Raw genomic sequence first — 57,671 nt, forward strand, 5'->3', positions numbered from 1 at the left:
TAGTGGATGCTGCATGAGTCGCGCCATATCGCATATTGATACATTCCAAGGCTTAATTCTTGCCTTACAAAACTACTGGGCTGAACAAGGTTGTGTGGTGTTACAGCCTTACGATATGGAAATGGGCGCAGGGACATTTCACACTGCAACATTCTTACGTGCGCTTGGGCCAGAAACATGGAACGCAGCATACGTTCAACCCTCACGTCGTCCTAAAGACGGTCGTTATGGCGAAAACCCAAACCGTTTACAACACTACTATCAATTCCAAGTGGTGCTTAAACCGAACCCTGACAATATCCAACAACTGTATCTAGACTCTTTAGAAGCGATTGGTATTGACACGCTTACACATGACATTCGTTTTGTAGAAGACAACTGGGAATCGCCAACATTGGGCGCTTGGGGCTTAGGTTGGGAAGTGTGGTTAAACGGTATGGAAGTGACTCAGTTTACTTACTTCCAACAAGTCGGTGGGGTTGAATGCTACCCAGTCACAGGTGAAATCACTTACGGTCTTGAACGTCTGGCAATGTACTTGCAAGGTGTCGATTCAGTCTATGATTTGGTTTGGACCAAAGGTCAATTTGGTACAGTCACCTACGGTGATGTGTTCCATCAAAATGAAGTAGAGCAATCAACTTATAACTTTGAATATGCCAACGTTGAAAAAATGTTTGAACTCTTCGATTTTTATGAAGCTGAAGCAACCCGTTTAATGGAAGCGGAACTCCCACTTCCAGCATATGAGCAAGTCATCAAAGCATCACACAGCTTTAACTTACTCGATGCACGTGGTGCTATTTCTGTCACTGAGCGTCAACGTTATATTTTACGTGTGCGTACTTTGGCACGCTCTATTGCACAAAGCTATGTGGCTGCTCGTGCCAAACTCGGTTTCCCAATGGCTGAACCGCATTTACGTGACGAAGTGCTTGCACAGTTAAAGGCACAAGTTGAAGCAGAAGCAAAAGCTGAGGAGAATAAATAATGTCTAAACATACAGTTTTATTCGAACTTGGCTGTGAAGAATTACCACCTAAAAGCTTAAAGACCTTACGTGATGCGTTACAAGCTGAAACGGTTAAAGGTTTAAAAGACGCAGGTTTGGCATTTGATTCAATTGAAGCTTATGCAGCACCACGTCGTTTGGCATTAAAAATTGTCAATATTGATGGCGCACAAGCAGACACTCAAAAGCGTTTTGATGGCCCTGCCCTACAAGCTGCTTATGATGCAGAAGGCAAACCAACCAAAGCCTTAGAAGGCTTTATGCGTGGTCAAGGCATTACTGCGGATCAAGTATCAACTTTCCAAGCAGGTAAAGTTGAAAAAGTTTGTTATTTAAAAGATGTGAAAGGTCAAAGTCTTGACGCTTTACTTCCACAAATTTTACAAACAGCACTAGATAACTTACCAATAGCAAAACGTATGCGTTCTGCGGCAAGCCGTACTGAATTTGTTCGTCCAGTGAAATGGGTCGTCTTGTTAAAAGACAATGATGTGATTGATGCAACGATTCAGGATCATAAAGCGGGTAATCTGACCTATGGTCATCGTTTCCATGCGCCTGAAGCGATTTCACTCACAAATTCAGATGATTATCTACCGAAATTAAAAGCAGCGCATGTTGTGGCTTCTTTTGAAGAACGTCAAGCGATCATTGACCAACAAGTTAAAGCTTTGGCTGATGAAGTCAATGCGATTGCCATCGTTCCTGCTGACCTACGTGATGAAGTGACTGCATTGGTTGAATGGCCTGTTGCGCTACGTGCAAGCTTTGAAGAGCGTTTCCTTGCGGTACCTCAAGAAGCCTTGATCACCACGATGCAAGACAACCAGAAGTATTTCTGCTTGGTCAATGCAGCACATAAATTACAACCTTATTTCATTACTGTTTCCAATATTGAGTCTAAAGATCCAACTCAAATTATTGAAGGCAATGAAAAAGTTGTACGCCCTCGTTTGTCTGATGCAGAGTTTTTCTTCTTACAAGACCAAAAGCAACCGCTTGCTTCTCGTAAAGAAAAATTAGCCAATATGGTCTTCCAAGCACAATTGGGTACACTTTGGAACAAGTCTGAACGTATTGCAAAATTGGCTGTGGCGTTATCTGCAATCACAGGTGCAAATTCTGTAGATGCTGAAAAAGCTGCTCTGCTTGCAAAATGTGACTTAACGTCAGAATTAGTCGGAGAATTTCCTGAGCTTCAAGGGATCGCGGGAACTTATTACGCACGTATTGAAGGCGAAAATGATGAAGTTGCTGAAGCTTTAGGTGAACAATATTTACCTAAGTTCGCTGGCGATGTTCTACCAAAAACGAAAACAGGTACAACCATTGCCCTTGCTGATCGTTTAGATACCCTCACAGGTATTTTCGGGATTGGTCAAGCACCGACAGGTTCGAAAGATCCATTTGCTTTACGTCGTTCGGCGATTGGTATCTTACGTTTGGTGACTGAAAATAATCTTGATGTTTCGATTGAAGAACTGATCAAGCTTGCTTTGGCTGCTTATGGCGATGTATTGAAAGATCATGCGAAGACTTTAGCCGATGCTGTCGCATTCCTTGAAGGTCGTTACCGTGCTAAGTACGAAGACCAAGGTGTTGCCGTTGATGTGATTCAGGCTGTTCAAGCACTTTCTCCAAAATCTCCACTTGATTTTGATAAGCGTGTGACGGCGGTAAATCATTTCCGTGACTTGCCAGAAGCTGCTGCTTTGGCTGCTGCCAATAAGCGTGTTGCCAATATCTTGGCAAAAGAAGCTGCACCTACAGGTGAGATTGTTGAAGCTAAATTGCTTGAAGATGCTGAAAAGGCGCTATATACCGAAATTCAAAATATCAAACCTGCAGTTCAACCACTTTTGGACGCGAAAGACTACACCACTGCGCTTTCTAAGTTGGCTGCGCTTCGTGCACCGATTGATGCATTCTTTGAGAATGTGATGGTCATGGCAGATGATGCAGAACTCAAAGCAAACCGTTTACGTTTACTTGCACAGTTACGTGACTTGTTTACAAGCGTTGCAGATATTTCAGTATTACAGCATTAAGTATGACGATCTATAGTAATTCTCCAATTACTATCGCTATTCTCAAGCTCTTTCAAGAGCTTGAGAATTACATATCCAAAAATCATAAGAATCTACCTAATGGCGCTGTAAAAGCATTTATTTTTGGTGGTTGTGCATTTCATATTCATACCAATGCTCGTGGTAGCAATGATATAGATGCTGAAATTCAGGCAATCCAGCAATTAAAGAAACACGATATAGTTTTGTTTTTAGAAAATAATGACGTTGAATATTTAGATGATAATAATCTTGAAACTAATTTAGAGTTTGATCGTAGTTTTAACACCAGCCTTGCATCTGTCGACCCTGACTATCCTGAAAGAGCGATTCCTTTAGTTGCCAATAGCATTGTTGAAGTTTATTTAGTATCCGGTTTAGATTTAGCCATTTCAAAACTTGCTCGTTTATCTGATAGAGATATCGAAGACATCAAAGAATTATACCTTAATGGTAAGTTTTCTCTTGAAGCGTTTAAAAAATCAGCGAATAATGCTGAAATGTACTATGCGACTCCTGAACAATTACACTCGAATATTCAATATATCGTGTCAATCCTTTCGGAGTTAAGAGGTTAACTCATATGATGAATCAGGTAGAGTTTGAACATGCTTTGAATACGTTGTTAAAACAACCATTATCATCGGCAACATTTAGTGAAGTGAAACCAGTTGCTGAAGCTTTACTCTATTCAGAGCTTTTACCTTCTATAACAAATAATCTAAGTACACTTGAAACACGCCGTTTAGTTTTCTTACTTGAAAAATTTAGACGCTATTCGTGTTCTAGCGTGTCTCGTAGACAACAGTTAAAGTCTTTTTCAAATGATTTGTCTTTACAGACCACTCATCTTGACTCAAGCCACTTGGTTGATCCTTTAGCGCAAAGATTTGGTTTAGATGAAGATTTAAATCATTTAAAATCACAATTACTCACACTTCAAACACGCCATTATCATCAAGAGCATGGGTAAAAATCATTCGCTGTTTCGTCTTTGACATTAGGTGACGAATACGTTCTTTGAGAATGTGATGGTCATGGCAGATGATCCAGAATTAAAAGCAAACCGTTTACGTTTACTTGCACAGTTATGTGACTTGTTTACAAGTGTTGCTGATATTTCGGTGTTACAGCACTAAGTAGGAACATAAATTATAACCCGCTTTCGAGCGGGTTTATTTTTAGTTTTTGCTTTCCAAAACGCATAAATAAATGAAAACATAACAATAAAAATTAACAATCTAAAACTAAATATTCCCAATACATTGTATAGACTCAATTGATCAAGTTAAGTTTAAGATCAAAAGCATATGAATTCTAAAATATTATTATCTGTACCTTTAATAGCGATCGCCCTCTCTGCCTGCTCAACCACACCCACCAATCCAAATGCTCCAACTGTTTTAGAACAACATAAAAATATCTCTGCTGAACCAAGCACAAAACATAACCTTGCCAAACTCATCAAACAAACAGACAACTGTGTCATCGAATTTACTGGCAACTTTGAAACAGGAAAAGCCACAGAACATTGGATTTTTAAAGGTGATCAGCTCATCTCAGCATTTTCAAATGTAGATGCTGAAGTCGAAAATAAACAAACTGTTTTTGACCCAAAAGATGCTGAAAAGCTTAAAAACTTCAACTCACTTAAAAACAACTTTAAAGCATCAAATCTGGAAAAATGTAATTAATCTCGGCACTTCACTCTAATACTTCGTCGAAGCTAAAAGAGCTAAATGCAAAATTATTTCGCTCTTTTAGTCACATAAATCACGGGATAAATCCAAACAAGGGCGCCAATGAGTCCAATCGCAGCAAATATGAAACTATTTGAGAGGTAATCAGCAAACCAATAATAAATTGGATTTAAGCCCAATTTAAAAGAATTCATCATTGCGTAGAGCATCGCAATCATCAGCACATGAGGCAAAATCAGATGTCCAATAGATAGCTGATATTTCTTAAAATATTTTGCAAAATAAAAGCTTGGAATCAAATAAATTAAAAATACCACGCCCATAATGACCCAAGCCATTATTTGATGACTGGAAGACAGTTCATCACCACAGCCACAGGCAAAACTAGGTTTTAAACTCAATATAAAGGTGAGAAATATTAAGATTATTATATTTTTCATTATGATGATTAAACCAACAATTTAACCCAAAGCTTATGTCGTTTTTATTTTAATAACAAGCTATAAATTTTTACAGAAAATGCTTTTATCATCGTTCTCATATTCTTATAAGCATCAGAATTTAAAAAGTAAAAACGCTCAATTCCCCCAAACACATCTGGCCGTAACATTCATTCACAATTCTTACACTATTGTTAAAACTCTGTAGATAAGCTGTTGCTGTTTTATCTCAAAGACTATTTTTATACATATTTCACATTATTATAGGCAACACTAAAACTTGAACTCATTCAGGTACAGGATAAAACTAATTATGAAAATGCTTAAAACAACAGTGATCGCCACAGCACTTCTTGCCAGCTCTCCTCTTTTTGCCAATACAGATGTAAGTGCAAATGCTTCTGCTGAAGTCGGAACCAATGGAGGTATTCTTAGCAACATTGGTCAAGGTATCCATAACACAGCAGATAAAGTAGGTAATGGTCTCGAAAAAGGTGTTGATAAAACCCGTGAAGTGTCTAAAGACGCTTGGGATGGCACTAAGAATACTGCTGCTAAAGTAGGTACAGGTCTCGAAAAAGGTGTCGATAAAACCCGTGATGTCTCTAAAGATGCGTGGGATGGCACTAAAAATGTAGCTGATAAAGTCGGGACTGGTGTGGAAAAAGGTGTCGATAAAACCCGTGATGTATCTAAAGATGCATGGGACGGCACTAAACATGTTGCTGATAAAGTCGGGACTGGTGTGGAAACAGGCATAGACAAAGGTAAAGTCGCAACGAAAGGTGCGTGGGAAAATACCAAGAAGTTAAGTTCTGAAGCGGGTCATAACACCAAAGAAGCTGCTGTTAAAGTGAAAGACAAAACTAAATCAGCAACAAGTAAAACTTGGCAAAAAACCAAAGATTTAGTTAAACCAAAACCAGCAAATACAGGTGCAAAAGTAAATTCACAAACTCATGTGAAAACACCAGTAGGTAGCGCTAAAGTCGCAGTATCTACAGATGCCAAAGTTGCTACAAAATAATTTAAATTTATCACCAATCAAGAAAAGCTCACTTAGGTGAGCTTTCCTTATACATCAGCCAGTAATATGGCATGCAATGTATACATATGTTTTCTTGCTGTAGGATTTTTCTTTCCATTTTACTTTTTATCTAAATAAAACAGTATGATAATCCCAATCAACACTGAGCGAATCGTTACAATCATCATAAAGGGATCAAAACATCATGAAGATGATCAAAAGTCTATGTGTGATCACTGCAATACTTGCAACACCATCACTCTATGCGCAAACCAATACTCAAAATCAAACCCAGCCATATGGTGATAATCCAAATATTTTTAAAGTATTGGCACATAAGACCAGTGAAGCTGTACAGAATACCGCTGAAAAAGTAGGTGATGCGACCGAAAAAGGGATTCAAAAAATTAAACCGTCTTTGGATGAAACCATTGAAAATACAAAAAAATATACCACTGAAAAAGCCACTGAGGCTCGTGATAGTACTCGCCAAGGCATAGACACTGCGGTAAAAAAAGTTGAGCAAACCAAAGATCGAGTGATGGGTAAAACCAATTTAAATGTTCCGATTGAACAAGGCAGCTTAAGCCAATCTTCGACCACACCCAATACGACGAATACTGTAACTGCTGTAACTACAGCAAACGTTCAAAATACGCCGATCACTACACAACCTGTTCAACCCGCAGTTCAAAATCAATTACCCAACAATGGGCAAGAAGAACCTGAAATTAAAAAACAGTCATTACCAATTGAGAACCAAGAGCGTGATGTCAACACCAATACCACAGGTTCAAAAGATACCAACTCAAGCAATACGCAAAGTTCAACAGATGATGAGGTTGGTGTACCGAGATAAGCAGCTAAACACACTTAATTCTTAGCACGCCACACATTGCGCTACCTATGCTCAAGGTGATAGCAGTAAAACGAATATAGCTATTTAACGGTGTTTCTTTAACGATGCCTTTTTAATTGCGCCTTTTTTCATTGTGCTTTTTCACTAGGCTCTTTAGCCATTCACCTGACGAATCACTTTCCCCTGCTTAAATGCCTCAACATTTTCAAGCATTTGATTCACAATACGTTGACGTGCATCAACACTGCCCCACGCACTATGCGGTGTGATAATCAAGTTTGGAATATCATCTGCAAGTAAAACATTACCTTGTGTCGGCGGTTCAACAGAAAGTACATCTGTTGCCGCACCTGCAATTTTGCCTTGTCTTAATGCGTCTGCTAAAGCCTGTTCATTAACGATACCACCACGCGCACAATTGATTAAGAAAGCAGAATTTTTCATTTTATCAAATGCTTGGCTATCAATTAAATCACGTGTTTCATCTGTTAGAGGACAATGCAGAGAAAGAAAATCGACTTGCGCAAGCAATTCGGTAAAAGGTGTCCGATCCTTATGCATTGGTCGATTGGGTAATGATGCGACCAAAATTTTCATCCCAAAAGCTTCTGCCAATTTGGCAACCGCTTGACCAAGCTCACCATAGCCAATAATACCAAGAGTTTTTCCAGATAATTCAACAATTGGAAAATCCAGTAAGCAGAAAATTGGCGATTTGTTCCATTCGCCTTGTTTAACTGCATGCTCATATTTGAGTAAAGATGTTGCTAATGTCAACATTAACGTCAGTGTATGCTGTGCAACTGCAGATGTGCCATAGCCCTGACAATTACACACGACAATACCTTTTGATCGTGCAAAATCTAAATCAATATTGTTGGTCCCCGTGGCCGAAATCAAAATTAATTTTAAATTTTTACATTGCTCCATCGCCTCAGCATTCACAATCACTTTGTTGCTGATCACCACGTCTACATGTTGAATGCGTGCTAGAACTTGCTCTGCTGTTGTCGATGGATAAAGTATTAAGTCATCAAAAGCTGCTTTTAGCTGACTAAAATCCAAATCCTGTTTATCTAAAGATTCATAATCTAAAAATACAGCTTTCATTGCTTTTCCTTAATGATAGAGAGCCAGTTTTACGCTTACGAAGCAGATGCTTCTGAAAAACCAAAAGAATTATTCTTTAAAGCCAATAAGTATGCATTAGTCATACGGTACGCCTCTTGAATGATGGCTTCAGAAATATAGCTTTCGTTGTAATAACCATGCTTCATACAAGTAAAAACCAATTCCATCAAAATCGTCAATGTATCAGGCTCCTGTGGTACATATTCATCCACTTTAATCATTTCCAATGCTTTTCGGACACCATGACTGACCTTTTTTAATTCTATTTGGTATTCCAGATAAGCTTGCCGGGTAAAAGGTCCACTTAAAATCAACAAGCTCGCCGTTTCAGATTCATTAAAATATTTGGCTGTGGTACGAATCATACTCTCTGAGAGTAACTGTCCGTATACTTCTATGGGTGCATTTGGGTTTTCCGTCAACACTCGAACAGCAGCTTGTCCGAGTTGTTTGACTAAATCGTTTAAATGCGTCAGTGCAATATGACGAAAAATATCGTATTTCGTCGGAAAGAACTGATAAATACTGGTCCGTGGAACGCCAGATGCATTGGCAATTTCAGGAATCGAAATCTTTTCAATTCCAATGGATAACAGTAACTCTTGCGTGGTTGCCAGCATCTTATCCATTCTTTTTTGGGAACGTTCTTGTTTTGGTTGGCTCACCTTTTTCGTCATTTTTTTTAAAACTGACGTTGACGTTATTTTAATCATCAGATAATCTCTCATAAAACCCAACAAATGTTGGTTTTAAAAACTTCCTTGTAGTACTACAAAAATATAGAGGAAACCGGAGATGAATTTACCCCTTTCCGATGTACAAATGTCCATACAAAGCAAAACTAAACTTTTTGCTGATCCAGAAGATGAACAACGTAGCCACCGAATTCGTAAAACAATTTTGGAAGCTGGAAATCAATTACGCGAACGTCATCCTTGGCTGGTTCAGCACCAAGACCAAATTGGCCTAGCCATCCTTGTAACAGCTGTAACAGGGATTATTTTCAATATAACACAATACACTCGTGGGAAAATGCCTTGGTATGTGGCAATTCCGCTTTCTGCATTTTGGATGTCGCTCTTACATGAACTAGAGCATGATCTTATTCACCAAATGTATTACCGTAAAAACAAAAAAATCAATGATGCCATGTTGGCAGCCGTTTACGCCTTTCGCCCAAGTACCGTGAACCCATGGATACGTCGCGAGGTACATCTACATCATCACAAATCATCGGGTACCAAAACAGATTTAGAAGAACGCGGTATTAACAATGGTGATCAATGGGGCTTAAAACGTTTGCTGATGACTGGTGACAATATGTTGGCGATCTATTTACGCCCCATCACCATGATGAAAACCACCAAGCGTTTTATTCATGCTCAAAAGCATTTATCCCAAGCAGATAAACTCAAATTAAAAGCAAAACTTTCTGCGAGTTATGCACCCTTTGGACATATTCATTATGCCTTATGGCATGGTTTCTTATTGATCAATATTGCCAAATTGGCAATGAAAGCCACAGGTATAGCACAACCTAAAAATAGCTTATGGAGACTTGCAGACAAAACCACAAAGTTTTATGCCGTAAGCATTGCAGCACCAAATTTCTTACGCACCTTAAGTCTGCATTTTACCAGTTCCAATATGCATTATTATGGCGATGTTGAAGATGGCAATATCGTTCAGCAGTGTCAGGTCTGGACAGATTGGCGAATGAAACCTTTACAAGCCTTTTGTTTTAACTTTGCTGGTACACATGCCATTCACCATTTTGTTGTACGTGATCCATTTTATATTCGTCAAGCCATTGCCCAAGACTGCTATCCAGTGATGCAAGAAAATGGGGTTCGTTTTAATGACTTTGGGACGTTTAAACGAGCGAATCGTAGATTCTAAAATTTATAATTTTTTATTTATAACTTTTGAGTTAATGGAGGCCTCTGGTATGGGGTCTTGTTTTATATTTTAAAACACCTGATTACGCCTTATAGTGAGTTAAACAATCAGCTAAAAAGACCGCACAATGAATAGGACAGCTTATCCGTCACTTATGCTCGCTCTGCTTTGTTTTGGCTTATATTCACCAGCCTATGCAAAAGCATATGTTTTACAATCGATTAATAACTTGGATGAAGCAGAGTTTAGAAGTTCTGAGGGAAATGAATTCAAACTGATTAAATTAAATCGAGGTTGTCGTATTCAAGCTCGATATTATTTGGAGATGGAAAATCGTGTGTTTAATTATACCTTCCTTCATCAACCACCCATGAAGCAAAAACTACTCCATGCCACGCAAAAAACCTTCCGTTATCACTATAGAGACGGTGAAGAAGGTTCTCTGGCAGCAGTGACTGATGTTTATCAACATTCTAGCGAAGTCTATAAAGTCAGTGATTTAGACGTTCAAAATGAATTTAAAAAATATACAGCTTTATTTCCAATCGCCTATTTAAAGCAATGTAACTAAAGCTGTATCTATCTATTTAAATGGCTCAAATGTCAAATCGTTAGACACCAAATGGTGTTTCAGCTCAACCGCTGACTTTAAGCAACCTTAAAGTGGCAAAAGTCATTTAAGCTTTCATCATCAAAACTCACCAAACCTTGAATATCACAACTCATATAAAAGTTTTTATAGGTCAATACATAAAAGTCAGTGGTTTTTTTAATTACAATTGGATTCATATCCAAAGATAACGCTTCATCTTGCTTAAATAATTTGGTTACACGGCGATCATTCATACAGATCAAATAGGTCTGCTTTTTGATCTCGACTTGTGCCAAACCATTGTTTTCAACATGCAATGGAATAATGTATTTCCCATTCACATCAATTACTTGTTGATCATAGCTTTCTAGCTTTTGTGTAATCACGTTAAATACTAAAATATTGCCAAAACTGTCTTGTAGCTGCGTTTTATCTTCAAAAGCAAAATTGACTTGAATACCCAGTTTCTGCAAATCTTGCTCATCCACTCGCTTATTGGTCAATAAAATACGCGTAATGGTCTGCTTTAAACTGGCATCAAAGAAAGTACTATCCAGTTGGATATCTGTACCTTTTAGAATTTTACCCAAAGCTTCGTTATGTGTCCCCAATAAGTGAGCAATCACGCTTCGATAATAAAATTTGCTGTTTTTCTTTACTTCACGAATCTGCTTATAAAAATAAGTTTGATCGTATTCACGTTCAATAAAATCATGTAGTAACGCAGAGTTGGCTAAAACAGCAATCGCATCATGACCAGTATACGGTAAATGTAGCGTATGCAATTGAGGGATCAATGGCTTAATTTTTAAATAATGTTCTTTATCATTTTCAAAATAAGGATCATAAACAATGATATATTCACAGTCTGCAACGATGTCTTGTGCCTGAATACGCATATCCGCATTTAATTCCGCATCGTAGAAATCTGTATAACGCTTGTCCTCAACTTCTAAAGGATCGATTGAATATTGTGGAACCATGGCGACTACACGATTCATTTTTAAGGCTTTGGCATATTTGATTGCCGCATAGCCACCCATCGAACCGCCATAACCCACGATATTTGTAAATTGTTTTAAAATGGGATCTAAGTGCTCTAACAATGCAGCCATGCTTGAGGCAGGAAACCAAGACTTCTGTTTTGGCATAATCCCGACCACGGCATAGTTATATTTCATCAAAGACTTTTCAGCATTGATGGAAAGTCCTTTAGCTCTAGAAATCAAGTCACCAAATGACAGGACTAAAGTGTCAGAATCACCTTGTAAATAGATTGCTCTAATATGATCATCTTCAAAAATTATTTGCTTATCCATTCGCACACCGAGCACTAGCTCTATCATTGGCTGAAATTAAATAAATAGGCACTTGCCTATTGATTGCTTCAAGTGTCATATTTTATAGAGTCTAGTCAGATAAAAAAGCGCAAAATATGACACATTCCCTACATCCTGCTGCTCAAAAAGGCTTCAGTATTGCTGCTGAACTTTATCAACAAGTCAGACCCAATTATCCACAAGACGTGGTCAAATGGTTAAAAGAAGATTTAGCCCTTGGCCCAGATTCAAGCGTTGTTGACTTAGGTGCAGGTACTGGAAAATTTCTCCCTTACCTCAAACAAGCAACGCCCAATATTATTGCTGTCGAGCCCGTCACAGAAATGTTGGAACAATTGAAAATAGTACATCCTGATGTACAAACGCTTCAAGCAAAGAGTGATCAAATTCCGTTAGAATCTGAAAGTATTGATGCTGTTTTGTGCGCGCAGTCATTTCACTGGTTTGCCAATATTGAAACCTTGAATGAAATTCACCACATTTTAAAACCTGAGGGTCACCTTGGTTTGGTCTGGAACCAGCGCGATGAGACGATAGACTGGGTTAAAGCATTGGCAGATCTGCTCGCGACGATCGAAGGAGAAACACCACGTTACCATAGTGGGCAATGGAAATTGGCGTTTGAAAATCAATTTTTATTCCAACTTGAAACAGCCAAAGTCTTTTCACAAGTACAAACTGGAACCGTGGAAAACGTGGTCAGTAAGCGCTTATTATCCACCAGTTTTATTGCAGCAATGTCTGAAGAAGAGCAATTCAAACTAAAACACAAATTCGAACATATTGTCTTGGAATATACGGGTAAACATGCGCAAGATGAAATAGACTTCCCTTATGTCACCTATGTTTATAACTTTAGGAAACTGCGCTAATCGAAACGCTTTAATGAGGAATGTTTATCATGAATTTAATACTTCGCCCTTTACTCCTTTCAGGTTTACTTACATCCGTCGTTTTCATGGCAGCATGTTCTCCTAAAGATAGTCCACAGCAAAACAATTCATCTGAACCTAAAGATGCCTCTCAAGAGATCATGGATCAATTGAAAACCAAACCGATTAAAAGCTTTCCAAGTACACCAGACGATGCTCACGATATTGCATTACTTGAAGAATATGATCAGAAATTTACCGAAAATAATAATGCTTTAGAAGCTGACCTTAAAAAACGTGCAGCTGAAGATACGCTGACCTACGAAATTGATCAGCAACTCAAACGTGATAGCATTGAATCTGCGTTGAATATGCTTAAACAACTGGATCTAAAAACTGAACAAGGTCGCTATATTCAAGGTTTAATTTATCAATTTTGGGAAAATCAAGCCAAAATCTATGACGAGAATAAACTGTCTAAAGACGGTCAATCTAAAAATTCAGCTGATGATGTAAAAGGTATGGGGGGTATGTTCACAGCCAAAGATCAACTCGATCACTGGAAACAATTGACCGATAAAAAATAAAAAACTAATGCTTTAATCTTCTCTTGTGCTAGATCAAATGGCACAAGAGAAGAAACGCTGTCATGTTTGAACCAGTACAATTAAAGTGAAATCCTAAGAAACCCGAATACGACAACGCCATTGTTGATCAGGTTGTTTTGAAGATTCCCATGAACGAACATGCACCAATTCAATATAATCTTGTCCTGGTTTTTCAGCTTTAAAACGGAACGTCTTTGTGCCACCGACACCCACGGCTCCCTCTTCATTATCATTTTGCAAATAGGTTTCTTCTGTTTTAAATATTTTAAGTGGTTGTAATAACTGCCATTGATACCCTGTGCTTGGATTTTCGGGTGCATTGAATACAAGCACTTCACCTACTTTCATATCCATCAAAGTTGGGCACTTTTGTTTCAGTGTATACTCATGTGTTTTACCTTCCACTGTAGGACTTGAACTTTGACAAGCGACTAAGCCCAAACTGCAAACCAACAAAGTAAAACCCACTAAACCTTTCATTTATCACACTCTTTATGATTCAAACTGGCTAAAATTATAGCAAACCTTATCATCTTCTCTGATGTGGCTCAATTTGAATTTAGATATTTTGCTTTTCCAACCACTGAATAGAATTCACTCGAATCAGTTTACACGCCCCATCACCAACACCATTCCAATCCAAAGCAGATTTCCACACCAAATCTTTATCATTCACTTGAACCAAATCACCAGTTAAACGAACTAAATCGCCACGCTTTACCTGTTTGATTTGTTGAGCAATTTCAGGATTAGCGGGAATAATATGCATATTACTGACCAATTGAGTTGCCAATTGAGCAGGAATTGGTGGTCGAGCCATTTTCCAATTTAAGAAACGATCATATTGATTGATCGAAATCTGGCGGGCAATTTCAGGCTCAGTAAATAAACCGCGAGTTACCGCATAATCAATTGGAGAAAATTTTGCTTGCTCATCATCCTTATATTCTTTTGAACCGAGGATCCGAAACTCCCCATGAAAGGGTTCCAAAACAGAAATTTTCTGATGTTGGTCGATTGGTGCTAAACCATTGGCAATATTAAATGCTGGATTGGCTTTTGAAACTTTAGAAGAATCAGTGGATTGAAAAGCATAGACCTGAAAAGCACTCAGTGCCATCAACGCTGCACAGACTAACTTTTTACTCATATCATGCTCCTCAAACCACACTTAAAAATTGTACAAAATCTATAATGCTAGTATTAATATAAAAACTTAAAATAAAAATCGAGTTTCGGTAACAAAATACAGAGATTTCGTCCTATTTTTGTCTTATATTCAAAGCAGGCTTTGGTTAGAATTTAGCTTATATCCATATAATTGCATACAATGATGATTTATAAATTTTACCAACAACGTATTTTCCCGCATTTGCTCAATCAAGTGATGCAAACACCAAGCATGATGGATGGACGTGCAGAATTACTTGGAAAAGTTCGAGGTGAAGTCTTAGAAATTGGTTTTGGCACAGGTTTAAACCTGCCATTTTACCAAGAGGTTGATCAAGTTTATGCGATTGAGCCAAACCGAGATGTCTATCAACTTGCTCAAAAACGGGTATTTGATGCACCTTTTCATGTACAACACATTCAAGCCAGCGCAGAAAAGCTGCCTTTTGCAGATCATTCAGTCGAAAATATCGTCAGTACATGGACCATGTGTAGCATTGCCAATTTAGACAAAGCCATTCAAGAAATTTATCGTGTTTTAAAACCTCAAGGGACACTGCATCTAATTGAACACGTTCAATATCATGACAATAACACCTTAAAAAAACTGCAAGATCTTTTAACACCTATACAAAAAGTTATTGCTGATGGATGTCACTTAAACCGTAATATCGAACTTGAACTTTTAAACGCCAATTTTAAGTTTTCTGAAAAATATTATTTTGATGCTGAGGATCTGCCAAAAATTGGATGGCGTATGTTTATGGCTAGAGCACACAAGCTCTAAGCTTGCGCCATTGAATAGAATAGATAAATTTAATAGAAAATTTGATATAGTCAAACCACCTAATTATTCATACAAGTGATTTCCATCAAGTCATTGATCATCAATGAAGCTTATGTTTTTGTATGAACTTTTAGAAGTTTTTGGCTATGAATAAGTTTTTGTGTTTTTGAATCCTAGATGGTTATTCTACCGCGGGGCGACATGGATGTCGCCGTTGGGCGGGGGTACAGGACGTACCCCTCGCCTAACATGAGCAAAAGCAAAGCACAGCTTTGTTTGCAGCGCAAGGTTTGGCATCAGCTACAAAAAGTGAGGCATCGCCTACGCAAAGCTATTTAAACTTTGAATGTAAAATGTGGCATTGCAAGCCTTTTATATTCAAATAATTTATTTTTCCATACAATTGATTTAATTAAAAATCTACACACTCGATGCAATAACACTTCAACTTTCTAATCGTCAAAATCAATCCGAATCGTTTCAAAGCGGACTCGCCCGTCTTGAATTGCTTGAGCAATCGCTTGTTGCCCCTTGGTCAAACGTGCCCCACCACTCTTAATATCAATCAACACCACTTCAATATCTTCAGCCAAACCTTCACCATCTCGAAAATCGGTATAACCATCAAACACGACATAATCAATAGGATCCCCTAAAAACTTGGCATCACTGGGTAAATAACGAAACTCAGGCATGATTGGTGCCAGTTGTTCCGCCATCTTGCCTTTCAACACAGCACGACTGGTATTTACACTACGCTTTTGCGCGCTTGCTAAAGTCTGCTGATGCTCTAATTCCAATTCAGCAATATATTGCTCATACTCTGCTTTGATTTTGCCATTACGCGTACTTGATAACACGATTGTGGTTAAAACGATGCCAATACATGCACCAATTAACATCGCCATCCAGATGGACATGCTTTTTCCTTTAACTCGATATCTTGCACAATGTAAACAACTACTAAAGTTTTGTCATGTATAACCTATATGCTAAAAATTAATGCTAAAGTAAGGTGAAGGTTAGCTTACAGACTTAATTGATCAATCATGAAAACAATACTTGTTGCAAATTTGAAAGGCGGTTGTGGGAAAACGATTACGGCAATAACATTAGCAACGGCGCTTGCACAAAAAGGCTATAAAGTGGCCTTGGCTGATGCAGATGGACAAAAATCAGCACTGCAATGGTTAAAGCAACGTCCTGACACTGCAGCAACAATTCAAAGTCTGGATTGGCGTCATGAAAAATCAATTGGAGATGCACCTAAAAACTTAGATTATTTAGTGATTGATGCACCAGGTGCTTTAACTGGTGAACATGCTGAGCAATTGATTAGTGAATGCCATGCTGTAGTCACTCCGTTACAACCCTCTTTTTTTGATATCGACAGTACTCGACGTTTCCTTAAACACATCCAAGACATTAAAAAAATCCGTAAAGGCAAAGTTTCTGTATATCTGGTTGCCAATCGAATGAAAGCCAACAGCTCAAGCTCGAAAGATATTCAGCAATTCTTTGATAAAATCGAACAAAAACCTGTTGCATGGATATCTGAACGTACTGCCTATAGCCAATTAGCGATGCAAGGTCTAAACGTTTTTGATAAAACGCAAAAGAACTTTTTAACCATTCAAGAACAATGGCAACCCTTACTTGATGCTTTAATAGACGATCCAAGCGATTGGTTCTAAAACCAATTCAATAAAGATCAAATAAATTGTGCTTAAAATTTGCCACACTTTATTTTTCAGTTAATATTGAGTCAATCACTCACAATTTTTAGAGTAATTAGTGCAAGAATTCACTTCGAACTTACAACGTATCTTATTGTTTGGATTATTGTTCATCCTTATTTTTTTGGGTTACGATATTCTCAAATATTTCATTGTACCTGTGTTATGGGCATGTATTATCGCCTATATGACTTGGCCAATGTACAAACGCATCTTAAGAATGTTTGGTTCGAATCGACCAACTCTCAGTGCATCACTCATGATTACACTGGTGGTTTTGGTGGTTGGAATTCCACTGACTTTTGCTATTTTTATTTTACAACATGAAGGACGAAATCTTTATTTCGACCTACAACGCCAATTATCTTCAGGTCATTTGACTGTTCCAGACTTTATCCGTGAACTCCCCATCATTGGCAAAGAAGTCAGCCGTACCGTACGTGAAATTAATGCCGATCCTACCAGCCTTTCGCAAACCATTGGTCTTTGGATTCAAGGCCATATGAACTATGGTAAATTCGTCCTGAACGAAATTACCAAGAATCTGGTTAAGCTGGGTTTTGCAATCATGTCGTTATTCTTCTTCTATCGAGATGGTCAAACCATTTTGGAGCAAGTCAGTAAAGCCTTACAGATGTTAATTGGTCCACGTATTCACCATTATCTTGACACCATTTCTGAAACGACTCGTGCAGTGGTTTATGGTGTTGGTTTAACTGCAGTTGCTCAAGCATTTCTTGCTGGTGTGAGTTATTTTGTTGCGGGTGTTCCAAATCCAATGGTACTCACCATTGTGACTTTTTTGATGGCACTGATTCCATTTGGCCCTCCAGTTGCTTATGGTGCAGTTTCATTATGGCTGTTTTCGCAAGGTCAAACTATGGAAGCAATTGGTGTAATGGCTTGGGGTGTTTGTATTGTTAGTACTGCTGATAATGTGATTCGACCTTTGGTTATTTCAGGTGCAACCAAGATTCCGTTCTTGTTGATCATGTTTGGTGTACTTGGTGGATTAGCAAGTTTTGGACTGGTTGGACTGTTTATTGGCCCTGTCATTCTTGCAATTCTCTTGGCAATTTGGCGTGAGTGGTTACATGAAACCACTGAGCCAGAAATCCTAATGCCAGATGCCACGATGGCCTATGACATTGATGATGATCAGCCTACAAAACCTTAGCCAAATACAGGCAAGTGACAATTAAAATTTCAATATGAGTCAATCGTATATTCGCCAATAAGCTTTAATTGGCGAATATACCTTGTATAGCGATCTATATATCGTAGATATTCTGCATAATTATTTTGCTGATTATTTTGTTTATTTATTTTTAGCCAGCATAATCAATGCCAATCAAATTTACTGTTAAATAAATTCATACAATCAGACATTTAATTCACATTGTTTATCAGGCCGTGCTTTGTTTGAATAGTGACTAATCATAATCAAATACTTTGGATGCGTTCGATGACATCTACTTTTTTTAAAACTTCTATACTTTGTACATGTATCGCACTTTTTACAGCGGCATGTAGTACAACAACGGTCAAACCTAAGCTTAAAACACCGCTACAAACAGTGGATATGCATGCGGTCTCTGCACAAGGCATTGGTGCAAAAATTGGTACAGTAAGCTTGCAAGACTCTCCAAATGGTTTAACCATCAACACTCAACTTAGCCAATTACCTTCTGGTTATCATGGTTTCCATATTCATGAAAAAGGCTCATGCGCACCTGCTGAAAAAGACGGAAAAATGGGCGCTGCTTTAGCTGCTGGTGGTCATTTCAATCCGCAAAAAACGGGACATGGTACCCCCAATGATGGGCATATGGGCGATTTACCTGTACTCAATGTAGATTCAAATGGAAATGCCAAAACAACCTTAATTGCACCACGTTTAAAACTGGCCGATATTCAAGGCTTAGCCATTATGATTCATGCAGGTGGTGATAACTATTCAGACCATCCAAAACCACTGGGTGGCGGTGGAGATCGTATTGCCTGTGGTGTGATTCAATAATTTAAATTATTCGGGTCTGTTGACAATTCGTCTATGTTTGCGACTACGTATGTTTTTTAGATGATACAAGGCACGAAATATGAAATTTAGTCATTCTAAATGATGAGAAACATCGTTTCGCAAGGTAACGACGTAGCAGCAAAAAACACTCTAGTCCCGAAGGGTTGTAGCTAAAATTATCTCAGCCTGTGTTATGAAACTCGAAAATAGTCTCGCTATTCTCTTTGTTTCATGCCTTGCCTGCTCAATTTTAGCTTACAACGCAAGCCATTTATGAAATGTCAACAGACCCTAATTGTGGATAAGTATGCTCTTATCCACATTGTCTTTATTTTAGATGTGAAAGCGCATAACGGCGACAATGTTCCAAATAACCTGCCTCATGTAGACTCATGAGTTCAATAATACTGCGCCATAACCAAAATGGCGTATCAATGGTTTACTTGTCCGCATCCGCTCGCCCAAGAATGAATATAAATGTCTTTTCCCTTCAACAATTCTTGCTGCATTATCTTTTGGCATTGGTGTATTTGAATAGTGTGACACCAATCATGTTCATATTGTCACAGCTTAATGATAATAGAGTAAACTTTACATTTACGCTTTTGGAAAATTATTTAGATAAGACATAACAACTTAAAATAATTTTTTTCACATAGCCTTTTGGATATTATCATTAAGATATCTTATAAGTAGATTATGTTTAAAATATATTTTTTAACGACCAATATCTACAAAAATATTAGCTGAGCTACTTATATATAGAGCTATAACTATTTTTAAATCCATCAATAAAATATTACTTTTCAACAAAAATAAGATTTGCAATTTTACAATCTAATATAAATCAAGTAGATTACATCCGTAATTTTGAGAATCAAATAAGTAATCAATATACAAAAGGCTTTTGTTTTAATGAAAAAAATAGTAATACCAATACTTATGTTGTGTGTAAATCCTACTTTTGCTAGTGAAAATAATTGGTCGAGTCAATTTACGCCTGATGATTTGGCTATGTCTTTATCTTCTGGCCTTTTACTTAAATCTAAAGCGAAAGAACTCGTTTATATGGATGATCAAAGCAAGGCATCTGAGCTTGCTTGGGACACCAACAGCGCCAATATCATAAATGCTGAGATAAATTGGCAATTTCATCCTAAAGTTTCTTTTAATGCTAGAGGCTGGAGTACATTATCTAAAAACTCTGCTGTTATGAATGATTATGACTGGACCTCTGAAACAGATAGAGATTTATTGACAGATTGGTCTCATCATGATCGTACACCTCTCAACTATGCAAATGAATTTGATTTAAATTTCAATGTAAATTTACTCAACACTTCACATTATAAGCTAGGTGCACTATTAGGTTATCAACAAAATAAATACTCATGGTCGGCTATTGGTGGCTCATATCATTATTCAGACGTAGATAGTGATGGAGATTATGTAGAAGGGTCAGCACTAAGTAATACTGGTGAGTTTGATCCTAATGAAAAAGTCATTGGTTATCAGCAAAAATTTAAAATGCCTTATATCGGCATCAATGGTAAATTTGAATATAATAATTTTGAACTTACTACCACGCTGAAATACAGCAATTGGGTCAATGCTTCAGACCATGATGAACATTACTTACGCGATATTTCATTTGATAATAAAGCCAATAATGGGACATATTATGGCGCCATTGTAAATGCAGGTTATAACATTAGACCAGATACAAAATTATTTACTGAGTATTCTTGGAATGAATATAAGCGTGTTACAACTGATTCAGTAATCGTGGATAACGAAACAAATGAAATTACAAGGTATAAAAATGGCGGTGGTATTTCGAATAAAGCCCATAGTGCAAGCATTGGTGTAGCTTATACTTTTTAATGATGGTGCAGTTCATTTAAGTCATTGACATATTCGATTTCAAAAGTCGATAAAGTGATGAAATCATGACTGCCTTATCACTTGATTTAAGCAAAAAACCTGAGTCTAAAATAGTTAAAATATAAGTACCAACAAATATTTTCACGACATGGGCTCAGGATTTTTCACATCAGAAACTGCATTCCACCAGATACTAAAATCAATGTCACGGCGTTATTTTGAAAGTCTTGCAAAGTAACATCATCTAGGATAAAAACTCAGATCTATAAAATGTGGATAACAATAGACTTATCCACATCCTTTTTTATTTCAGATGCGAAAGCGCATAACGGCGGCAATGCTCCAAATAACCAGCCTCATGTACACTCATCAATTCAACAATACTACGCCATAGCCAAAATGGCGCATCAATAGTTTTTGATTGATTGCGTTTTAGCTCTTTCACCCAAGCATTACGTACTGAATCATCCATCTGTCGAGCATGTGCACGACCAATGACAAAAGCCAAATAGAAAGCTAAATCTTTAGCCTCAACTTCATTGACCCCTTCTATTTCGAGTTTTAAATCTTGTGGCAATAACTCTCGAATAAAAACCGAAGTATCTAAAAACTTACTTGCTCGCATCCGCTCCCCTAAAAAGGGTGATAAGTGTCTTGCACCTTCAACAATTCTTGCTGCATTGTCTTTTGGCATCGGTGTATTTGAATAGCGTGGTGCAAGTGCTGTTGTGGCTTCTTTCAGATCCATTAAACATAGGCCTTTCCCATCTCTGACAATATGATTCGATGAATCCATCAGTACGATATAGCGCAATAAACCTAAAGAACTGCACCCTTTAACCCAATATGCTGAATCGATGACTTTCAACTGAGCTGATTGATCACGCTGACCAATCATTGTGACCAAGTCTTGAATATCGGGCTGATTAAAAACACGATGAATTTCGAGATGTTCTTTTTTCAATAAGGGCCAAAATTTCTTCCCCAAGGTTATTTCTGGCGTTAAACCTTCTAAACGCTCTCTTGCTAAATTTTTCCAGGTTCGCTTAAGTGCTTTTTGCATCGCACTATGCACAAATACTGGTCGCTGTAATTTATCAATCCCTCGACCATTGTGTACTAAGGCATTCACATAACCTGCATACAATGCTTCAATCATCTGCGCGGTGACCACACCAGGTAAATCTGAACTACGCACAGCTGTGGCTAAGGATAATCCTAAACGAATAACATCATTGGCAGGATTACCAATCACTGTTTGATCTAGGTCACGAATTTCAATATCAATTTTACCCTCAGCATTGGCAACAGGGCCCAAATTCCCAGTATGACAATCTCCACAAATCCAAATCGCAGGCCCCTGTGGGATCGAGCTTATTTCAGCTTGCTTCAACCAATCATAATATTTGGCCGTATTGCCACGTACATAGGCATGGATCGAACCTGCCATTTTTAAATTACGACGTTCTGTTAGTTCAGCATTGCGATAACGAGGTTGTTTTATTTCAGTGTTTTGCTGGTTTGGCATTTTTGCTATTTTTAAGTATTTGATCACTTATTCTGAGTATTTTTAAATATTTAAGTAAGGGCTAAACTGTATATAAAATGTTGAATATTACCGTTTATTTTTTACATTTTTACATGCAATAAATCGTATCGCCTTTTCAGAAATGAGTAAAATATTAAAACGCCCAAGCCACTGAATTGACACTGTGAATAGTTATCAGCAAATCTTTCAAAATATAAAATCAAATTCAACTTTGATTTATTGCCTACAGATTTTGATTGTTTTAACTGGAACAACGCTTGGACTGTATTTTCTAGGTTATGAACAGCTCATTGTTCCAATTACGCTTGGTGCAATTGCAACAGCACTCACAGATTTTGATGACCGACTGAGTATCCGTTTAAGAAATCTTGGCTTGGTCTGTGTGCTGTTTTTTACTGTCAGTAGTATTTTAGATTTTTTACATCCCTATAAACTTTTATTTTTAATTTACTTATCTCTGTCCAGCGCAGCTTTTATCTTAATGGGTGCATTGGGACAACGCTACGCCACCATTTCATTTGGTACCGTGCTCTTGTCAATCTATACCATGTTTGGCTTGGGTGAATATACTGAGTGGTATCAACAGCCCAGTTATTTTGTCATGGGCACATTATGGTATGGTTTGACCTCTATCATTTTCTATCTACTTAAACCGACACAGGCTGTACAAGACAACTTATCCAATAGCTTTAATCTTCTTTCCGGGCTGTTGATGTCAAAAGCGAAACTGTTTGATCCTGATAATGTCGACAATGTTGAACAACTTTTATATGATCTTTCTTTGCAAAACAGTCAGTTGGTACAAAACTTAAACCAAACCAAAGCCTCATTACTGACCCGATTAAAAGCCTCTCGTGCCAATAAAAACACCATTTACTGGCTCAATTTATATTTTCTGGCTCAAGATATCCATGAACAAGTTACTTCCAATTATTTGCACTATGAAAAGATTCACCAGAACTTTAGCCGCACAGATTTAATTTATCGTATTCAGAAAAATGTACGTTTGCAGGCGCGTAATTGCCAGCAACTTGCCGAGGCAATTTTAAAGCGCCAAATCTTTCAAACGCATACAGACAACAATATTGCTTTAGCCCATTTAGAAAACTCAATGCAGGAATGGATTCAACACAATCCGCATAATTTAGAAGTAAAAAACTTACTGTTGGTATTAAACAATCTGAAAAATGTGCAAGATCAATTTGTTAACCTGAGTATTGAACAACGTAATTATCAACAAAGTTATAGCCAACATCGAGATAATCTCAATTTATTGGATGATGATATCCATGATCTACCAGACCTTTGGCTCAAGATTAAACAACATTTAACCCCAAATTCTGCATTATTTCGCCATGCCGTGCGTATCGCGTTTGTGTTTGCTGTGGGCTATGCCATTTCGCTACTACCCTTTGCCAAAAACGGCTATTGGATTTTACTCACCAGTTTATTTGTGTGCCAAATTAGTTATTTTGCCACCAAAAGTCGTTTAAAACTGCGCACACTAGGGACTGTATCAGGGGTACTTTTGGGTATTCCGATTTTATACTTTGTCCCCAGTATTGAAGGCCAATTACTCCTTACCATTATTTTTGGGGTGTACTTTTTCTACCTACGCTCAAAAAAATATGCCATGGCGACTTTAATGGCAACGCTAATGGTCTTGTTGATCTTTAATTTAAAAGGCGCAGGCTATGCCATTATTTTACCGCGCATTATCGACACCCTCTTGGGATGTTTAATCGCATGGTTTGCGGTCAGTTTTATTTGGCCAGACTGGAACTTCCGTGATATTTCCAACAATATCCGGAAAAGCAGTAAAGCAACCTTAGACTATTTCGATGCGGTTGTTGAACAATATCAACAAGGCCGTACCAACAGTATTGATTATCGTAAAGCACGCCGAGCAGCACATAATGCACAGATTGAATTATCCACGATGATTTCCAGTTTAAGTGCTGAGCCCAATCCCAATCCGGATTTGATTCACAATGCCTTTAGATACTTGGTCTATAGCCATAGCCAGCTCAGTTATGTTTCAGCTTTAGGTAGCCATCGTGAACATGTACATGATCAGCAGATTTTAGATTTGATGTTATGGTGCAATCATACCTTAACTGATGTTTTGCTCAATCAAACCGCTGTAAATGAAGCCTTAATTGAAACAAAACTCACTGAAATTCAGCACATCAGTGATCAAGAAAATTTGTCAGATAATTTACTTTTGGTGCTTAAACAAATCAGTTTATTATTGGAAACCTTACCTGAGTTGTTAAAACTAAAAACAACCTTACTTCGATTAGAAATTAAATAGCAAGAATGACCAGACATTTAGAGGCTTCACATGAAACTTAAACATTGCCTAGCGTTTTTATTCTCTGCATTGACCATCAGTACTGCGCCCAGCACTTTTGCAGATTCTCAATTTAATCAAGACTTACAGCAATTTTTAGAGTGTAAAAAGACACTTAAAAATTATTATGACTTAGGTTTTGAATTTGAGGATGATCTGAAAAAGAATGGCTGGATCAAACAAGGTGAAGAATATAGCTATGTCAGTAAAGTTCCCATTACGGTATTCGGTCAATCTACAGATCAAATTAGTTTGGTTTCTGGTGGAATGTTGGCTGTTTTAAAAAATGCGAATACCAAAGACCTCGCTAAAAAGTTTCAAATCACGCAAAACCCGTTCTTTAAAGATATGCCGTATTTTTCAGGAGAGAAAGTTGTAAAAACAGATCTTGAGACCAAAGAAACCGAAAAATCTTTGCGTAAACTGACTTTGGCTGAATCGAATCCCGTTATAGATGAAGGTGAACATAAAACCTATATCGGGTGTGTTTATATTACTGAATTTGAACAGCAACAGCAGGACGCTGCAATCAAAGCATTACAATAGTTGATCTTAAATATTGGGCTATATCTATCTGGTCTGGAGACTAAAAACTTATTCTCCAGAACGATCTTCCATCTATTTAAATCAATCGATTTTATTTACTATTTTTTTCAAATCATTTAGATAATTCGGTTAGACTCAAGCTTCATTCTCATTTGACTAAGTGACCATGAATATCAAATCTTTACGTATTGTTGGTTTTCTTGAAGGTATTTCCTTTCTCCTTCTTCTCTTTATTGCGATGCCTTTGAAATATATTTGGGATATGCCTATTTATGTGAAATATATTGGCATGGGACATGGTGTGTTATTTCTTGCTTTTCTTGCAGTGTTATTGATTGTCTGTGGAAAACAGAAGTGGTCCATTCACATGTTTATTTTAGGTTTAATTGCTTCAATTTTACCTTTTGGGCCTTTTGTTTTTGATCATAAATTAAAAGCATTACAACAGCCTTAACCTGTTTATTTAAGAAGCAAAGCTCCCTCCCCTTTTACAAGGAGAGGGAAACTCAAGTGAGCTTAAAACTCACCATTTACTTTACGTTGCTGCATAATTGTTTTTAATAATCCACGTGGAATAGTGAACCACAAAGCAATTAACGCAAAACATGACAACGCATAAGCCCAGAGATGAAAATGCTCATACAGAATTCGAATCAGTTCAATCACAAAGAAGAAAGTGAACATCATCAACACTGAAACAGCAGCAGCGACAGTGCCTTTAGAGACTTCAGATGACATTAACGCAAAACGATAAAGCACTGAAAAACTAATTCCTTCACCAAAGCTGACTAAGGTCATGCCTAAAATAACGCAATGAAGAAAATATTCGCGCCAAATGATCCCAACCACCACAATTGCTGTACCTAAAAGCATCAAAGGTAAACCAATCAAAACTGTTTTACCCAGTGGCAAACGATCAATCACTTTAATCAGCACAATATTACCTAGAATCAACCCACCCAATACAGGGAATTGCGCCAGACCATATTGCATACTACTGAGTCCCAGTTCCTCAACCAACATCACTGGAGACAATGCGATCCATAGCATCAAAGGCATCGCCACCATTGGCAAGCCGAGGGTCATGCCCATGAACGTCTTATTTTTCAAGACTTGCATATAATCATCCCAAATATAACTCAACGGTTTTTTGGGAATACTGCTTGTACGTGCTGGCATCTTGGCTTTTAGACCAAACCAACTCAGAAAAGCTAAAAAGGCAATCGCAATAAATCCCCAGTGCCATGACACATGATCAATCAGGAATGCGCCGACAACAGGGCCAATCAAAGGGGCAAGCAAAGAAATATTTGCCATCAGTGCCATGACTTTAATGGCATCACGCTCTTCAAAGGTTTCTTGAATCGCAGCATAACCCACTGCTGCGATCACAGATAAACCAAAACCTTGCAAGAATCTTAAAACAAGAAAACTTTCAATATTGTGGGTGAGTAAAATTAATAAACAGGTGATGACAAAGAATGCAACACCTGACAATAACACTTTCTTACGTCCTAATCGGTCAGACAAAGGTCCGAGTATCCCTGCGACGCATGCCCCGCCGAGGAGATAAAATGACATAGATGATGGTGCCCATGCACTGCTCACACCAAATTCTTTGGTGATTGCGAGCATCGCAGGCTGAACCAAATCATTACCGATATAAACTGAAAATTCAAATAACACCAACGCCAATGGAAACATAAGCGTAGCGCGACTCAAACTTGCAGTTTGTTCTTTTTGCACTAAATTTTGCATTATTTTCTACATATCTTTATTGGCTTGCATTGCTCACACTACTTTTTAAAGATAAGCGTTCGCCCAATGACAAGCACTGAAATATAAATATTAAATTGTGGAATTTACGTTGAATAAAGGCAGTTCAACACCGTATTCACAAGGTGTCTAATTCAATAGGTAAAGTAATTGCTGAAACTGTATTTGTGAGATTTATAACTTGACCCGATTTATGAGAAAGCTCATAGAGGTACACACAGGGTTAAGTTTTACTAGTCTAACACAGACAAATTTCCAGTGAAAGTTGAACATTTATTATTCTTAAGCTACTCTAAATGCTGTATAAGCGGATATAAATAATTTAAATGAAAAATAAAAACCCAATATCGCTGATCATTATTGGCGTGATTTTATTGTTGGTGGGTGGAGGACTTTATTTTATCAGTTCTGCACCTAAAATTAGCGCTGAAGATCAGGCGCGATGTGAACAATTGGTTCAAAATAAATATGCTGAAAACTCAAGCACTATCATAGGAAGCTGTAAAACAGATACAGGCTTTGTGGCATTGATGGATAGTCAAGCCAATGCGACCGCCTCGGCTGAAGATACGGCGAAAGCAATTAGCTCCGCCAACCATAAAGAATTGGGCTTGGGTATATTTGGCAAGTTCCTAATGGGATTATGTGTGGGTATCGGGATTGCATTGCTGATCAAAGGCTTGATTGCACTCAAGAACAAACCTCAATCGATAAATTAGGTATTAGAGCAAATTGTAATTCTCACAGTTTGCTTTATTCATCATCGCGCACTGTTGATTTGATAAATGTACCACGCTTAATATCGTCATATGCTTCAAGAATTTCTGCGTAGTTGTTCATGACGAATGGCCCATGCCCATTGATCGGTTCTTGAAGCGGTTTGCCTGTAAGCAGCAACAATTTACACTGTTGTAATGCCGTTATTTCAAAGTCTTGTTCCAAGCTCGACATCACAGCAAGCCCTTGCTCTTCAAATATCTCATCTTCAGCTTGAAACTGTGCCTTACCCGTTCGTAAATAGACCAGTGTGGTTTCTCCTGCGCCTGCGGGCAATCTGACCTTATGCCCTGCTTGGATTTCAATATCCAAAACTTGAAGTGGTGAATGCGTTTTTGCTGGCCCGTGTTGCCCTTGGTAGTCTCCAGCAATCACTCGTACCGTTCCAGCACTATTCGTAAGTTCAATCACTGGAATATTGGCTTTTCGCAAGCTTTGGTAACGTGGTGGATTCATTTTATCTTTGGCAGGTAAATTTACCCACAGTTGCACCATTTCAAAATAACCACCCGTTTTTGAAAATGCCTCACTAAAGACCTCTTTGTGTTCCACACCTGAAGCTGCGGTCATCCATTGCACATCACCCGCTAAAACAATACCACCACCACCCGATGAATCACGGTGTTCTAATTCACCAGCAAAAATCAGGGTAACCGTTTCAAAACCACGATGAGGATGCTCACTCACCCCTTTGCGTAAATTGGTCGGTTTTAAAACACCAGGTCCTAAATGATCCAATAACAGAAAGGGAGAGACGGTATTGCCTAATTCATAGTGTGAAAAGACAGAAAGTACAGGATAAAAATCCCCTATCGCAAAGCGGGTGTCATTACGATGAATAAAGGCAAGGGTTTTCATAGTGTCACTATTCTCTGATTGAGTAAAAGCATTAGCCATAAAAATGTTGTTTTAAATTAAAGCTATATTCGGTGAGATATTGCTTCAATTTTTCAATATCATTGGTCGGTTCAATCGCTCTTAGATTTAAGGCCTCAATTTTATTTTCTAACAGTTTTAAGATTTGCGCTTGTTCCGCAACAGGCAATTGCGCTTTTTCTTTCTGCTGTTTTTTGATTTCCAAATAATCTTCTGCCCAATGCCGTAAGGGATCATGAGCGTCGATTTGATCAAACAATTGCGTAATCAGGAGTTCAGGCATAATTTGCTGTGTTGCTAGTTCTGCTGACATTAGACCACGAATAGAATAAAACACTTTTTTATAGGTAAAGTTATCTGCAGTTTGCATGACATGCATACCGCCTTTCGCCAGCGACAAGTAATGATAATACAGCGCTTTATAGTCTATTCGTTCAAGTAAGCCATCTCTAAATTTCTCCCATTCAGGAAATTGATTAAAATAGACAATATGCGCACGCACCCACTCTAAAACAGTCGGATTGCTTTTTGCCAAAAGCCCAAACATTTTATTTAAGTCGAATGAAACGAAGTCAAAGTCGCCATCCATGATCTCGATTAAATCACGGTGTTGGCGATAATCATAATATTGTGCTTTGGAGGGTAGATGGAAACCACGTACATCGTAATCGCTGTCTGGACTTGCCATGCCCCATAAACGACTACCGCTTTCGATATAAAACAGTGGATGTTCATCTCGGTTTTGGAATAAGTTTTGAATTTCTTGTTGGATGTTCATTGTGTTCACATTTTGGGTAAATCTATAAGTTTTATATCATCAATTTCAGTGCTTTTTAAATTTTCTTTGGATCCAAGGTTTTCTTCCCTTTGTTTTTAATTCAAAACCTTTATCAATATTCGCTTTAATTCATCATGATACTTACCAGCATAATTTGCTTTGTGTTGGATATATTCGACTCCTTGAATCAGTCAAAAAACGTGAAGGATCAAAAGCATTACTCATAATTAAAATATTCATTTATTGTGATTTCCCAAATAAAAAAACGTACCAAATCTGATACGTTTTTATCCAGTATTTCTATCTATTTTTCAATAAGAAATATAAAAACAGCCAAAGATAATTATCCTTTAGATACAAATTTTGAATTTCTTAATAAATTTTCATGACGCTCTAATGCTAATTCTATGAGTTGAGTAATTAATTCAGAATAAGTGATTCCACTTGCCTCCCAAAGCTTTGGATACATACTGTTATTGGTAAAGCCTGGTAAAGTATTTACTTCATTTAGTAAAACATCACCATTTTCAGTCAAGAAAAAATCGACACGTGCAAGTCCCAAACAACCCAAAACTTTAAAAGCTTTAATCGAAATCTCACGAATCTTATTAGTTTCCTCTTCTGAAATTGAAGCAGGAATCACCACTTCAGAAGATTGATTATCTATATATTTTGCTTCATAAGAATAAAAACTAGACTTTACAACCACTTCACCACAAACACTGGCTTTTGGATAGTAATTACCCAAAACACCGCACTCAATTTCACGACCTTGAATAAACTTTTCAATCAATACTTTGCTGTCATATTGAAACGCGTTTTCTAAAGCAACAATAAACTCTTGTTCGTTTTCAACTTTACTGACACCCACAGAAGAACCTTGATTCGCAGGTTTCACAAAGACTGGAAGGCCTAAAGTATTTTGAACCTCATGGAAGCTTACTTCGTCTGGGTGGTAAGCATGAACTGTTAAAAATGGTGCAACTGCAATACCAGAACCTTGTAACAAACGCTTAGTGACATCTTTATCCATACAAATTGCCGAACTTAAAACATCTGAGCCAACAAAAGGTAGATCTAAAATTTTAAGCATGCCTTGTAATGCACCATCTTCACCTAAAGTCCCATGAATAATAGGGAAAATAACATCAATGGGCGGTAATCCTTGTGCATTTTCAATTTCAAAAATTTGAGATTGTTTTGACTGCAAATAATCTTCATGTTCACGAGGGACGAGAGAAATTAATTTAGGATCATGACCATATTCTAAATAATGAGTAACATCTAAAATACGCCAAGCACCATCTTGGTCTATCCCAATCAAACTAAGATCAAACTTTTGCAGATCTATTGCATCCACGATATTTTGTGCTGATTGTAGTGACACACGATGCTCTGATGATTTTCCACCAAAAATTATTCCAACTCTAGTTTTTGCCATTTTTGTTTGTACCCTGATTTTAATCTTCCAAATCTTTAAATCCCGATAAATAATTGATCAGGGGCATTTTGCCTTTTGGAAGGTCTTAGTGTTTTTACCACGATAGCACTGATATTCCTTCTGCATATCTATACGTTTCCACTGACCATCAATATTTTTAAAGCTATACACACTACGAATTGAGCGCACAGAATCATCCATCAAACCTGTTTCAGTCAACTTCACTTCTGCGACAGTGGGTGATTCCACACTATTAAAATACTGACGCAACTCAACAGTCGCGAGTTCCTTACGCAAATCAGGACGTTCATTTAAAACCTGACTTAATGGTGTCTCTGAACCACCTACTTTATTCATTAAATTTTGTGTTGTTGCACAGCCAGACAAAGCCACTAAACAAAATACTGAAATTAAACTCAAACGATTCATTCTGATCACCCTAAAACTAAAAGCATAGCCTAATGATGCTATGCTTTTTAAACGTACACTATTTAAAAACTGTGTCTTTATGACTCATCTACAATATGGCTAACATCGAGCGCTATGATTTGTTGATCATTTTCATCAAACATCAAGGCTTGATCACCTAGATCCAGCATATAAAAATGCCCTGCATCGGTTAGGAAATGCCAAGCAACGATCTCTTGCCCATTATACTCATGTGATGGATCACCAATGGTAATACGATCTAGCTCCTGACCTGCTTGCAGGCATAAAGCTTGAATAATTTTAAAATAACGTGGGCTGTTTTCCGCTGCTTGCTGTTTACGTTGTTCTAAATTTGGAATTTTGGCTGCAACCTGCTCTACAATCGTCAAAATCTGATCTTCATCGACAACCTGTAACTTTGGATGTTGCTTTAACCATCGACTATTTATTTCAATCAAATCTTCACTATCATTCAATGCATAAAACTGGTCATCAAAAGCATTGAGAATATCTCGTTGCTCATTTTCACCAAAGTATTCACCCTCTAAGAACTGTTCTAATTGCTCATCCGAAAACTGATCGATTAAATCCGCACTTTGCTCAAAGAGAGCCGAATGCGCAGTCGCATTCATAGCTTTTAATCCTTCACGAACATGTTTCACCATGAACGCATCCCAACCCGTGTTATAAACGAATTGTGAAAAACCACCATTATTCACTTGAGCAAGATAGTAATCGACAAAATAACTGTATAAAGCCTCTGCGGATACTTCATCATATTCGACATAATATTCAAATAAGCCATTTAAGCTATCAATATTGGACATAATCACATCATAGTGATCATCACTGTCTAAACTTTGTTTAGAAATTAAAATGTTATCAATGAGCATAGTTTTCAGTTTCTTATCAATATTTAAGCGCAACCAACATAACAAATTTTCAGCAATAAATGGCGACCAGCATGTAACTTTATTTTATCTTTTGTTCGGCAATAAAAAAAGCGCTTCTCTCGAAGCGCTTGTACAAATGAGCTATTTAAATCATTACAGATCAAATAACTTACCTGGGTTCATGATGCCATTTGGATCGAACACTTTCTTCAAGGCTTTCATATATTCAATTTCTTCAGCAGTCCGTGTGTAATCCAGATAAGGCTTTTTGGTCATGCCTACGCCATGCTCTGCAGAAATTGAACCGTCATATTTCTTCACAGTTTCAAACACATACTTATTTACCACCTGACATTTAGCAAAGAATTCATCTTTAGATAAATTCACAGGTTTTAAAATATTTAAGTGTAAGTTTCCATCACCAATATGGCCGAACCAGCAGATGTCGAAATCAGGATAATTTTCAGCAACAATCGTATCAATTTCCTTAATAAAAGCAGGAACATGTGTAATCAATACTGAAATATCATTTTTATACGGAGTAAATTGCGCAATCGTTTCAGAAATGTCTTCACGTAAACGCCATAAGCTTTGAACTTGTTCAAGATTTTGGCTCATCACTCCATCAAGCACCCAGCCTTGTTCCATGCAATGCTCGAAAATTTCCATTGCAGCATCCATAATTGGTTCGTACGGCGCTTCAAACTCAAGTAAAACGTAGAATGGGCATTCTGTTTCAAATGGACGTTGTACATGACCACGATCCAAAACTTTTTGCATCGCCAGTTCACCAAAGAACTCAAAGGCAGTTAAATCAATTTTGCTTTGGAATGCATGTAATACAGGCATGATTGCATCAAAATCAGGAACACCCAATACCATCACTTGTAGATCATGCGGTTGGCGTTCAAGTTTAATTTCAGCTTCAGTCACTAAGCCTAAAGTCCCTTCACCACCAATGAATAAATGTTGCATTGCATAACCTGTAGCATTTTTAATCATGCCTTTGTTTAAACGCAATACATCACCTTTACCCGTCACCACGGTCAGACCAAGTACCCAATTACGAGTCATCCCGTATTTGATCACTTTAATTCCACCTGCATTGGTTCCAATGTTGCCCCCCAATTGTGATGAACCCGCAGAAGCAAAATCAACCGGATAATACATCCCTTGTTCTTCTGCATAGTTCTGCAACTGTTCAGTCACCACACCCGCCTGAATACGCACCATACGGTCAGCTGGATAAAATTCTAAAATTTGGTTCATTTTGTCGAAGCTCACGACAATTTCACCATTGGCAGCAACAGCACCTGCCGATAAACCTGTACGGCCACCCGATGGGGTAATCGCAACATTAAACTGATTGGCCAATTGAACAATTGCTTGCACTTGTTCTGTGCTCGATGGGAAAACGATGACCGATGGCTGAGGATCAAAATGCTTAGTATGGTCTTTGCCCCAATTTTCTAAGCTGTCAGCATCAGTTTTAATCCGGTTTTCACCGACGATTTGCGTCAATTGGGTCAATAATTCAGGTGCTATCGTTACTGGAGCATTCATCGTTTTGCGGACCTAGCAAGAAGTAAATAAGAGGTTGTGCTATACAACATTCGAGATTTTAAATCAGTCTGTGAAAAATTTTCAGCATTTTTTATAGCTGAAATCGGCAACTTTACTGATTTTAGCAGTATTTTACCTAGATGACTGCTGAGGATAAAGCACAGATTTGATTCACATTATCCACACTTTGTGTATAAAGTGTGCTTCAAGCATTATAAAAATCAATGCATTAGCATTTCATTTAAATTTTGAATAATGCTTATCAGAAATCGTAGATAAAATATCCACTGTACTGTCACAATCGAAATATCTATAGAACAAGGTCTATGGTATCATATTGCGACTAAATTTGGCCTTTGTAGCGGAGCCGTAATGAGCCAACATCTTTCACTACCTAAAGATAAAATTCGTTTCTTGTTGTTAGAGGGCGTTCATCAAAACGCAATCGACACGTTAAATGCTGCCGGATATACCAATATCGACTACCGTAAAACTGCGCTTGAGGGTGAAGCGTTGAAAGAAGCGGTTAAAGATGCACACTTCATTGGTATTCGTTCCCGTACACAATTAACTGAAGAAGTCTTTGCAGCTGCGAATAAATTGATCGCAGTGGGTTGTTTCTGTATCGGAACCAACCAAGTGAATTTAAATGCAGCCATGATTCGTGGTATTCCTGTATTTAACGCACCATACTCAAATACTCGTTCAGTTGCTGAATTGGTTCTTGCAGAATCAATTCTTTTACTTCGTGGCGTGCCTGCTAAATCTGCTTCAACTCACCGTGGTGGTTGGAACAAGTCTGCGGTAGGTTCATTTGAAACGCGTGGTAAAACTTTAGGTATCGTGGGTTATGGCTCTATTGGCTCTCAACTTTCAGTTTTAGCTGAAAGCATGGGTATGCACGTCATTTATTATGATGCTGTGACTAAGCTTCCTATGGGTAATGCACGTCAAGTAGGTTCTTTAGACGAACTACTTGCAAATGCAGATGTTGTTACACTGCATGTACCCGATGTTCCTTCAACACGTAACTTCTTTGCAAAAGCTCAATTTGCAAAAATGAAAGAAGGTTCAATCTTCATCAATGCTGCACGTGGTACATGTGTTGTTATTGAAGATTTGGCAGATGCGATTAAATCTGGTCATATTGCTGGTGCAGCTGTTGACGTATTCCCGAAAGAACCTAAAGCCAATGGTGAAGAATTTGTTTCTCCACTTCGTGGCCTAGACAATGTGATTTTAACACCTCACGTTGGTGGTTCAACCATGGAAGCGCAAGCCAACATCGGTTTAGAAGTTGCTGAAAAATTTGTTGCTTATTCGGATAAAGGCATGACTTTATCTGCAGTAAACTTCCCTGAAATCGCACTTCCATTGACTGAAGGTAAACACCGTTTACTACACATTCATAAAAACGTGCCAGGCGTGTTATCAAAAATTAACAACCTGTTCGCTGAGCATGGCATCAACATTTCTGGTCAGTCATTAATGACTAAAGGTGATGTCGGTTACTTGGTAATGGATGTAGATGCAACTGCATCTCAAGAAGCGCTTGATACCCTTCATGAAGTTGAAGGTACAATCCGCGTTCGCATATTGTTCTAAGAAGATTTAAGCTAAAAAAACCACAGGTATTTGCCTGTGGTTTTTTTATGGGATTTATAAATCTGTCACTTCTTTCCGATAGCATCTTTTTAAGTTAAATTATTTGATTAATAAACTATTTGGCATCTTCTCTCACCCTACTCTACAAAGACAGTGTACTATCTAAAGCGCAATAAGCTTTGCAAATTACATGAGCATTTCATCTAAATTGTTTTATATAAAAAGCCTGTTGCGGAGATTTTCCTCCAAGCCCTTACTCTAAATTTCAGAAACAATGCCAAATTTAAAAAATGCACCACACCTGCAAGCTTTAGTTCTATTGTTCATTGCCATGATCAGTATGCAAAGCAGTGGCGCATTAGCAAAAACATTATTTGATCAATTTCCAGTCCTTACCATTTCCGCTATGCGGTTATTGCTCGGCTCATTGATTTTGGCCGTGATTTTTAAAATTTGGCAGGTCAATTTTAAACAGGTGAAATGGTCATCCATCATCAGTTATGGTATTGCCCTTGCAGGAATGAATGCTTTATTTTACTTATCGATTCATCGTATTCCACTCGGCATTGCCGTAGCGTTTGAATTTATTGGACCGCTCAGTGTGGCCCTGTTTCATGCACGGCAAAAATTCGATTTTATTTGGGTTGGGCTTGCAGTACTTGGACTGGTTTTACTGTTTCCATTTGATCAGGCAAAGCAAAGCCTCGACCCTATTGGCATTGCCTTTGCCTTAGCTGCTGGTGCTTGCTGGGCGCTGTATATTATTGCAGGTCAACGACCTTCAGGGGTTTCTGGAAACCATACTGTATGCTTGGGGATGTTTGTAGGCATGTTGTGCTTAATGCCAATTGCCTTATTTTCTGGGATGCCGCTACAGGTTTTTGAACCTTCAAATTTAATTTATTTTATTGCGTTGGCGATCTTGGCAAGTGCCTTGCCGTTTTCATTGGAAATGATTGCATTAAGAAATTTATCTGCTTTAAGTTTTGGCACACTAATGAGTCTTGAGCCTGCAATTGCCGCATTCTCAGGGTTTATTTTCTTAAATGAACAATTATTATGGACCCAATGGTTGGCCTTAGCCACCATCATTAGTGCATCAATTGGCTGCACCGTAACCACACAAAAAGCACGGCATAAAGGATAAAACCACCTCGAAAGGTGGTTTCAATTCACTCATCTAAAACCTACCAATCAGGTGCATCCATAATTAGTTTTATCATGCTATTCGGATCTGGCTCTAGTTCAAGACCAATTCGTTCAACCAAGTCACCATTACTGTCTTCTATATTTGCATAAATACTTAAATAAGTAATAGGGCCTTTTCCAGCTGAATCAAAACCTGAATATTTACTTGGTAATTGAATCTGCGTTGGTTTTCCATAGATTGCATTATAAGTTAAGGTCTCCTCTGTACCATCTATGCTATATACCATGATTTCTATATTGCACGACTTTCCAATTAATTCAGGAACAACTTCCCAATTGCCATTAGGTTCTACAGTGGTTCCATTTAAAGGATCCTCAATCATACTGGTACAGACAATCGGGAAACTCAAACCTTGATTACTCGCATAAACAACTTCACGATCCGTCAAGATAATATCAACATTACCTGTTAAACCTGAGGTTTGCTGGCCTTTAAAACGTACCCATTGATTATTTTCAAAAATGACATTGGTTTGCGCAGACCAATCCAACTGTCCGTCTGGATCTTTAATACCTGTGAGTAAACGACCGCCATCTTGTGATATTGAAAAATCCAACTGGCCATTTATTTTTCCAAAACATGCCACGGATATCCCATTGGGTAGTGCACATTTTACAAAATGATCTGTGGTTGATTTTCCAAGATCAATAATCACATTACCTGATGTTGTCGATGTTTTTTCACCCAGCATTGTGCCTGTTAGATCTTTTGCAGTCCAATAAATTGAACCACTCGAAGGCATATTGACCACCGTCAATCCTTCTTTAGGAATACTGTTGGATTTGGTTAAAGATGAACCGTCATTTAAGCTGATTCTTGCAGTCACATTGCATGGAATCCCCTCACCATTGGATTGACACTGCACAAAGACTGAACCTGCATTTACAAATTTCAAATCCCAGTTCCATGTTGAAAAATGCTTCACTGTTGCATGTACAGCAAGGCCTGTAGATGATTGGTTTGACGTCGTCACCTGCCCAATACCCTCTTCAATCCATAAGCCACTCGCTTCATCAAAATACCACATTGGAATTTGTGTACCTATTTTCATCTGTTGATTATTGATACTCTTTATCGGCAGGTTCATTTGAAGGTCTGCTGTCTTACCAACTGCAAGTTGTAATTCCTGACCACCTGCATCTTTAAATGTGGCTGTAATCATTCCCGCACTGATCAGATCCACGATATTGCCATGCGCATCGCGTGCTACACCATTGGCAGGCATTGCATTTAAATCACGATTGGTAATATCCCATGGAGTAAATTCAACAGTCACTGCGCCTGTGGCTAGGCTGCCATCTGCTTTTACAAAAGCATTGGCGGGGATGCTAATGCGTGCACCCAAATTTAAGGATTGAATCACTTGAGCGTCAGAGATCTCTGACACAGGAACAATTTGTTTAATGGCCAATAAATTTGCTGAGATTGCTTTTAAATTGGCAACATCATAAACAATTGACTGCGTGATAAAGCCTTCTTTTTCAAATTTAGCCACCACTTTTTGTGTGTTTTGAGGAAGCATCAGCTTCAACGTCGCATGACCATTTTGATCTGTTTTAACACTTTGCCCTTGTATTGTAATATTTGTATTTGGAATCGAAGCGCCATCAACCGTTTGAGCTGAAACTAAAACCTCTCGGTTATCGTTGTTGCTCCCTGCTTTACTTCTATTTTCTGTGTAGTTGAGTCAGTCCGACCTGCTAGGTCTGTTATCGTCAGGCTCACGGTATATTGACCAACTTTGGTATAAGTATGTTCAACTGTAGCGCCTTTTCCGCTTGAACCATCTCCAAAGTTCCAAGCATAGCTAGCAATTGCACTGGCTTCTTTTGCTTGATCAACCGTACTCTTGGTTGCATCAAATTTTACAACTTCACCGATACTTGGCGCTGTTGGACTATATTCAAATTTGGCTGTAAGACCCTGTTCAAATTTTGTTGAAGAGTTACAAGCCAACAAAAGTAAGCTTAGCCATGCAAAAAGAAACCATTTTATATAATTTTTCGATCTCATCATTCTGATCACCTTATTGTTATTTAATTCGTGATATCCATCACGATATTTTATTTTACTGTTTATTAATTATTAATAATAGCTATTTTATTTTAAAAATATTTCAATATCTTTCTCAATCAAACATCGTTGATACTTGCTGTATCAAAGCAAGTGATGACAAAAAAATTGATTTAATCTCGATAAATGAAAAAATGACTTTGATTAGAAATAAATATTTTTCTTTACAATTCAAAATCTTATACTCATGTATTTAATAGTTAATGCTTTTATATGTATGTATTTTTTAATTAAAGACTTATTTTTTCCACTACACAGATAAAATTTAAGTAATAGCCATATAAAATTCACTGCAATGAATAGCCTGAACTCTTAAAAATATTTAAACAATAATAAGCAAAATTATGACTTCAGGACAAACACTTGTTTTTCTATCGGGCGGTGATGATCTATTTCAACAAGGCTTAACTCACTTCCAAAACAAGCGCCCGTATCTAGAAAATAGCAATTATGCTTCTTGGTGACAAAATCAACCACGGTATGACCTAGAAAAACCTGCTCCACACCGACAACTGTTGAATAACGCATAAAGCGTTTATTTTTAATTCGTCCTCTGCCCCATAACGCCAATTCGCGACTTTTAGATCGTGTCGCAACTTTAAACGCATCCCAATCATTTAGATCTATATCGGCATGAACAAAGCCATACTTCTTATTTTGATAAATGACTTCTAACAATATCGGTAAAGTGTTTAATTGATCGATAACTTGTTGCTGCTGATCTGGACTTAATGCATAAAACCATTTTCCACCATGATGCGCATGCATATCTTTCATCATCGGATCGATCTGCGACAATAAACACATTTCTTCATGATTGCCTAAAACAGCTTTAAACCAAGGCTCTGCAAGCAGATGCAAACATTTCAAACTGTCAGGGCCACGATCAACAAGATCCCCTACAGCAATCAATAGATCCTTTTCAAAATTAAATTGAACACGTTCAAGCTGTTGCATCAACAGATCATAACAACCATGTATATCGCCTACCACAAACAAGCGACCTGTCTCATGGGTATAGGTCGCTACATGCGCGAGCTTGTGTTGCGATAATTCAGACATAGACTGATCTTTGATTAAAAGTCAATTGAAGCTGCTTCAATATGCTGGTTGTCTTTGGCTAAATCCAAATATTTACTGGCAGTTTTTTTATTTTTACGCACCCCGATCCCATCTTTATAAATTTTAAATAATTCAAAATAAGAGTCGATATCACCATGATCGGCAGCTTGTTTAAACAAATCTGCACTTTGGGTTAAATCAGCCTCTACACACTTACCTTCCTGATACATTTGTGCCAATAAGAAGAAGGCACGTGGAACTTTCAACTCTTTGGCTTTGTTTAGCCAAAATAATGCCCCATCTGCATTGTTTTGACGTTGCTCAAAAATCGACATACACAGCATGGCCTGAACATGGCCTTTCTCTGCGGCTGAATTTAGTAATGGAAGGTGATGTTCATGTTCTAAAGGCAATAACATCGACAATTCAAACTGGGCATCTGGATGGTTTTGCATTGCAGCACGTTCTAACCAAGAAATACCCTGATCAAGATTTTTCTCAGTTCCCATACCATAGCGTAAGCACTGTGCTAAAGAGTATTGAGCTGGAACATTACCTGAAACAGCAGCATGCGATAATAAATCAAAAGCGAGTGCTGCATATTCTTTTTGCTTTTGCTCAGTTTTGGCATTTTCCGAATTTTTTAACAGTGTCACTGCAGCTAAATAAGCAGATTCGATATGTCCATTTTTTGCAGCTTTAAGTAAAAACTCTTGTACAACTGTCACATCCGCTTTAGCACTTTGTTGCTCAATAAGTGCGCGAACGTAGCAGCCAAATGGATCATTATGTTCTTGCGCGATATCGGCATATTTTAAAGCAGCATCAAGATTGTTCTGTTTTAAATAACTAAACGCCAATAAAGCACAGGAAAAATGGTCTTTTTCAGCGATTTTTAACAATTCATTTTGTACTTTGATCGAATCAAACCCTGAAAACTCTACAAAAAACTTCAGGCTGTTTTGATGCTGATTTTTTAAATAATTATTTAAAAATAATAAGTACGCTGACTGTGGATCCTGTGATAATTGTTGTTGTGCATAAACAAAAATTGCTTCTGGATGATTCAATTGAACTGCTTGTTGCAAATGCATTAAGGCTTGTGCTTTTGTCAATTGATCGGTTGCATTGTTCAAGCCAAGATAAGCAAGTTCTAAATGAGCCAGTGCATGATTAAGCTTTGCTGCATGTTGAAAAAAAAGAATAGCTGACTGCACACTTTGATTTACATAACGGCCTAAAACATGCCACTGCCCTAACAGAGTACTTGCAGGTGCAAAATTCTGATTAGAGGCATTAACCAACAAATCAACACGCGCTTGAGCGTCTTGCTCATTTTGAGCAAGACCTTGTTGTTCTAATTCAAGTACATCGATATACCAAGCTTCTGCTTGCTCTGTTGCATTTAAGCCTAAATTTTCAGTTTTATTGGTATTTCCTGACATCTTTTATTCCTAACACATGTGCCATTGCAAGTATAATCATTCCCATCTTACAGAGGACTCGGCTGAATCTCAAAGGGAAATGTTGAATCAATATTCATCTATTCGCGAAATACTCAAATAAATCCGAGAAAGTGTTAAAATCTGTGCAATATTTTTCCTCACCTTAGATATGCCAAATTCTCAACTCACTGCTGTGCTCTTCATGGTTTTATCTATGGTGGCTTATCAGATCAGTGCCTCATTTGCTAAACAGTTATTTGAGGTTTTAGATCCGATTACCGTCGTGACCTTAAGATTATGTTTTGCGTCTATTTTAATTATTTTAATGTTCCGTTCATGGAAAATTATCAAGCGTTTACCTTACCTAAGATGGAATGAGCTACTTTATTATAGTGGTTCAGTCTGTTTGATGAATGTGCTGTTCTATGCCTCTTTAGGCAAATTGCCTCAAGGTATTGCTGTTGGATTAGAATTTTTAGGGCCTCTGACTTTGGCACTGCTCTCGATTAAACAAAAAACTGACTATATTTGGGTATTTCTTGCCATCATTGGCATTGCTTTGATGGTGCCTTGGCAAGATGCGACCGCACATAACTTTTCCTATCTTGGTGCTGCCTTTGCTTTAGGTGCGGGTGTCTGTTGGGCAAGTTATATTTATTTTGGGCAAAAAGTTGTACGACAAAATATTGGTATGCATGCACTAAGTATTGCAATCGTCTTGTCTGCCTTGGTTATGCTGCCAATCAGTGCTGTACATAACCCAGATGCCTTGCTACAAACACAGTACTGGGGCAAAGCTTTGCTGATTGCACTTTTAGCAACAGCGATTCCGTATGCCTTAGATCTGCTTGCTTTAAAACAATTAAGCAAAATGAGCTATGGTACTTTATCGAGTCTATCCCCTGCACTTGCCGCAATTTCAGGTATGGTTTTACTGAATGAACATATTACTGCTTGGCAAACCGTTGCTTTAATCTGCATTATGATTGCATCGGTAGGGGTAACATTTAGAGCGGCGAAAAGCTCAAATGCTCACTAAAACATTCTCAATACTGACCCACTGCCAGTCATATAGAATCCCGACCATATTTACGCGATCTTAAGGAAGAGAAGATCAGTGTAAATATATGATGGATGAGAAGCATCTCATTAATTTAAAAAAAATTGTAAATATCGTTCAGCGAGCTGCTCATCATTCTCTGGGTACTTTATAGCTTCAATTTTATTTAGTTGCCTTTGTAGACAAGTCAACGAAATACAAGCCAACAGACTTAGCCAACCAAGCGGATAAGGTCTTTTGCTTTATACTTTTTATATTCCGATAAATATTTCTTTGCTAAGATTAATTTTTGATTTTCATCTAAAATCTTTAGCGCTTTTTGAAAAAAAGAATGCTCTTCTTGATGAATATGATGCGCGATGATTTCAGATAATCGTTTCGCTAAAACCAGCCAGCGAGAGTGGCTAAAATCTGTTTGTTCTAGCGATTGTAATATTTCATCCATCTCATGATGTTCAGCCAGTGCCAAACGGGTAATATTTAAACCTGAATCCGTCATCATTAACGGAATATAAAAATAGCGATCTTCTGCAACAGCATGGGCAAATAATTCATTTTTCAATAAATTAAAAATTTTCCTTCGTTCAGGACTATCGCCTGAGGTATGTGTTAATTGTTCTGACAAATCCTTCTGAATGATATGACTTTCTCTCAAAGCCTCAAATATATTCATCTAAATCCCTCTTTTTATAATCCTATTTGATATTTACCTTCCATTGCTTCGGTTTGTGATTTTTCGATCAAGAAACCAACAATCTTAGAAGACAAATCAAAAAAAAGCCTTACAAAATTTAAGCTTTTTTGTATCAAAAAAAATTAACCAGAGAATCTAGCAAATTACGCGACAAACATTTGATAGGCCAAGCGACAAATCAAAATGCTGACCAAAATCAAAAATAGAATACGAATAAAACCACTGCCATATTTCAGTGCCATTTTCACACCAACCAATGAACCACACACATTGGCAACAGCCATCAGCAGGCCCAATTGAAATAACACATGTCCAGTGGGAATAAAGAAACTCAGTGCGGCAAAGTTGGTCATGAAATTGCCAATTTTGGAAAGCGCCGATGCGTGCAAAAAGTCAACTTTCAGATAACGAATAAAATAGAAGATGAAAAAACTACCTGTACCTGGGCCAAATATCCCATCATAAAAGCCGATCAATAAACCACCCACACCCGCGATCAATAACATTTTACGCGTGATTTCTTGTTGAAAATGGACTTGTCCAAATTGCTTCTTAAAAAATGTATAGATTGCGATCACAATCAGCATAAATAATACAAATGGCCGCAAAATTTCTTGGGGGATCAGTGAGACACAAGCAGCACCACCAAATGAGCTAATAAATGCAGTGATTCCAATCACTGCCAACAGCTTCCACTGAATTTTGACTTGTTTTAAATATGAAAAAGCAGCCGAAGCTGTTCCACAAATCGAAGCCAGTTTATTGGTTCCAAAAACTGTGGCGGTAGGATAATGCGGTAAAGCACCCATCAATGCAGGAATTTGAATCAACCCACCACCTCCAACAGCGGCATCAATTGCCCCTGCACAAAAGGCAAAGAACACTAAACTGAGGATGATATCAAATTCCATAACATTCACTTATCTTTTAAATGCGTCTATTAAAAAGGCGCTGAGAGACTTAACCTTGCTTTGGCTTAATCAGGCTTAGATTTAAACTGAGTTATTTTCTAACAATGAAACGAAATTAAAGGTTTAGCACGCGTTTAGGCACTAAACGCTTTTTATCGGTAATTTCAGCCAAGCCTAAACATTTATCACCATCAAAAACCAAGACTTCAGCTTCGGCAACATGCTCAATATTACTTTCCATACCACGGCTAAAATATTCCGCACGTCCTTCAGGTACCTGAACTTTAGGAAAATGATCAATTGGTGCATAGACAGGCAGCAACAAGGCTTCACGCGCTTGTTCAGTCAAGCTTTCCAAATGCTCAATGGTATATTCCGGAATCAAATCAAAATGACCAGTTTGAGTTCGATTTAAATACGTTAAATGCCCGTAAGTTCCCAATGCTTTGGCAATGTCTTCACCCAAAACACGAATATACGTTCCTTTAGAACAAGTAATATCCAAGGTCAGGCTGTGCTGATTAAACGCAATTAGCTCAATGGCAAAAATATGAATTGGCCGTGCATCACGTTCAATCTCAATTCCTTGACGCGCCAACTCATATAAAGGACGGCCTTGTTTTTTTAAGGCTGAATACATTGGCGGAACTTGTTGAATATCTCCGGTAAATTGCGCTAAAACCTGTTGAATACTGTCTTGGTTTAATTCAGGCACAGCCTTTTCAAGTAGAACTTCACCTTCAACATCACCTGTGGTCGTGCTATGCCCGAGCTGAACAGTCGTTTGGTAACGCTTGGTCGAATCTAACAGATAGTGTGAAAATTTAGTCGCTTCACCTAAACAGATTGGTAAAAGTCCAGATGCCAAAGGATCAAGTGCCCCTGTATGCCCTGCTTTTTGAGCGCGATACAACCACCGCACTTTTTGTAGCGCCGCATTTGAACTTATGCCTAAAGGCTTATTCAATAAAAAAACACCACTGATATGGCGACGCGGTATTTTCTGAGCTTTTGAAGACATATTGGTCTGGATACGGAGAATAATGCGCTATTTTAACAAAAACCATTCGTCTATTTTTACAAATTTTCTGTTTGAAATTTCGAATTCTGTGGCAAATTATTTTTTCAATAAAAAATCTAAAAATAGTAGGAATATTAGATGGATCTATCTAAAAAAATGATTGGGATCATCATTGGTAGTCTCTTGATCATTCTTATAGCCGTGATTTTTTGGCTAAAACCTAATACAGAATCGACTGAAACACCACCAGCTTCTGAAAAAGCACTCGAACAACAGATGGGACAATTGGCCTCAACTCAGCTCCCAGCATCTCAAGCACTGGGCTTTGCCAGCAAAAGCCAACAAGACACGCAAATTAACTGCCAAATCCGTGCTGATGCCTCCAATCGCTTAATTGTCAATGAACAAACCAAAGACTGTTTTGAATACTTCATCACTCAATATGGTGAAAAAAGCATTGAGCAAATCAAAGCAGATTTTCTCAGCTATACCAAAATCAGCTATAAAGAGCCTGTGCTATCACAGTTAAATGATCTCTGGGCACGCTATATCGATTACAGAAGCAAATTAGGTGATTTACAAGCACCTACCGCAGATAAAGAAAGCGCAAAGTATTATCAGCAGATTTTAGTCAATACTCAAAACTTAAGAAAAAAATTCTTCTCGGATTATGAAATTCAAGGCTTATTTGGCACACAAGATACCTATGACCGATATACGGTAGACCGCTTAGAAATTATGGATAATCAAAAATTATCTGCGGCTGAAAAAGCACAAAAACTCAAAGAGCTTTTCGAGCAACTCCCCGAAGACTGGAAAGAGAATTTACAACAACTTAATCAACTTGAAGACTTAAGAAAGCTGACAGCAGAGATCAAGGCGCGTGGTGGTTCTGCACAAGAGATCCGTCAAATGCGCACCAATTTAGTGGGACCAGAAGCGACACAACGCTTAGAAACGCTTGATGTACAAAGAAATGATTGGAAAGGCAAAGTTAATCAATACCTTGCTGAGCGTGACAATATTCTCAAAAGTAATCTGAGTGATTCAGCCAAACAAAGTGCTGTAGAACAATTAAAATCACAACAATTTGCAAATCAACAAGAGCAACTCAGATTACAGACTTTTGAAACTGTGCATGATCAAGGAGGAAAATTACCCTTTGCAAATTAGCCATTAAATACATAGCCCATCGCTATAATGATGAAAAAAGCGAAAATAAAAAATATTTAGATTATGCATTTATAGCGCGTTTTATGGCTTGAGTTTGCAAGCCAGACTCAAGGATCTCTGTACATTTATGACTCAGGGATATCTTCAAGTCTGCTGATACAAAGTGGAAAATAATATTTACAACACCCTATAAGGAGGAACAACACAAACTAAAAAAACTTGCTCGGGATTGACACGATTTTAATGCAACTTGCACCTTTGGTTTAGAGCAATAACGATAATGATGGTATGCCAATCGCTTGAGATCATAAGGGTTGTAAGTAAATTTTAGCTTGCAACATAGACTTCATGTCAATCAACAATTCACTTAAAAACAACAAGAGTATTTTAATATGAAATTTAAAATCAATATTTTCGCCCTGAGTTTAATCATTGGATTAAGTTCGATGGCTGCATCTGCATCTGGCTTACAAACTGTAAATCCACGTTATGTCAGTTCAAACTATGCAAAAACCAAATATCCAATTGTATTTAATCATGGGATGTTCGGTTTCACACGTCTGGGGACTTCCTCCTTTGGCATAGATTATTTCTACCAGATCCTCCCTGATTTAGCTCGTAATGGTGCAAAAGTTTATGCGACACAAGTCTCCCCATTGGAGTCGACACAGCTTCGTGGTGAACAACTCTTACAGCAAGTCGATGAAGTCATCGCACTGACTGGCTCACCCAAAGTCAATCTGATTGGGCATAGTCATGGTGGCCCAACGATTCGCTATATTGAAATCGTTGCACCCACAAAAGTTGCTTCTTTAACTTCTGTTGCAGGGGCAATTAAAGGTTCTAAGATCGCGGATGATATTTTAAGTAATCGAGGTGCAAATACACTTCTGACTATTTTTAGTCAACATATCTTAGCACCAGTGATCACGCTTCTCGAAGGTAATCCATCCCTCCCCCTCAACCTAAATAATTCTTTACAAAGTGTGAGTGAAAAAGGGGCTGCTGAATTTAATGCAAAATATCCAAGTGCTGCGATTCCCAAAGACTGTGGCAATGGTCAAAAACTAACAGCCAATGGTGTTTATCATTATTCTTGGACAGGTAGAGCTCAATTCACCAACATTTTTGATGTTATGGATGGGGTCATTTCTACACTCGCGCCTTTGTCTTATAAAAATCTAGACAATGACGGCATGATGAATCGTTGCAATACCCATTATGGACAAGTGATTCGAGATAATTATCGTCAAACGCACATGGATGAAATCAATCATGTTTTAGGTCTACGTGGAATATTTTTTGCACCAAACCCACTTGCTCAATATCGTCAGCATGCCAATCGTCTGAAATTACAAGGCTTGTAAATATTGCCGATGAGAGGCGATAAAATGTACTGTTCATTCAGTATATTTTATAGTTGAATAGTAAATGATTCTGGATTCAAATTTTATATTGAACATCGTATTGAATTTCGAATTCCAGAATCTGATTTGATATAAGATTTAAAAAAACAAAGAAGTTTAAAGTTTGCGTTCCTGCAAACGTGATCAGAATCGAGGCTTTACACTCAATAAATTTAAAATTGAGGTATGTAAATCGCCCAATAATAAAATAGATGGAGTTTTAACATGAAATATGGACGTATTATCGCGAGTCTACTACTGGCGAGTACATTATCAACCACATATGCATCTAATAATGCGCAAAAAGTGACTGTCAGTAAAGTGAACTCGGACTATGCAAAAACCAAATATCCTGTGGTATTTGTGCACGGTATGGCTGGGTTTATTCGTGCTGGCGATGTTTTAGGATTAGACTACTGGTATCAAATTTTACCAGATTTGGCTCGCAACGGCGCCAATACATGGGCTACACGAGTATCACCCTTTAATTCTACTGAAGTCCGTGGTGAGCAATTGGCTCAGCAAGTCGAAGAGATTCTGGCAATTACCGGTAGTCAAAAAATCAATCTGATCGGACATTCGCATGGTGGTCCAACCAGCCGCTATGTCGCAGGCATCATGCCTACCCAAGTTGCATCTGTAACTGCTGTTGGTTCACCACAAAAAGGCAGCCCTGTTGCAAACGTTATCTTAAGTATAGAAGGCACGCCGCTTCAAGGCCCATTGGTGAGTGTGGTCAATTTATTTTCAAAAGCAATCGTCTGGGCGCAAGGTCTTAACCCGAAAGAACTTCCTCATGATGCGTTAGCAGGTGGGAAAAGCCTCACCATTGAAGGTTCTGCACTATTTAACAGTAAATTCCCGATGGGTGTCGGTACCACAGCTTGTGGTGAAGGGGCTTATCAAGAAAAAGGAATTCAATTCTATTCATTTACGGGCAATACAGCCGTCACAAATCTTTTAGACTTGGATTCTGCTCTACTTGGCACAAGTTTATTAATTAATGCTGGTCGTGATAATGATGGTTTAGTTCCACGGTGTAGTGCTAAATTTGGCAAAACGATCCGTGATGATTATCGTTGGAATCACTTAGATGAGGTCAATCAAATTTTAGGATTGCGTGCAATTTTTTCACCAGATCCAGTACAAGTCTATCGCGAACATACCAATCGCCTAAAACTACAAGGACTTTAACCTTTAACTGTAGCAAGAAACAAAAAATGCGCCAAATGGCGCATTTTTTAGCTGTAAAGCAAAGTTAAAATTAACCTTGTTTACGCGCTGGTAATTTCTCACGAATACGAGCAGCTTTACCAGACAATTCACGTAGGTAATAAAGCTTAGCACGACGAACGTCACCACGACGTTTCACTTCGATTTTAGCAACGATTGGAGAGTGAGTTTGGAATACACGCTCAACACCAACACCGCTAGAAATTTTACGTACTGTGAACGCAGAGTTCAAGCCACGGTTTTTCTTCGCAATAACTACGCCTTCAAAAGCCTGAAGACGCTCACGATCACCTTCTTTTACTTTTACTTGAACGATAACTGTGTCACCAGGAGCAAAAGTTGGGAGGTCAGTTTTTAACTGTTGGTTTTCAATTGCTTGAACTAAAGGATGTTTACCACTCATTGTGGGAATCTCCGTTTTGCGGGACAGAAGAGGTCTGCACAACCGCTGGGGATAGAGGCTAAATCGCGTATCAACCCGTTTATCTTTCCCTTTATTGCTGATGTTATCCAGATCAATAAAGAGCCTAATATAAGTACTTAATCATAAGTATTTTCTCGAAGCCGACTTCTTATGGAACTCACATTCCGCAGGACAACAATAATGACTTGTTGTATTCCTGATAAGAAGTACAGCTTCTGACGTGCGTTGAAACAAACATGATCAATGCTTGCCTACCCTCGCTCATCTTTTAGCCATTTTTTTTGCTGCTTGGTCAACTCAACTTTTTCCACCAACTCCGGTCGGCGTTCTAAAGTGCGTTGATAGCGTTGCAAAAACCGCCATTTTTCAATATTGGCATGGTGCCCTGACTTAAGTACTTCAGGAACATCCAAACCTTCAAAATGATCTGGCTTGGTATATTGTGGGCAATCTAAAAGACCATCCACAAACGAGTCTTGCACTGCTGATTGTTCATCTGACATGGTATTCGGCAAACGTCGAATAATACTGTCCAATAAAACCATCGCAGGGAGCTCACCACCTGATAATACGTAATCTCCTATTGACCATTCCTGATCAACATATTTTTGGATCAAACGCTCATCAACCCCCTCATAACGTCCACACAGCACAATTAATCCGTCATATTCAACAAATTGTTGTACTGCTGGTTCATTTAAGGTCTGCCCTTGTGGTGACATATACACCACAGGAACCTGAACTGCACCTGCTTGCTTTGCAAGCTCTTTGGCGTGGTCGATTGCTTTTGCCAAAGGCTCAGCCATCATCACCATACCCGGGCCACCACCAAATGGACGTTCATCCACTCGTTTGTAGTTACCCTCAGCAAATTCTCGCGGATTGATACAATGAACTTGTACAATGTCACGCTTTGCCGCTCGCCCGCTAATTCCGTACGCTGTAATCGCTTCAAACATTTCAGGAAAAAGCGTAATGACTGCAAAAAACATCGCAGACTCCTCTATTTTCCTGCTGCGCCAATCCTTATCGGATTAGAAATCTACGCCCCAATTGACATAGATACGACCAGCTTCGAGATCAACGCGTTGTACCACATCTTTATGCCATGGAATCATTCGCTCTTCGCCATCGATGCTATCTGCTGTTGCACGAACAACCATGACATCATTGGCGCCTGTTTCAAACAATTCGTGGATTTGACCAAGATTTACTTCCTGTTCTTCTTCATTCAGACCTAATACGATTAGACCTTTTAAATCAGACCAGTAATACTCGTCCACACCTGCTTGAGGCAGTTGCGATTTTGAAATCCAAACATTCGCGCCAACTAAGCTGTCTGCTGCAGTGCGATCACTCACACTTTTCAACGAAACAACCAAGCCTTTACCATGTGGTTTCCAACGTTTTACGTCTACAATTTGCCAACCTGCTTTGGTCTCAATGTACCAAGGGAGGTAGTCAAATATGTTGCTCATAGGTTCTGTATTGGAATAGACCCAGAGCCACCCATTTAATCCATATGCTGAACGTAGCTGTCCAATCTGAATACGATCTTCGGGCACATTCTGTGCTGGTGTCATGGGCTTACTGCCTAATTAAAGATTTAATTATGCAGTAGCTGCAGCTTTCTTAGCTTGAGCAGCTAAAGAAGCAACACGTTCAGACGGTTGAGCGCCTTGAGCAACCCAGTGAGCAAAACGATCAGCATCTAAACGAAGTTTTTCTGCTTTACCTTGAGCTGTAGGGTTAAAGAAACCAATACGTTCGATGAAACGACCGTCACGCGCATTGCGGCTATCAGTTACGATTACTTGATAGAACGGACGTTTTTTAGCACCACCGCGTGCTAGACGAATTACAACCATGATAGAACCTTATAGTTTTTACGGATTATCCTTGTACCGACCATCGATACATTTCAAACCCCTTTCATAGAGGGCAATATTTTACGTTATCTTTGTCATGAAAGAAAGATCAAATTTTATTTATCCACAATTTTGAATTTAATTTTTATTTACCGTCCCAATTTGTGGTTGCTGACGGGGTGCATGGCGTGCCGCTATTCTTATCTGAACCTTTAGTCCAGCATCTTTCTCCACGAAAATTTAGCACTATATGACCATCTTCATATTGTTGGCCTGATGCCTTTGGAGTCGCGACAAGGAGCCACGTATTTATATTCGCCCCTGTAGTAGAGAGGCTATTTGTTCCAGCAATGTCTGTTAATTTTAGATCATAAAGCGCGGGACCACTTGTTGGGTATACCGTATTTCCAAAGATTCTAGTGTTTGTTAGTTCAAGACCAGAAAAATTATTATTCGCCATTTTATAATTTACTAAATTTCGAGAAATTTGAATCATCATTGTTTGCATATCTGTACGCTTAGTTTTTCTTACATACTGCTGATAAGATGGATATGCTATTGCAGCTAAGATTGCAATAATTGCGACAACAATCATGAGTTCAATCAACGTAAATCCCTTCCGAATCATCACCAACTCTCCATCCCTGTGGCTGTAGTGCCACATGAGATATAATCAACATTTGCTTTTGTCTTGTTTTTACACCGTGTACCTGTACTTGTTAACAAATATGTATAATTTTTACCTGAACTCGACACGGCTTGAATTGCATAATTACGGCCTAAAGCAGAATCATGCATAAGATTCAAATTCGAAGCATTTAAATCTCTAATGGTAATCGTATATTTTACGTTTGATCCAGTTGCTCCTTTAGGTAAGATAACACTCAGCATAGGGTCATCATTCCGACAACGATTATTACCATTCGTACTAACTGTTTGCCCATAAATATACTTAGGATCAAAACATCTATAAGTAAAGTTTCTAGCCCTATGCTTTTCCATTTGTTCTGCTATTTTTTGAATTTCTTGTTCAGCTGCAGATGCATCGGCACGCCGTGCATATTCTTGATATGAAGGAATTGCAATCAGAGTAAAAATAGTGACTATCATTACCACGACCATCAATTCAATCAACGTGAACCCGTGCTGACTTTTATTTTTAGAACTTACATAATTGTAAGTTCTATCTAGCACAGATGGTTTGACAAAATATTTTATTTGAGCCATTTATCGTACCATCTTGTTGGGTTAATAATTTGCTGACAAGACCATTTTCCAGTCCCTTTTTCATTACCTGCTAATGTTTTATCAGGACAAGCACTATTCGCTGTAGAGCTTGTAATTGGTGCCATTGCTAAACCTCGAATACCAGTACCTATAACATTATCATTACACTCTGCTACACCTGGAGGACAATCTTTTGTCTTTGTTTGGAATCCAGTCTTAGATTCTGATCCACTATCAATTGTGCCATCTGTTTTTAAACATACACCATATGGTAAACAGAACACTTGACGGTCAGTCTCACCGACCACACGAGGTTTACATGGGTCTTGCCCAGAAATACCCGTACCCTGAGGATCATAAACAGGAATAATTAAATTGCCTGTAATAGCAAATGCTTCCTCATATGCTTTCATTCCTCCAGCAACACGAAAAGCTGTTCCACCTCGTTCTGTACCATTACTCATGCTTGATAATGAACGGTACCATCCCTGCTTTAGATTACCTGCACTAAAGAAGACGTTTGCAATCTTTCCAGTAAGTAACTGGGGGTTCTTTTGCAACAAATCTAAGGTTAAGCTACTAGTTTTAACGACATACGTAGATTTCATTAAATTTGGCTCAATAAAATCTCTATCGATTAAACCATATACATTATTTACAGGACGACCTGATAATGCAGTCGTTGGTAATAATTTTTCTCTTCCAACTGTTGGAACAACATCAAGTGGAGTGCTTCGATTCCCAGATGCTAAACCAACAAGCAGAAAGGTATTTGCACCTTCATCATGAATTGTTAAAGTCGGTGCTTCATAAAATCTTGGTGCTTTACTTCCCGTATAATCCCAAGATTTATTATTAGTCGCATCATTGCTTGCTAGATTGGCAATACGACTAACCCTCACACCAAAACTACTATAAGTTGATCCCGATTTCGTTTGGTAATTATCTAAATCAGCACGGAAAACTTGTCCACCTAAATCACCAAAATATAGATTATCTACCAACCCATCGCCATCACGATCAATCGCACTTATGCGGCTAACAATGCTATGCTTTAAATATTTTTTATCTGCATCAGCTGTAGATGCCCCATAAGTTGCAGACCAGATTAATGAACCATTATCTGCATCAACCATATATACTGCATTACCCTGAGCTTGAGCTTTGTTATTGCATGTTGTATCAGGAAAATCTGTGTTAGACACTGTTTTACCTAATTCAAATTGTGGGTTTTCATAGCATTGGTCATAGCCCCCTCCCACAATCATGACTCGTTTATTCACACCATTAAATCTTACATTTGCAAGTACTGGCTTAGACCAAGACTGACCTATACGTTCAAATCCTGAAACATCTGCACCAAGTCTAAACTTCAAATTAGGTGAGGATGGATTTAAAACATCTAGAGCATAGTAACTACTCCCACCCATGCGCATACCGCCATAAATATTCATAGACAATGCTTTGACTGTACTGGAATCTGAACCTGTACCTCGTTGAGTTTTATAGGTTGAATCTGATATCCAAGCGCCATCTGTTCCAGATACTGGAGCATCTGTATCTGTCTGCCCTTTAATTAAAGCTTTTGAACCTAGGCTACTTCTCAAAAGTTCAGCAGGAACAAATACCATTTGCTCTGCACCAGTCGAACTATCAACAATATGTAAACCACCATCCATCGTGCCATATAGAACAGATTGACTTCGAGTAGAGGTTAAATTACCTTTTTCATCTAATGTTCCTGAATATGTCAATTGCACAGGAAGTGAATGAATACTTCCTCCCATTGCTAAAAATGGCGCATTTGACGTTTGCAATGAGGTCGGCAATGCTGTAGCAGTTTCATCATACGGCACACTAAAACCAAGATAGTTTAATAGCTTTATCTTGGTTAAAAGTGGAAAATCTTTTAAAGTTGTTTGATTCTTAAACTGACCTAATACATATGCAGAAATTCCACTTGTAGGCAAATTTCCCCCAGGAACTTTTATAAGACTTGTGTTATTACCTGTATTTGTAAGATTAGCTCCTCCTATCGCTTTAACGTCTGTGAATAAGTTACGTAAAGCATTTGGATTTGCAGCATATGCATATTGAGGTGGATCAGCAGCAAGATTTTCTGTTTGTCCGAGTATCGGCATAGGAACTTTTGAATAAGCGCCACCGAGTCGAATGACACCACCATCATTATATACCTTACCATTGTATACCGTTGAATTGTTCCACAAATCACGTGTTCCAGTATTAAACCCACCCTGACTATCATAAACAAGTTGTGATCCAGCTGCAGCGAATGCACCTGCATTACTACCAGTCTGAATAACTTGATATTTTTTTAAATTTCCAACCCAAATTAAATCTGTAGCCTGAGGATTAGGCTCAAGTCCTCGCAAATAACCATAGGGTTGTAATCCAGAGGGATTTAAATTATCAACAGGGACGGATATCGCACCTGTAGTTAAGGGTTCAAGTGGAGCTTTACCAAGATTATTAATAAAGGCAACAACACTATCCGTCACCCCTTGAGCTGACTGAGTGGCAAAAAAGCCTCCATTGCCATAGCCTGGTGATACGACTGAATAAGTACCATTCCCAGGAGAACAGGCATCATCACCGGTACGATCTGCTTGAGTACGTGAACTCAGTTTACATGCTTGCTGAACATGCGTTTGTGATAAACGATTGAAATCACTACCAAACCCAACAAATGCAGTTTGAATAGAAACCTGAGCAGGATTTGTGGTTTTATCAAATAGTCGCTTTGCAAACTCCCCCATGCAGTGCCAAGAGGCAGATGAGCCAGTATCTAACCCCCCACTAGATGGGCAAGAAAAGTTCGTGCCATTATCATCTAAAACTGCAGACATAATAGATGTTGCTTCAGATGGACTTGAACCATTTGCCTCACCATCTGACAGAATATAAACGCCCTGTCCATCACAACTTACTCGCTCATTAACTGGAGGTAGAGGGGAAATATATTGATTTCCATTTTTTGTGCTACTTGCTGAGCTATTAAAACCACTCAATGAGAGAAATACTTCATCCCCTGAGTAACATGTACCTGAATAACTTCGCCCTTGGTCATCAATATATTTCGTACAGCTTTGTGCACTAAGACCTGTTATATTTCGGGCAGATGTAGATGTTGCTCCCCAACTTGTGCAAGATGTCTTTGCAGTATTCCATGATAGACAACTTGCCCAATACGCTGAATTACTTCCACCATACCTAAAATGTATTTCGGCATTATTGAGCTTTATAACAGGACTTGTTCCCATTAAATATGCAGCAGCTTCTGCAAATGCGTGTGCTGTCGGTGTATTTCCTGAAGCAGATAAACCAGCAACAGCTTTCTTCAATGCCTGACGCTGACTCGAATTTACTGTACCTAAAGCATTCGCCTCAACCAAAATTCTTGCTGTTTTACCATCACCATTAACAGAATAATGCCCTAAACCAACACGAACATCAGTTAAAATGGGATTATTACTGTCTAAAAAAGTGTTCATACCATTTTTTAGACGCGTTAACCTCGACCCTGATTGCCCAGAATCACCACCGCTCATACTTCCAGAAGTGTCCAACATCATCACAATGGTTTTCTTACCTGCTGTGGGAGTTGCATAAATCTGTAAATCACTTGCTTGCACTACCGAAGATGCGATTAACGTTGTCCCCACAAATCCAGCAGCAAATGAGATACCACGACTCAACTGGGTATACTTCAATTTAGGAATGAACCAATTTTTCTGTTTTTTCATTTTCATTCTCCCAATTTACATTGGTGCTTCAATTTGAATATCACGAGACCGCATTTCGAACTCTTGAACCTGAGTACTGATCGGAACCCCATAACTTGTTAAGCAGTCTGCTACTGTTCTCTTACCTTGTAATTCAGTACCTAAATTATCATTGATATAACCCACAGCTCCTGAGGCTCCAATGCAATCACTTTGAATACTAGTAATATTTGAACGAGCAAAATTTGGCATGATTGCTGTTGTTGTTACACGAACCTTTGCATCAACCTTATCTTTTGTTTCTGTAGCACCCTCGGCTTGGTTGGTACCTCGTTCTAAATCTGCCCCAATAGCACCTGGTTGCGAAATAATTTTAACAGCGACTTGCGTGACTACAGCTTCACGTGAACTACCAAAATCTTTGGTTAAATCACAAAACCCACTGCGGTTTGTATAAACAGAATCTATCGTGGCTTTTGTATTAGCACCATCCGTTTGTTGAGGAGGAACCAAAACAGTTGTATCGAAAGCGGTATCTATAATTTCTTTTGATGTTGGTTTATAACAAAATACAATTTCACGACCTGGTCTTTCTTTATGTAGCGTAATGGCTTGACCAACCGCAGTTGTAATTCGTGTTAAATCATTATAATTAGACATATTCAAAAAATAATTACTTGGAGTATCACCTGTCTGTGATAACAATTGTCCAACCTGACTATTCGTTGCAATATTTAAAGATGTCATTGCAGTACGAATTCCCCAAACTCCAAGCATTGTGACTAATAACAACATAATAAGTACAACAATTAATGTAGCACCTCGCTGATGATGCATCGTTCCATTTTTTCTTATGCTACTTTTCATTTAGGAACTCCTAGACCATTACGGATTGCAACAGTAGTTGAGTAGACGCGACGTGCATATAAAGTCGTCGAATCGTTTAATGTTACGTCTTGATTTAAAACTGCGACAGATTTCTTTAAATCAATATTTTTATTTTTAGTATCATCAAGTGAGCGTACCAATACGGCCATTTTTACCGAAACAATCCTTGGAGGTTCTATGGCTGGTACTTTTGCTCTTGCCTTATTGGCTTCAGCTCTATATTGATTAATTGAATAATATGCAAGGCGATTATTGCTATCTCTTACACCTAATTGCACAACGAAATGGTCAACCCGAGGCATAATCACCTGCCCTGCACCACCAAAACCTGAAATTGTAGTAGGATTTGCGACAGGAGTTGTTCCAGATGCGGTAGGGGTATTTGCATCACAAGCCAAAGCAAAATTATTTCCAGAAGTAGCATCAGCTGGATCTCGTCTTAAAAAATAGCGTTGAATGACGTAGTCACCCTCTTGAACGTTCTCCCCTTCACAATTCACCATT

General features: G+C 38.2%; 58 protein-coding genes and 1 pseudogene (1 of these 59 only partly in view). 27 read left to right on the top strand and 32 right to left on the bottom strand.

Translation table 11 applies throughout. From position 1 onward, the window contains the following. Window positions 1–13 precede the first annotated feature (13 nt). The 6 genes and pseudogenes from glyQ (at window position 14) to FY049_RS12455 (ending at window position 4,772) form a co-directional block, all read left to right on the top strand. Window positions 14–991, top strand: coding sequence for a glycine--tRNA ligase subunit alpha (gene glyQ / locus FY049_RS12430; protein ID WP_004718182.1), 978 nt, complete (start codon window positions 14–16; stop codon window positions 989–991). Further along, entirely contained in the window at window positions 991–3,060 is a 2,070-nt protein-coding gene (gene glyS, locus FY049_RS12435) for a glycine--tRNA ligase subunit beta (protein WP_224964653.1), read from the top strand. The genes glyQ and glyS overlap by 1 nt, the downstream gene beginning before the upstream one ends. A 2-nt stretch (window positions 3,061–3,062) precedes the next feature. Next, window positions 3,063–3,656 (top strand): DUF6036 family nucleotidyltransferase, encoded by a 594-nt coding sequence (locus tag FY049_RS12440; protein ID WP_224964652.1) that lies wholly within the window; start codon window positions 3,063–3,065, stop codon window positions 3,654–3,656. Between the two features lie 5 nt (window positions 3,657–3,661). Further along, complete coding sequence (locus FY049_RS12445; RefSeq protein ID WP_004718187.1) at window positions 3,662–4,051, top strand: hypothetical protein; 390 nt, start codon at window positions 3,662–3,664, stop codon at window positions 4,049–4,051. Window positions 4,052–4,088: 37 nt separating this feature from the next. Beyond that, a pseudogene (locus FY049_RS12450) lies at window positions 4,089–4,217 on the top strand (hypothetical protein); the annotation flags it as partial. A gap of 171 nt (window positions 4,218–4,388) precedes the next feature. After that, a complete protein-coding gene (locus tag FY049_RS12455) occupies window positions 4,389–4,772 on the top strand; it encodes a hypothetical protein (RefSeq protein WP_224964651.1) in 384 nt (127 codons plus the stop codon). Window positions 4,773–4,825: 53 nt separating this feature from the next. Here FY049_RS12455 and FY049_RS12460 read toward each other — a convergent pair whose 3' ends face one another. After that, on the bottom strand, window positions 4,826–5,218 hold the full coding sequence (locus FY049_RS12460) for a hypothetical protein (RefSeq protein WP_224964650.1): 393 nt from the start codon (window positions 5,216–5,218) through the stop codon (window positions 4,826–4,828). Between the two features lie 313 nt (window positions 5,219–5,531). On the opposite strand from FY049_RS12460, the gene FY049_RS12465 reads away from it, so the two are divergent. After that, a complete protein-coding gene (locus FY049_RS12465; protein WP_224964649.1) occupies window positions 5,532–6,245 on the top strand; it encodes a hypothetical protein in 714 nt (237 codons plus the stop codon). Window positions 6,246–6,450: 205 nt separating this feature from the next. Next, entirely contained in the window at window positions 6,451–7,104 is a 654-nt protein-coding gene (locus FY049_RS12470) for a hypothetical protein (RefSeq protein WP_446083781.1), read from the top strand. 153 nt (window positions 7,105–7,257) lie between these two features. On the opposite strand, the gene FY049_RS12475 is transcribed toward FY049_RS12470, so the two are convergent. Further along, complete coding sequence (locus FY049_RS12475; protein ID WP_224964647.1) at window positions 7,258–8,214, bottom strand: 2-hydroxyacid dehydrogenase; 957 nt, start codon at window positions 8,212–8,214, stop codon at window positions 7,258–7,260. A gap of 35 nt (window positions 8,215–8,249) precedes the next feature. Further along, window positions 8,250–8,948, bottom strand: coding sequence for a TetR/AcrR family transcriptional regulator (locus FY049_RS12480; RefSeq protein WP_105714016.1), 699 nt, complete (start codon window positions 8,946–8,948; stop codon window positions 8,250–8,252). Between the two features lie 82 nt (window positions 8,949–9,030). On the opposite strand from FY049_RS12480, the gene FY049_RS12485 reads away from it, so the two are divergent. Together FY049_RS12485 and FY049_RS12490 are read left to right on the top strand one after the other, a co-directional pair. Then, a complete protein-coding gene (locus FY049_RS12485; RefSeq protein ID WP_446083782.1) occupies window positions 9,031–10,134 on the top strand; it encodes a fatty acid desaturase in 1,104 nt (367 codons plus the stop codon). A 127-nt stretch (window positions 10,135–10,261) separates the two neighbouring features. Next, entirely contained in the window at window positions 10,262–10,705 is a 444-nt protein-coding gene (locus tag FY049_RS12490; protein ID WP_224964644.1) for a hypothetical protein, read from the top strand. A gap of 77 nt (window positions 10,706–10,782) precedes the next feature. Here the strand turns inward: FY049_RS12490 and FY049_RS12495 are convergent, their stop codons facing one another. Then, entirely contained in the window at window positions 10,783–12,072 is a 1,290-nt protein-coding gene (locus FY049_RS12495; protein WP_224964643.1) for a hypothetical protein, read from the bottom strand. 89 nt (window positions 12,073–12,161) lie between these two features. Here FY049_RS12495 and FY049_RS12500 point away from each other — a divergent pair, with 89 nt between their 5' ends. After that, a complete protein-coding gene (locus FY049_RS12500; RefSeq protein ID WP_224964642.1) occupies window positions 12,162–12,938 on the top strand; it encodes a class I SAM-dependent methyltransferase in 777 nt (258 codons plus the stop codon). Between the two features lie 29 nt (window positions 12,939–12,967). Next, a complete protein-coding gene (locus tag FY049_RS12505) occupies window positions 12,968–13,525 on the top strand; it encodes a hypothetical protein (protein WP_004718211.1) in 558 nt (185 codons plus the stop codon). Between the two features lie 93 nt (window positions 13,526–13,618). Here FY049_RS12505 and FY049_RS12510 read toward each other — a convergent pair whose 3' ends face one another. Together FY049_RS12510 and FY049_RS12515 are read right to left on the bottom strand one after the other, a co-directional pair. After that, window positions 13,619–14,026: a protease inhibitor I42 family protein gene (locus FY049_RS12510; protein WP_004718213.1), complete on the bottom strand. Its 408-nt coding sequence runs from the start codon at window positions 14,024–14,026 to the stop codon at window positions 13,619–13,621. A 79-nt stretch (window positions 14,027–14,105) separates the two neighbouring features. Continuing rightward, entirely contained in the window at window positions 14,106–14,696 is a 591-nt protein-coding gene (locus tag FY049_RS12515; protein ID WP_004718214.1) for a hypothetical protein, read from the bottom strand. A gap of 183 nt (window positions 14,697–14,879) precedes the next feature. Here FY049_RS12515 and FY049_RS12520 point away from each other — a divergent pair, with 183 nt between their 5' ends. Continuing rightward, on the top strand, window positions 14,880–15,503 hold the full coding sequence (locus FY049_RS12520) for a class I SAM-dependent methyltransferase (RefSeq protein ID WP_446083783.1): 624 nt from the start codon (window positions 14,880–14,882) through the stop codon (window positions 15,501–15,503). 452 nt (window positions 15,504–15,955) lie between these two features. Here the strand turns inward: FY049_RS12520 and FY049_RS12525 are convergent, their stop codons facing one another. Further along, a complete protein-coding gene (locus tag FY049_RS12525; RefSeq protein ID WP_004818699.1) occupies window positions 15,956–16,423 on the bottom strand; it encodes a Holliday junction resolvase-like protein in 468 nt (155 codons plus the stop codon). 129 nt (window positions 16,424–16,552) lie between these two features. Between FY049_RS12525 and FY049_RS12530 the strand changes: the two genes are divergently transcribed. From FY049_RS12530 to sodC, 3 genes are all read left to right on the top strand, one after another. Next, a complete protein-coding gene (locus FY049_RS12530) occupies window positions 16,553–17,197 on the top strand; it encodes a ParA family protein (protein ID WP_004718222.1) in 645 nt (214 codons plus the stop codon). Window positions 17,198–17,297: 100 nt separating this feature from the next. Continuing rightward, window positions 17,298–18,416, top strand: a complete 1,119-nt coding sequence (locus FY049_RS12535) for an AI-2E family transporter (RefSeq protein ID WP_004718224.1) — start codon at window positions 17,298–17,300, stop codon at window positions 18,414–18,416. A gap of 288 nt (window positions 18,417–18,704) precedes the next feature. After that, entirely contained in the window at window positions 18,705–19,259 is a 555-nt protein-coding gene (gene sodC / locus FY049_RS12540; RefSeq protein WP_004718225.1) for a superoxide dismutase family protein, read from the top strand. A gap of 390 nt (window positions 19,260–19,649) precedes the next feature. Here the strand turns inward: sodC and FY049_RS12545 are convergent, their stop codons facing one another. Continuing rightward, entirely contained in the window at window positions 19,650–19,805 is a 156-nt protein-coding gene (locus FY049_RS12545) for a hypothetical protein (RefSeq protein ID WP_446083784.1), read from the bottom strand. Between the two features lie 369 nt (window positions 19,806–20,174). Between FY049_RS12545 and FY049_RS12550 the strand changes: the two genes are divergently transcribed. After that, a complete protein-coding gene (locus FY049_RS12550; protein ID WP_262782223.1) occupies window positions 20,175–21,143 on the top strand; it encodes an omptin family outer membrane protease in 969 nt (322 codons plus the stop codon). A 304-nt stretch (window positions 21,144–21,447) separates the two neighbouring features. Here the strand turns inward: FY049_RS12550 and FY049_RS12555 are convergent, their stop codons facing one another. Continuing rightward, entirely contained in the window at window positions 21,448–22,671 is a 1,224-nt protein-coding gene (locus FY049_RS12555; RefSeq protein WP_446083785.1) for a DUF2252 family protein, read from the bottom strand. Window positions 22,672–22,855: 184 nt separating this feature from the next. Between FY049_RS12555 and yccS the strand changes: the two genes are divergently transcribed. The 3 genes from yccS (at window position 22,856) to FY049_RS12570 (ending at window position 26,045) form a co-directional block, all read left to right on the top strand. Further along, window positions 22,856–25,006, top strand: coding sequence for a YccS family putative transporter (gene yccS / locus FY049_RS12560; protein ID WP_446083786.1), 2,151 nt, complete (start codon window positions 22,856–22,858; stop codon window positions 25,004–25,006). Between the two features lie 30 nt (window positions 25,007–25,036). After that, complete coding sequence (locus tag FY049_RS12565) at window positions 25,037–25,591, top strand: hypothetical protein (RefSeq protein ID WP_446083787.1); 555 nt, start codon at window positions 25,037–25,039, stop codon at window positions 25,589–25,591. A 166-nt stretch (window positions 25,592–25,757) separates the two neighbouring features. Then, on the top strand, window positions 25,758–26,045 hold the full coding sequence (locus FY049_RS12570) for a DUF3817 domain-containing protein (RefSeq protein WP_034615366.1): 288 nt from the start codon (window positions 25,758–25,760) through the stop codon (window positions 26,043–26,045). A gap of 62 nt (window positions 26,046–26,107) precedes the next feature. Here the strand turns inward: FY049_RS12570 and craA are convergent, their stop codons facing one another. Beyond that, window positions 26,108–27,349, bottom strand: a complete 1,242-nt coding sequence (gene craA, locus FY049_RS12575; RefSeq protein WP_004818687.1) for a chloramphenicol efflux MFS transporter CraA — start codon at window positions 27,347–27,349, stop codon at window positions 26,108–26,110. 344 nt (window positions 27,350–27,693) lie between these two features. Between craA and FY049_RS12580 the strand changes: the two genes are divergently transcribed. Continuing rightward, window positions 27,694–28,086 carry a hypothetical protein gene (locus FY049_RS12580; RefSeq protein WP_004718237.1) on the top strand — a complete coding sequence of 131 codons (393 nt, stop codon included), beginning with the start codon at window positions 27,694–27,696 and terminating at the stop codon, window positions 28,084–28,086. 34 nt (window positions 28,087–28,120) lie between these two features. Here FY049_RS12580 and FY049_RS12585 read toward each other — a convergent pair whose 3' ends face one another. From FY049_RS12585 to FY049_RS12610, 6 genes are all read right to left on the bottom strand, one after another. Continuing rightward, window positions 28,121–29,002, bottom strand: a complete 882-nt coding sequence (locus FY049_RS12585; protein ID WP_446083821.1) for a pirin family protein — start codon at window positions 29,000–29,002, stop codon at window positions 28,121–28,123. A 31-nt stretch (window positions 29,003–29,033) separates the two neighbouring features. Continuing rightward, entirely contained in the window at window positions 29,034–29,798 is a 765-nt protein-coding gene (locus FY049_RS12590) for a nucleotidyltransferase domain-containing protein (RefSeq protein ID WP_105714023.1), read from the bottom strand. A gap of 343 nt (window positions 29,799–30,141) precedes the next feature. Further along, window positions 30,142–31,239, bottom strand: coding sequence for a D-alanine--D-alanine ligase (ddlA, locus tag FY049_RS12595; protein WP_056516721.1), 1,098 nt, complete (start codon window positions 31,237–31,239; stop codon window positions 30,142–30,144). Window positions 31,240–31,296: 57 nt separating this feature from the next. Then, entirely contained in the window at window positions 31,297–31,668 is a 372-nt protein-coding gene (locus FY049_RS12600) for a hypothetical protein (protein ID WP_224964636.1), read from the bottom strand. Window positions 31,669–31,745: 77 nt separating this feature from the next. Further along, complete coding sequence (locus tag FY049_RS12605) at window positions 31,746–32,561, bottom strand: DMP19 family protein (RefSeq protein ID WP_262782228.1); 816 nt, start codon at window positions 32,559–32,561, stop codon at window positions 31,746–31,748. A gap of 153 nt (window positions 32,562–32,714) precedes the next feature. Continuing rightward, window positions 32,715–34,124: an FAD-binding oxidoreductase gene (locus tag FY049_RS12610; RefSeq protein WP_446083788.1), complete on the bottom strand. Its 1,410-nt coding sequence runs from the start codon at window positions 34,122–34,124 to the stop codon at window positions 32,715–32,717. 372 nt (window positions 34,125–34,496) lie between these two features. On the opposite strand from FY049_RS12610, the gene serA reads away from it, so the two are divergent. Together serA and FY049_RS12620 are read left to right on the top strand one after the other, a co-directional pair. Then, window positions 34,497–35,729: a phosphoglycerate dehydrogenase gene (gene serA, locus FY049_RS12615; RefSeq protein ID WP_224964633.1), complete on the top strand. Its 1,233-nt coding sequence runs from the start codon at window positions 34,497–34,499 to the stop codon at window positions 35,727–35,729. A 274-nt stretch (window positions 35,730–36,003) separates the two neighbouring features. Continuing rightward, window positions 36,004–36,876, top strand: a complete 873-nt coding sequence (locus FY049_RS12620) for an EamA family transporter (RefSeq protein ID WP_004818674.1) — start codon at window positions 36,004–36,006, stop codon at window positions 36,874–36,876. 40 nt (window positions 36,877–36,916) lie between these two features. Here the strand turns inward: FY049_RS12620 and FY049_RS12625 are convergent, their stop codons facing one another. The 4 genes from FY049_RS12625 to FY049_RS12640 form a co-directional block, all read right to left on the bottom strand. After that, window positions 36,917–38,461 (bottom strand): PKD domain-containing protein, encoded by a 1,545-nt coding sequence (locus FY049_RS12625; protein WP_446083789.1) that lies wholly within the window; start codon window positions 38,459–38,461, stop codon window positions 36,917–36,919. A 104-nt stretch (window positions 38,462–38,565) separates the two neighbouring features. Continuing rightward, on the bottom strand, window positions 38,566–38,955 hold the full coding sequence (locus FY049_RS12630; protein ID WP_446083790.1) for a PKD domain-containing protein: 390 nt from the start codon (window positions 38,953–38,955) through the stop codon (window positions 38,566–38,568). A gap of 399 nt (window positions 38,956–39,354) precedes the next feature. Then, on the bottom strand, window positions 39,355–40,074 hold the full coding sequence (locus tag FY049_RS12635; protein ID WP_004718259.1) for a metallophosphoesterase: 720 nt from the start codon (window positions 40,072–40,074) through the stop codon (window positions 39,355–39,357). A 14-nt stretch (window positions 40,075–40,088) separates the two neighbouring features. Next, window positions 40,089–41,519 carry a tetratricopeptide repeat protein gene (locus FY049_RS12640; RefSeq protein ID WP_224964630.1) on the bottom strand — a complete coding sequence of 477 codons (1,431 nt, stop codon included), beginning with the start codon at window positions 41,517–41,519 and terminating at the stop codon, window positions 40,089–40,091. A 169-nt stretch (window positions 41,520–41,688) separates the two neighbouring features. On the opposite strand from FY049_RS12640, the gene FY049_RS12645 reads away from it, so the two are divergent. Then, a complete protein-coding gene (locus FY049_RS12645; RefSeq protein ID WP_056516700.1) occupies window positions 41,689–42,558 on the top strand; it encodes an EamA family transporter in 870 nt (289 codons plus the stop codon). A 232-nt stretch (window positions 42,559–42,790) separates the two neighbouring features. On the opposite strand, the gene FY049_RS12650 is transcribed toward FY049_RS12645, so the two are convergent. From FY049_RS12650 to truB, 3 genes are all read right to left on the bottom strand, one after another. Continuing rightward, window positions 42,791–43,252 (bottom strand): hemerythrin domain-containing protein, encoded by a 462-nt coding sequence (locus FY049_RS12650; protein ID WP_056516695.1) that lies wholly within the window; start codon window positions 43,250–43,252, stop codon window positions 42,791–42,793. 164 nt (window positions 43,253–43,416) lie between these two features. Further along, a complete protein-coding gene (locus tag FY049_RS12655) occupies window positions 43,417–44,184 on the bottom strand; it encodes a sulfite exporter TauE/SafE family protein (protein WP_004718268.1) in 768 nt (255 codons plus the stop codon). A gap of 115 nt (window positions 44,185–44,299) precedes the next feature. Beyond that, window positions 44,300–45,205 carry a tRNA pseudouridine(55) synthase TruB gene (gene truB / locus FY049_RS12660; protein ID WP_224964629.1) on the bottom strand — a complete coding sequence of 302 codons (906 nt, stop codon included), beginning with the start codon at window positions 45,203–45,205 and terminating at the stop codon, window positions 44,300–44,302. Between the two features lie 138 nt (window positions 45,206–45,343). Between truB and FY049_RS12665 the strand changes: the two genes are divergently transcribed. The 3 genes from FY049_RS12665 (at window position 45,344) to FY049_RS12675 (ending at window position 48,978) form a co-directional block, all read left to right on the top strand. Continuing rightward, window positions 45,344–46,378: a lipase secretion chaperone gene (locus FY049_RS12665; RefSeq protein ID WP_056516691.1), complete on the top strand. Its 1,035-nt coding sequence runs from the start codon at window positions 45,344–45,346 to the stop codon at window positions 46,376–46,378. A gap of 392 nt (window positions 46,379–46,770) precedes the next feature. Next, on the top strand, window positions 46,771–47,745 hold the full coding sequence (locus FY049_RS12670) for an esterase/lipase family protein (RefSeq protein WP_224964627.1): 975 nt from the start codon (window positions 46,771–46,773) through the stop codon (window positions 47,743–47,745). Between the two features lie 264 nt (window positions 47,746–48,009). Beyond that, window positions 48,010–48,978, top strand: coding sequence for a lipase family alpha/beta hydrolase (locus FY049_RS12675; RefSeq protein ID WP_056516686.1), 969 nt, complete (start codon window positions 48,010–48,012; stop codon window positions 48,976–48,978). A 70-nt stretch (window positions 48,979–49,048) separates the two neighbouring features. On the opposite strand, the gene rplS is transcribed toward FY049_RS12675, so the two are convergent. The 9 genes from rplS to FY049_RS12720 form a co-directional block, all read right to left on the bottom strand. Next, complete coding sequence (rplS, locus tag FY049_RS12680; RefSeq protein WP_004718278.1) at window positions 49,049–49,420, bottom strand: 50S ribosomal protein L19; 372 nt, start codon at window positions 49,418–49,420, stop codon at window positions 49,049–49,051. A 272-nt stretch (window positions 49,421–49,692) separates the two neighbouring features. Continuing rightward, entirely contained in the window at window positions 49,693–50,433 is a 741-nt protein-coding gene (gene trmD, locus FY049_RS12685; RefSeq protein ID WP_056516682.1) for a tRNA (guanosine(37)-N1)-methyltransferase TrmD, read from the bottom strand. Window positions 50,434–50,475: 42 nt separating this feature from the next. Further along, window positions 50,476–51,024 carry a ribosome maturation factor RimM gene (gene rimM / locus FY049_RS12690; protein ID WP_004718282.1) on the bottom strand — a complete coding sequence of 183 codons (549 nt, stop codon included), beginning with the start codon at window positions 51,022–51,024 and terminating at the stop codon, window positions 50,476–50,478. Between the two features lie 27 nt (window positions 51,025–51,051). After that, window positions 51,052–51,309: a 30S ribosomal protein S16 gene (gene rpsP, locus FY049_RS12695; protein WP_004718284.1), complete on the bottom strand. Its 258-nt coding sequence runs from the start codon at window positions 51,307–51,309 to the stop codon at window positions 51,052–51,054. 145 nt (window positions 51,310–51,454) lie between these two features. After that, on the bottom strand, window positions 51,455–51,973 hold the full coding sequence (locus tag FY049_RS12700) for a type IV pilin protein (RefSeq protein WP_446083791.1): 519 nt from the start codon (window positions 51,971–51,973) through the stop codon (window positions 51,455–51,457). Continuing rightward, window positions 51,937–52,536 carry a type IV pilin protein gene (locus FY049_RS12705; RefSeq protein WP_446083792.1) on the bottom strand — a complete coding sequence of 200 codons (600 nt, stop codon included), beginning with the start codon at window positions 52,534–52,536 and terminating at the stop codon, window positions 51,937–51,939. The genes FY049_RS12700 and FY049_RS12705 overlap by 37 nt, the downstream gene beginning before the upstream one ends. Further along, a complete protein-coding gene (locus tag FY049_RS12710; protein ID WP_446083793.1) occupies window positions 52,524–56,306 on the bottom strand; it encodes a VWA domain-containing protein in 3,783 nt (1,260 codons plus the stop codon). The genes FY049_RS12705 and FY049_RS12710 overlap by 13 nt, the downstream gene beginning before the upstream one ends. Before the next feature lie 9 nt (window positions 56,307–56,315). Beyond that, window positions 56,316–57,146, bottom strand: coding sequence for a hypothetical protein (locus FY049_RS12715; RefSeq protein WP_224964622.1), 831 nt, complete (start codon window positions 57,144–57,146; stop codon window positions 56,316–56,318). Beyond that, window positions 57,143–57,671: the 3' portion of a PilW family protein gene (locus FY049_RS12720; protein ID WP_446083794.1), read on the bottom strand. The gene runs 464 nt beyond the window's last position; the window shows 529 of its 993 coding nt (coding positions 465–993); its start codon lies beyond the right edge, outside the window — the gene reads right to left on this strand; it ends in the stop codon at window positions 57,143–57,145. The genes FY049_RS12715 and FY049_RS12720 overlap by 4 nt, the downstream gene beginning before the upstream one ends.

The organism is Acinetobacter sp. 1125_18A, assembly GCF_052824985.1.

What these genes read in the sequence shown, in the direction of transcription:
- FY049_RS12585 (WP_446083821.1), bottom strand. Translation starts at nt 29,002, where the DNA reads ATGAAAACCCTTGCCTTTATTCATCGTAATGACACCCGCTTTGCGATA.
- FY049_RS12440 (WP_224964652.1), top strand. Translation starts at nt 3,063, where the DNA reads ATGACGATCTATAGTAATTCTCCAATTACTATCGCTATTCTCAAGCTC.
- ddlA (WP_056516721.1), bottom strand. Translation starts at nt 31,239, where the DNA reads ATGGCAAAAACTAGAGTTGGAATAATTTTTGGTGGAAAATCATCAGAG.
- FY049_RS12480 (WP_105714016.1), bottom strand. Translation starts at nt 8,948, where the DNA reads ATGATTAAAATAACGTCAACGTCAGTTTTAAAAAAAATGACGAAAAAG.
- FY049_RS12710 (WP_446083793.1), bottom strand. Translation starts at nt 56,306, where the DNA reads ATGAAAATGAAAAAACAGAAAAATTGGTTCATTCCTAAATTGAAGTAT.
- FY049_RS12510 (WP_004718213.1), bottom strand. Translation starts at nt 14,026, where the DNA reads ATGAAAGGTTTAGTGGGTTTTACTTTGTTGGTTTGCAGTTTGGGCTTA.
- FY049_RS12630 (WP_446083790.1), bottom strand. Translation starts at nt 38,955, where the DNA reads ATGATGAGATCGAAAAATTATATAAAATGGTTTCTTTTTGCATGGCTA.
- FY049_RS12555 (WP_446083785.1), bottom strand. Translation starts at nt 22,671, where the DNA reads ATGCCAAACCAGCAAAACACTGAAATAAAACAACCTCGTTATCGCAAT.
- FY049_RS12530 (WP_004718222.1), top strand. Translation starts at nt 16,553, where the DNA reads ATGAAAACAATACTTGTTGCAAATTTGAAAGGCGGTTGTGGGAAAACG.
- FY049_RS12640 (WP_224964630.1), bottom strand. Translation starts at nt 41,519, where the DNA reads ATGTCAGGAAATACCAATAAAACTGAAAATTTAGGCTTAAATGCAACA.
- FY049_RS12580 (WP_004718237.1), top strand. Translation starts at nt 27,694, where the DNA reads ATGAAAAATAAAAACCCAATATCGCTGATCATTATTGGCGTGATTTTA.
- truB (WP_224964629.1), bottom strand. Translation starts at nt 45,205, where the DNA reads ATGTCTTCAAAAGCTCAGAAAATACCGCGTCGCCATATCAGTGGTGTT.
- FY049_RS12635 (WP_004718259.1), bottom strand. Translation starts at nt 40,074, where the DNA reads ATGTCTGAATTATCGCAACACAAGCTCGCGCATGTAGCGACCTATACC.
- FY049_RS12520 (WP_446083783.1), top strand. Translation starts at nt 14,880, where the DNA reads ATGATTTATAAATTTTACCAACAACGTATTTTCCCGCATTTGCTCAAT.
- FY049_RS12525 (WP_004818699.1), bottom strand. Translation starts at nt 16,423, where the DNA reads ATGTCCATCTGGATGGCGATGTTAATTGGTGCATGTATTGGCATCGTT.
- FY049_RS12700 (WP_446083791.1), bottom strand. Translation starts at nt 51,973, where the DNA reads ATGTGGCACTACAGCCACAGGGATGGAGAGTTGGTGATGATTCGGAAG.
- FY049_RS12475 (WP_224964647.1), bottom strand. Translation starts at nt 8,214, where the DNA reads ATGAAAGCTGTATTTTTAGATTATGAATCTTTAGATAAACAGGATTTG.
- rpsP (WP_004718284.1), bottom strand. Translation starts at nt 51,309, where the DNA reads ATGGTTGTAATTCGTCTAGCACGCGGTGGTGCTAAAAAACGTCCGTTC.
- FY049_RS12655 (WP_004718268.1), bottom strand. Translation starts at nt 44,184, where the DNA reads ATGGAATTTGATATCATCCTCAGTTTAGTGTTCTTTGCCTTTTGTGCA.
- FY049_RS12455 (WP_224964651.1), top strand. Translation starts at nt 4,389, where the DNA reads ATGAATTCTAAAATATTATTATCTGTACCTTTAATAGCGATCGCCCTC.
- FY049_RS12670 (WP_224964627.1), top strand. Translation starts at nt 46,771, where the DNA reads ATGAAATTTAAAATCAATATTTTCGCCCTGAGTTTAATCATTGGATTA.
- rimM (WP_004718282.1), bottom strand. Translation starts at nt 51,024, where the DNA reads ATGACACCAGCACAGAATGTGCCCGAAGATCGTATTCAGATTGGACAG.
- FY049_RS12490 (WP_224964644.1), top strand. Translation starts at nt 10,262, where the DNA reads ATGAATAGGACAGCTTATCCGTCACTTATGCTCGCTCTGCTTTGTTTT.
- FY049_RS12565 (WP_446083787.1), top strand. Translation starts at nt 25,037, where the DNA reads ATGAAACTTAAACATTGCCTAGCGTTTTTATTCTCTGCATTGACCATC.
- FY049_RS12515 (WP_004718214.1), bottom strand. Translation starts at nt 14,696, where the DNA reads ATGAGTAAAAAGTTAGTCTGTGCAGCGTTGATGGCACTGAGTGCTTTT.
- FY049_RS12675 (WP_056516686.1), top strand. Translation starts at nt 48,010, where the DNA reads ATGAAATATGGACGTATTATCGCGAGTCTACTACTGGCGAGTACATTA.
- FY049_RS12445 (WP_004718187.1), top strand. Translation starts at nt 3,662, where the DNA reads ATGATGAATCAGGTAGAGTTTGAACATGCTTTGAATACGTTGTTAAAA.
- FY049_RS12705 (WP_446083792.1), bottom strand. Translation starts at nt 52,536, where the DNA reads ATGGCTCAAATAAAATATTTTGTCAAACCATCTGTGCTAGATAGAACT.
- FY049_RS12715 (WP_224964622.1), bottom strand. Translation starts at nt 57,146, where the DNA reads ATGAAAAGTAGCATAAGAAAAAATGGAACGATGCATCATCAGCGAGGT.
- FY049_RS12500 (WP_224964642.1), top strand. Translation starts at nt 12,162, where the DNA reads ATGACACATTCCCTACATCCTGCTGCTCAAAAAGGCTTCAGTATTGCT.
- FY049_RS12665 (WP_056516691.1), top strand. Translation starts at nt 45,344, where the DNA reads ATGGATCTATCTAAAAAAATGATTGGGATCATCATTGGTAGTCTCTTG.
- FY049_RS12590 (WP_105714023.1), bottom strand. Translation starts at nt 29,798, where the DNA reads ATGAACATCCAACAAGAAATTCAAAACTTATTCCAAAACCGAGATGAA.
- FY049_RS12600 (WP_224964636.1), bottom strand. Translation starts at nt 31,668, where the DNA reads ATGAATCGTTTGAGTTTAATTTCAGTATTTTGTTTAGTGGCTTTGTCT.
- serA (WP_224964633.1), top strand. Translation starts at nt 34,497, where the DNA reads ATGAGCCAACATCTTTCACTACCTAAAGATAAAATTCGTTTCTTGTTG.
- sodC (WP_004718225.1), top strand. Translation starts at nt 18,705, where the DNA reads ATGACATCTACTTTTTTTAAAACTTCTATACTTTGTACATGTATCGCA.
- FY049_RS12505 (WP_004718211.1), top strand. Translation starts at nt 12,968, where the DNA reads ATGAATTTAATACTTCGCCCTTTACTCCTTTCAGGTTTACTTACATCC.
- FY049_RS12650 (WP_056516695.1), bottom strand. Translation starts at nt 43,252, where the DNA reads ATGAATATATTTGAGGCTTTGAGAGAAAGTCATATCATTCAGAAGGAT.
- FY049_RS12460 (WP_224964650.1), bottom strand. Translation starts at nt 5,218, where the DNA reads ATGAAAAATATAATAATCTTAATATTTCTCACCTTTATATTGAGTTTA.
- glyQ (WP_004718182.1), top strand. Translation starts at nt 14, where the DNA reads ATGAGTCGCGCCATATCGCATATTGATACATTCCAAGGCTTAATTCTT.
- FY049_RS12620 (WP_004818674.1), top strand. Translation starts at nt 36,004, where the DNA reads ATGCCAAATTTAAAAAATGCACCACACCTGCAAGCTTTAGTTCTATTG.
- craA (WP_004818687.1), bottom strand. Translation starts at nt 27,349, where the DNA reads ATGCAAAATTTAGTGCAAAAAGAACAAACTGCAAGTTTGAGTCGCGCT.
- FY049_RS12485 (WP_446083782.1), top strand. Translation starts at nt 9,031, where the DNA reads ATGAATTTACCCCTTTCCGATGTACAAATGTCCATACAAAGCAAAACT.
- rplS (WP_004718278.1), bottom strand. Translation starts at nt 49,420, where the DNA reads ATGAGTGGTAAACATCCTTTAGTTCAAGCAATTGAAAACCAACAGTTA.
- FY049_RS12550 (WP_262782223.1), top strand. Translation starts at nt 20,175, where the DNA reads ATGAAAAAAATAGTAATACCAATACTTATGTTGTGTGTAAATCCTACT.
- FY049_RS12605 (WP_262782228.1), bottom strand. Translation starts at nt 32,561, where the DNA reads ATGCTCATTGATAACATTTTAATTTCTAAACAAAGTTTAGACAGTGAT.
- glyS (WP_224964653.1), top strand. Translation starts at nt 991, where the DNA reads ATGTCTAAACATACAGTTTTATTCGAACTTGGCTGTGAAGAATTACCA.
- FY049_RS12610 (WP_446083788.1), bottom strand. Translation starts at nt 34,124, where the DNA reads ATGAATGCTCCAGTAACGATAGCACCTGAATTATTGACCCAATTGACG.
- FY049_RS12570 (WP_034615366.1), top strand. Translation starts at nt 25,758, where the DNA reads ATGAATATCAAATCTTTACGTATTGTTGGTTTTCTTGAAGGTATTTCC.
- FY049_RS12625 (WP_446083789.1), bottom strand. Translation starts at nt 38,461, where the DNA reads ATGCTTCCTCAAAACACACAAAAAGTGGTGGCTAAATTTGAAAAAGAA.
- FY049_RS12470 (WP_446083781.1), top strand. Translation starts at nt 6,451, where the DNA reads ATGAAGATGATCAAAAGTCTATGTGTGATCACTGCAATACTTGCAACA.
- FY049_RS12645 (WP_056516700.1), top strand. Translation starts at nt 41,689, where the DNA reads ATGCCAAATTCTCAACTCACTGCTGTGCTCTTCATGGTTTTATCTATG.
- FY049_RS12495 (WP_224964643.1), bottom strand. Translation starts at nt 12,072, where the DNA reads ATGATAGAGCTAGTGCTCGGTGTGCGAATGGATAAGCAAATAATTTTT.
- trmD (WP_056516682.1), bottom strand. Translation starts at nt 50,433, where the DNA reads ATGTTTTTTGCAGTCATTACGCTTTTTCCTGAAATGTTTGAAGCGATT.
- FY049_RS12465 (WP_224964649.1), top strand. Translation starts at nt 5,532, where the DNA reads ATGAAAATGCTTAAAACAACAGTGATCGCCACAGCACTTCTTGCCAGC.